This is a genomic window from Desulfocurvus vexinensis DSM 17965 (assembly GCF_000519125.1).
GTDB lineage: Bacteria > Desulfobacterota > Desulfovibrionia > Desulfovibrionales > Desulfovibrionaceae > Desulfocurvus > Desulfocurvus vexinensis.
Map to the genome: position 1 here is coordinate 278,000 of NZ_JAEX01000005.1, position 41,041 is coordinate 319,040.

Annotated in this window: 39 protein-coding genes, 1 tRNA gene, 1 other RNA gene and 1 pseudogene (1 of these 42 only partly in view); 18 read left to right on the forward strand and 24 right to left on the reverse strand. The window is 68.8% G+C overall.

Annotation, left to right across the window (positions count from 1 at the left end):
• On the forward strand, positions 1-460 hold the 3' portion of the coding sequence (locus G495_RS0106815) for a potassium channel family protein (RefSeq protein WP_028587194.1). Its footprint begins 197 nt before the window's first position; the window shows 460 of its 657 coding nt (coding positions 198-657); the start codon falls outside the window, past its left edge; the stop codon is at positions 458-460.
• Positions 461-561: 101 nt separating this feature from the next.
• Here the strand turns inward: G495_RS0106815 and G495_RS0106820 are convergent, their stop codons facing one another.
• The 7 genes from G495_RS0106820 to G495_RS0106850 form a co-directional block, all read right to left on the reverse strand.
• Positions 562-1,416, reverse strand: a complete 855-nt coding sequence (locus G495_RS0106820; protein ID WP_028587195.1) for a menaquinone biosynthetic enzyme MqnA/MqnD family protein — start codon at positions 1,414-1,416, stop codon at positions 562-564.
• 314 nt (positions 1,417-1,730) lie between these two features.
• Entirely contained in the window at positions 1,731-2,396 is a 666-nt protein-coding gene (locus G495_RS0106825) for an adenylate kinase (protein ID WP_028587196.1), read from the reverse strand.
• 369 nt (positions 2,397-2,765) lie between these two features.
• Positions 2,766-3,845: a tRNA lysidine(34) synthetase TilS gene (gene tilS, locus G495_RS18040; RefSeq protein WP_084457951.1), complete on the reverse strand. Its 1,080-nt coding sequence runs from the start codon at positions 3,843-3,845 to the stop codon at positions 2,766-2,768.
• A gap of 230 nt (positions 3,846-4,075) precedes the next feature.
• The gene (locus G495_RS0106835; protein ID WP_028587197.1) at positions 4,076-4,411 is read right to left on the reverse strand and encodes a hypothetical protein; all 336 of its coding nucleotides are present in this window, start codon (positions 4,409-4,411) and stop codon (positions 4,076-4,078) included.
• A 10-nt stretch (positions 4,412-4,421) separates the two neighbouring features.
• Positions 4,422-5,807: a glutamyl-tRNA reductase gene (hemA, locus tag G495_RS18045; RefSeq protein ID WP_084457953.1), complete on the reverse strand. Its 1,386-nt coding sequence runs from the start codon at positions 5,805-5,807 to the stop codon at positions 4,422-4,424.
• Between the two features lie 9 nt (positions 5,808-5,816).
• Positions 5,817-6,644: a cytochrome C assembly family protein gene (locus tag G495_RS0106845; RefSeq protein WP_028587198.1), complete on the reverse strand. Its 828-nt coding sequence runs from the start codon at positions 6,642-6,644 to the stop codon at positions 5,817-5,819.
• Positions 6,631-7,308, reverse strand: coding sequence for a precorrin-2 dehydrogenase/sirohydrochlorin ferrochelatase family protein (locus tag G495_RS0106850; protein WP_028587199.1), 678 nt, complete (start codon positions 7,306-7,308; stop codon positions 6,631-6,633). Before G495_RS0106850 ends, G495_RS0106845 begins: the two co-directional genes overlap by 14 nt.
• Positions 7,309-7,460: 152 nt before the next feature.
• Between G495_RS0106850 and G495_RS18050 the strand changes: the two genes are divergently transcribed.
• Both G495_RS18050 and G495_RS0106860 read left to right on the forward strand, forming a co-directional pair.
• Positions 7,461-8,771, forward strand: coding sequence for a glycosyltransferase family 9 protein (locus tag G495_RS18050; RefSeq protein ID WP_051445147.1), 1,311 nt, complete (start codon positions 7,461-7,463; stop codon positions 8,769-8,771).
• A complete protein-coding gene (locus tag G495_RS0106860) occupies positions 8,768-10,093 on the forward strand; it encodes a CgeB family protein (RefSeq protein WP_035251169.1) in 1,326 nt (441 codons plus the stop codon). Before G495_RS18050 ends, G495_RS0106860 begins: the two co-directional genes overlap by 4 nt.
• A 24-nt stretch (positions 10,094-10,117) precedes the next feature.
• Here G495_RS0106860 and G495_RS20945 read toward each other — a convergent pair whose 3' ends face one another.
• From G495_RS20945 to G495_RS0106880, 5 genes are all read right to left on the reverse strand, one after another.
• The gene (locus G495_RS20945; RefSeq protein ID WP_156939608.1) at positions 10,118-11,275 is read right to left on the reverse strand and encodes an MBL fold metallo-hydrolase; all 1,158 of its coding nucleotides are present in this window, start codon (positions 11,273-11,275) and stop codon (positions 10,118-10,120) included.
• 62 nt (positions 11,276-11,337) lie between these two features.
• The gene (locus G495_RS0106865) at positions 11,338-12,624 is read right to left on the reverse strand and encodes a replication-associated recombination protein A (protein WP_084457955.1); all 1,287 of its coding nucleotides are present in this window, start codon (positions 12,622-12,624) and stop codon (positions 11,338-11,340) included.
• Entirely contained in the window at positions 12,617-13,336 is a 720-nt protein-coding gene (locus G495_RS0106870) for a 16S rRNA (uracil(1498)-N(3))-methyltransferase (RefSeq protein ID WP_028587202.1), read from the reverse strand. The genes G495_RS0106865 and G495_RS0106870 overlap by 8 nt, the downstream gene beginning before the upstream one ends.
• A 288-nt stretch (positions 13,337-13,624) precedes the next feature.
• The gene (gene gcvT, locus G495_RS0106875; protein WP_028587203.1) at positions 13,625-14,707 is read right to left on the reverse strand and encodes a glycine cleavage system aminomethyltransferase GcvT; all 1,083 of its coding nucleotides are present in this window, start codon (positions 14,705-14,707) and stop codon (positions 13,625-13,627) included.
• Between the two features lie 44 nt (positions 14,708-14,751).
• On the reverse strand, positions 14,752-16,497 hold the full coding sequence (locus G495_RS0106880) for a hypothetical protein (protein WP_028587204.1): 1,746 nt from the start codon (positions 16,495-16,497) through the stop codon (positions 14,752-14,754).
• A 737-nt stretch (positions 16,498-17,234) separates the two neighbouring features.
• Here G495_RS0106880 and G495_RS0106885 point away from each other — a divergent pair.
• The 3 genes from G495_RS0106885 to G495_RS0106895 all read left to right on the forward strand — a co-directional run bounded on the left by G495_RS0106885 (position 17,235) and on the right by G495_RS0106895 (position 20,256).
• Positions 17,235-18,206 (forward strand): GAF domain-containing protein, encoded by a 972-nt coding sequence (locus G495_RS0106885; protein ID WP_035251173.1) that lies wholly within the window; start codon positions 17,235-17,237, stop codon positions 18,204-18,206.
• A 123-nt stretch (positions 18,207-18,329) separates the two neighbouring features.
• Positions 18,330-19,355, forward strand: a complete 1,026-nt coding sequence (gene mreB / locus G495_RS0106890; protein WP_028587206.1) for a rod shape-determining protein — start codon at positions 18,330-18,332, stop codon at positions 19,353-19,355.
• A gap of 94 nt (positions 19,356-19,449) precedes the next feature.
• A complete protein-coding gene (locus G495_RS0106895; RefSeq protein ID WP_051445148.1) occupies positions 19,450-20,256 on the forward strand; it encodes an inositol monophosphatase family protein in 807 nt (268 codons plus the stop codon).
• 235 nt (positions 20,257-20,491) lie between these two features.
• Here the strand turns inward: G495_RS0106895 and G495_RS18055 are convergent, their stop codons facing one another.
• Positions 20,492-21,160, reverse strand: a complete 669-nt coding sequence (locus tag G495_RS18055) for an NUDIX hydrolase (protein WP_084457958.1) — start codon at positions 21,158-21,160, stop codon at positions 20,492-20,494.
• A 61-nt stretch (positions 21,161-21,221) separates the two neighbouring features.
• Between G495_RS18055 and rimI the strand changes: the two genes are divergently transcribed.
• The 9 genes from rimI (at position 21,222) to G495_RS0106950 (ending at position 30,016) form a co-directional block, all read left to right on the forward strand.
• Complete coding sequence (rimI, locus tag G495_RS18060) at positions 21,222-21,818, forward strand: ribosomal protein S18-alanine N-acetyltransferase (RefSeq protein WP_084457960.1); 597 nt, start codon at positions 21,222-21,224, stop codon at positions 21,816-21,818.
• Between the two features lie 58 nt (positions 21,819-21,876).
• Complete coding sequence (locus tag G495_RS0106910; RefSeq protein WP_035251175.1) at positions 21,877-23,055, forward strand: phosphoglycerate kinase; 1,179 nt, start codon at positions 21,877-21,879, stop codon at positions 23,053-23,055.
• Between the two features lie 3 nt (positions 23,056-23,058).
• Positions 23,059-23,817: a triose-phosphate isomerase gene (gene tpiA, locus G495_RS0106915; protein ID WP_028587209.1), complete on the forward strand. Its 759-nt coding sequence runs from the start codon at positions 23,059-23,061 to the stop codon at positions 23,815-23,817.
• A gap of 40 nt (positions 23,818-23,857) precedes the next feature.
• Positions 23,858-24,226 carry a preprotein translocase subunit SecG gene (secG, locus tag G495_RS18065; protein ID WP_051445149.1) on the forward strand — a complete coding sequence of 123 codons (369 nt, stop codon included), beginning with the start codon at positions 23,858-23,860 and terminating at the stop codon, positions 24,224-24,226.
• A gap of 19 nt (positions 24,227-24,245) precedes the next feature.
• Positions 24,246-24,332, forward strand: a tRNA-Leu gene (locus G495_RS0106925).
• Between the two features lie 650 nt (positions 24,333-24,982).
• Entirely contained in the window at positions 24,983-28,015 is a 3,033-nt protein-coding gene (gene fdnG, locus G495_RS0106935) for a formate dehydrogenase-N subunit alpha (protein WP_084457962.1), read from the forward strand.
• Between the two features lie 52 nt (positions 28,016-28,067).
• Positions 28,068-28,796, forward strand: coding sequence for a 4Fe-4S dicluster domain-containing protein (locus G495_RS0106940; protein WP_028587212.1), 729 nt, complete (start codon positions 28,068-28,070; stop codon positions 28,794-28,796).
• A gap of 72 nt (positions 28,797-28,868) precedes the next feature.
• Entirely contained in the window at positions 28,869-29,783 is a 915-nt protein-coding gene (locus G495_RS0106945; RefSeq protein WP_028587213.1) for a formate dehydrogenase accessory protein FdhE, read from the forward strand.
• 32 nt (positions 29,784-29,815) lie between these two features.
• Complete coding sequence (locus G495_RS0106950; RefSeq protein ID WP_028587214.1) at positions 29,816-30,016, forward strand: hypothetical protein; 201 nt, start codon at positions 29,816-29,818, stop codon at positions 30,014-30,016.
• A gap of 370 nt (positions 30,017-30,386) precedes the next feature.
• Here G495_RS0106950 and G495_RS18070 read toward each other — a convergent pair whose 3' ends face one another.
• Positions 30,387-30,740, reverse strand: coding sequence for a winged helix-turn-helix domain-containing protein (locus tag G495_RS18070; RefSeq protein WP_035251177.1), 354 nt, complete (start codon positions 30,738-30,740; stop codon positions 30,387-30,389).
• A 240-nt stretch (positions 30,741-30,980) separates the two neighbouring features.
• Between G495_RS18070 and G495_RS0106960 the strand changes: the two genes are divergently transcribed.
• The 3 genes and pseudogenes from G495_RS0106960 to G495_RS22940 form a co-directional block, all read left to right on the forward strand.
• The gene (locus G495_RS0106960) at positions 30,981-31,997 is read left to right on the forward strand and encodes a molybdopterin-binding protein (protein ID WP_028587215.1); all 1,017 of its coding nucleotides are present in this window, start codon (positions 30,981-30,983) and stop codon (positions 31,995-31,997) included.
• Positions 31,998-32,065: 68 nt separating this feature from the next.
• Entirely contained in the window at positions 32,066-34,789 is a 2,724-nt protein-coding gene (locus tag G495_RS0106965; protein WP_028587216.1) for a molybdopterin-dependent aldehyde oxidoreductase, read from the forward strand.
• A 69-nt stretch (positions 34,790-34,858) separates the two neighbouring features.
• A pseudogene (locus G495_RS22940) lies at positions 34,859-36,853 on the forward strand (pyridine nucleotide-disulfide oxidoreductase/dicluster-binding protein); the annotation flags it as partial.
• A gap of 287 nt (positions 36,854-37,140) precedes the next feature.
• Here G495_RS22940 and G495_RS21655 read toward each other — a convergent pair.
• The 10 genes from G495_RS21655 to G495_RS0107000 form a co-directional block, all read right to left on the reverse strand.
• Positions 37,141-37,698 (reverse strand): hypothetical protein, encoded by a 558-nt coding sequence (locus tag G495_RS21655; protein WP_156939609.1) that lies wholly within the window; start codon positions 37,696-37,698, stop codon positions 37,141-37,143.
• Positions 37,699-37,732: 34 nt separating this feature from the next.
• Positions 37,733-37,915 (reverse strand): hypothetical protein, encoded by a 183-nt coding sequence (locus tag G495_RS21660; RefSeq protein ID WP_169734361.1) that lies wholly within the window; start codon positions 37,913-37,915, stop codon positions 37,733-37,735.
• A gap of 20 nt (positions 37,916-37,935) precedes the next feature.
• Positions 37,936-38,448, reverse strand: a complete 513-nt coding sequence (locus G495_RS21665; RefSeq protein ID WP_156939611.1) for a Mor transcription activator family protein — start codon at positions 38,446-38,448, stop codon at positions 37,936-37,938.
• A gap of 14 nt (positions 38,449-38,462) precedes the next feature.
• Positions 38,463-38,930: a hypothetical protein gene (locus G495_RS0106980; protein ID WP_028587218.1), complete on the reverse strand. Its 468-nt coding sequence runs from the start codon at positions 38,928-38,930 to the stop codon at positions 38,463-38,465.
• A gap of 57 nt (positions 38,931-38,987) precedes the next feature.
• A complete protein-coding gene (locus G495_RS0106985; RefSeq protein WP_084457963.1) occupies positions 38,988-39,617 on the reverse strand; it encodes a regulatory protein GemA in 630 nt (209 codons plus the stop codon).
• Between the two features lie 3 nt (positions 39,618-39,620).
• Complete coding sequence (locus tag G495_RS0106990) at positions 39,621-39,917, reverse strand: hypothetical protein (RefSeq protein WP_028587220.1); 297 nt, start codon at positions 39,915-39,917, stop codon at positions 39,621-39,623.
• A gap of 19 nt (positions 39,918-39,936) precedes the next feature.
• Positions 39,937-40,001, reverse strand: an RNA gene (locus G495_RS20950) — hammerhead ribozyme type II.
• Entirely contained in the window at positions 40,000-40,629 is a 630-nt protein-coding gene (locus G495_RS0106995) for a transposase domain-containing protein (protein WP_028587221.1), read from the reverse strand. The genes G495_RS20950 and G495_RS0106995 overlap by 2 nt, the downstream gene beginning before the upstream one ends.
• Positions 40,630-40,641: 12 nt before the next feature.
• Entirely contained in the window at positions 40,642-40,758 is a 117-nt protein-coding gene (locus G495_RS22985) for a hypothetical protein (RefSeq protein ID WP_156939612.1), read from the reverse strand.
• 49 nt (positions 40,759-40,807) lie between these two features.
• Positions 40,808-41,041: integrase core domain-containing protein (locus G495_RS0107000; RefSeq protein ID WP_028587222.1), on the reverse strand; the 234-nt coding region annotated here is incomplete at its 5' end.

Consider the following 41,041-nt stretch of genomic DNA (forward strand, 5'->3'; position numbering starts at 1 on the left):
CAAGGAGTTCGACCACGTGGTGGTCAGCGTGGGCGACGCCATGGAGGCCTCGATTCTCATCGCCATGCACCTCAAGGAGCTGGGCGCGCGCCGGGTGTGGGTCAAGGCCATGAGCCTGGACCACGAGAAGGTGCTGTACAAGGTCGGCGCCGACGAGGTGTTCTTCCCCGAGCTGTTCGGCTCGCAGCAGCTGGCCATGCGCATCACCAGCCCCGGGCTCATCGAGTACCTGCACTACGGCCAGGGCATCCTGGTCCAGAAGCTGGTGGTGGACCAGTGGAGCGGCCAGACCCTGCGCGAGCTGAACCTGACCAACCGCTACCAGATGTTGGTCATCGCCCGCAGGCCCGCCGCCGCCGAGGCCTTCGACTACCTGCCCCGGGCCGACGTGCGCCTGGAGGCGGGTGACGAGGTCGTGGTGGTGGTCCAGGAGGAGATGGCCGGGAAGTTCAAGCCGTAGCGGGCGCGGGGGGCGCCCGGGAGCCGGTGGCCTGGGGCGTGCCCGGGCGGGCCGTTTCCCAGCGCCCCGGTCCGTTCCGGCGCCGGGGTTTCCGTTTTGTTCTACAGCGCCCAGGTCAGGGCGGGCATGCCTTCGAGCAGGCCCAGGGTGGCGCAGTGCGCGCCGAACAGGGCCAGGGAGGCCTGCTCCCGGGGGCCGAGGTCGTAGCCCATGGTGGCCAGGTAGTCGTGGATGCCCGCCGGGCTGATCCAGGGCGTGAATTCGTCCCACAGGGCGATTTCGGCGATGGCCTGGGCGCAGGTGGTCTTGCAGTGCAGCAGGGCGGTGTGGACCTCGGCCAGCAGGGCCCGCTGGGCCGGGGAGAGCCCCCGGCGCACGATCCACACCGCGAAGACGAAGGGCAGACCCGTCCAGCGCAGCCAGTGTTCGGCCAGGTCGATGACGTGCCAGCCCGCCGGGCGATCCACGTGGATCTTCAGGGCGTGGTTGCCGATTTCCAGGAACGGGCGGGCCCCCGCGAGCCCGCTGCCCGGGGCCATGGGCTCCCAGCGCGGCTCGGGCAGGCCCCAGCACAGCGCCCAGAGCACCTTGAGCAGGGCCGCAGAGCTGGCCGAAGCCCCCGTGAGCCCGACCCCGGAGCCGTGGGCCGCCAGCCACGCGGGCAGCGCGTCCAGGGCCACGGGGCTGACCAGCAGCACGCTCTTCACCGGCCCCTGCGGCGCGCTGATGGACAGCTCGGGCAGCAGATGGTAGCGCCCGGCGCCCGCGAGGTATTCGAAGGACGAGGCCGGGGCGCAGTCCAGTTCGCCGCGCGCCAGCAGCGCGTTCATCTCCGCAGGGTGCCCGGGGATGTACGCCAGCCCGTCCGAGGGCGGGAAGACCTGCTTCAAGTGATGGAACAGGGGCAGGACGTTCAGGTAGCCGATCTGGCCGATGCGCAGGCGTGCGGTGCTCATGGGCCCATGCCTTACCGCAGGCGGGCGCGGATGAAAAGCCCGCAGCGCAATGGTTTCGCCCGGGCGTCGGGCCGCAGGTAGGCCGGGGCAGGGCCGGGGGCGGGAGGACGCGACGGCGCCGGATCGGGCCAGCCGCCCGTGCGCCGCGTGCCCGCCCGCCTGGGACGGCTTGCCGCTACGCTGTCCTGGCTGTCTCCTGGCGCCCGTGCCTGCCGCACCGCCGCCGGGCAGGGCGCGGCTGCACGCAGGGTGTGAAAAAGGCCCCCGGACTGCTCCGGGGGCCTTGTGGTGCGTCTGGTGCGCACAGCCGGGCGCTAGGCCAGCTGGCTCATGAGGTATTCCTTGATCTCGGTGATGCCCTTTTCGCCGTCCAGCTCGATGAACTTGAAGCCGGAGTCCTTCATGTTCTTGTAGAAGTTCACGGCGGCCATGGTGCCGGTGGCCTCGTCGTAGTAGATGTCGTGGCGCTTGTCGATGGCCGATGCGTCCTGGTCGTCCTGACGGGCGGACAGGGCGCCGCCGCACACGCGGCACTTGTCGCCGTTGGGGGCGATGGCCGGGATGCCGATGTTGTTGGGGTGGTTCGGGTTGTTCTCGCACAGGCGGCGGCCCATGATGCGCGCCTTGGCGATCTCGCGGGGCAGCTTGATCTCGATGACGTAGTTCAGGGCGACGCCGTCCTTCTTCAGGGCGTCCCACAGCTTCTGGGCCTGGACCAGGGAGCGCGGGAAGCCGTCCAGCAGCCAGCCGGCCTTGGAGCTCTGGAGCACGTCCAGCACCATGGGGATGGTGATGTCGTCGGGCACCAGCTCGCCGCGGTTGATGTACTCCTTGGCCTTCATGCCAAGCTCGGTGCCGCCGCCGATGTGCTTGCGGAAGATGGCGCCGGACTCGATGTGGTCCAGACCGTACTTGTCCTTGGCCAGGGTGCCCTGGGTGCCTTTGCCGGAGCCGTTGGGGCCGAAGATCAGGATATTCACGTCTGCCTCCTTGGTAGTTTGCAAAAAATTTCACAATGCCTATACCGCCTTGGCGCGGCTGTCAATGCCTGCCGGGGCTTTTTGACCCGTGCGGGCCCTTGTCCGCAGCGCCCGGGCTGCCTCGTGCGGGCCCCGGGGCGCGGGCTGGCCGGGCCGCAACCTGCCCGGGGCGGGGGCTGCGGGGCGCGGGCCGCAGCGGGCGGCAGGCGGCAGGGCGCAGGGGGATTCTTTTGCCCCGGGCCGCAGCCCGGCGGGCGGGGCGCGGGGAAGCAGGGTGTTGGCCACCCACAGCGCGGCGGCCTCGGCCGGGCGCGCGGGCGGGGGCTCGCGCCGGTGTTCGCGGGGTGGCCGGGGCTTGCGGGGCGGGCGTCATGGCGCGTCCGGCGGGCCGGGCGCCCTGGCGGCGCGGGCGAAGGTCACGCCCCGGGCGGCCACGCGGGCCGTCTTGGCGCCCGGGAACTGCACCGTGGCGCCCTGGCGGCCCGAGGCCCAGGCGCGCTCCAGGCGCAGCAACCCTTCGGCCAGGGGCTGGCCGGGGCCCTGGGCCTCCAGGGCGGCCTTGAACAGCCGCAGGCGCTGGGCCGGGGCCAGGGGCGCCAGCAGGGCCCCGGGCAGCAGCAGCGCCCCCGGCGCGCCGGGCACGGGCTCGGCCCGGGCCAGCAGGGCGGCGGTTTCGGCGGCGAACTGCGCGGCGTCCAGCCGGGCCAGACGCCACTGGCTGGCCACCTGGCGCAGGAAGTTCGGATTCTCGGCCAGCAGCTGCGGCAGCAGGGCGTGGCGCACGCGGTTGCGCAAAAAGCGCGGGTCGGCGTTGGAGGGGTCCTCGGTCCAGGGCAGGGCCAGGGCCGTGGCGAAGGCCCGGGCCCGGGCGCGCGGGGTCAGCAGCAGCGGGCGCAGCAGGCGGCGCCCCGGGTCCCAGGCGCGCATTCCGCCCAGCTGCGGCCAGCCTGCGCCGCGCACAAGGCGCATGAGCACGTCCTCGGCCAGGTCGTCGAGCATGTGGCCCACGGCCAGCACCGTGGCCCCGCAGCGGTCCATGGCCTGGCCCAGGAAGGCGTAGCGCGCCTCGCGGGCGGCCTCTTCCTGGCCCAGGCCCCGGGCGGCGGCCAGGGCGCCCACGTCCTGGCGCTGCACCTCGCAGGGCAGGCCAAGGGCGGCGCACAGGGCCCGGGCCCGCTCGGCCTCGGCCCCGGACTCGGGGCGTAGCCCGTGGTCCAGATGCGCGGCGGCCACGGCGCAGCCCAGGCGCGGGGCCAGGGCGGCCAGGGCGGCGAGCAGGGTCGTGGAGTCCAGCCCGCCCGAAAAGCCGACCAGCACCGTGCGCCCGGCCAGGTCCAGCCCCAGCTCGCCGCGCACGAAGCGCTCCACGCCCAGGCAGAAATGGGCCGCCTGGGGCGGCAGGGCCTGGAGCTTCAGGGGGATGGCGGCGGGGGGGGGGGGCACGGGCACGGAGGCTCCTGTGGGCTTGCGGCGCGGCGGCGCGGTTCCGGACGCCCGGCTCCGGGGGCCGGGAGCCTCGGGTCGCCCGGGCCGGGAGAGCAGCCGACCCGGGGGCGCGGGCCTCGTCGCCGGAATCGCCCCCCGCCGCCCGGGCCGGGTGGCGTCCCGGGCCCTGGGCGCCCGCAAGGCGGGCAGCCGCTTTTGGCGCGACAGGGCCGGAGGGCCCGGCTGGCGGGTTCCTAGACGGGGATGTCCAGCTCGCGCAGGGTGCGGTCCAGCTCGTCCATGATCCAGGCCCGCTGGGTGGCATCGGCGTAGCACACGCACGAGCAGCGCAGCCGGTTGCGCGCGCGCACCAGCAGTTCCGCGTGCACCCAGTCCTCGCCCAGTTCCACGCCCACGCTGTGCGGGCCGCAGTCCCCGGTGTGGTCGCGCTGCTCGGCGGAGAGCAGGGCCTCGGGCAGGTCCAGCCAGTACATGGCGTCCATGGAGCTCTTCATGCCCCGGGCGTCCAGGGCCCGGGCCAGGCGCGCCACGTCTTCGGGGGCCAGTTCGTCGATATGGTAACTGCGCATGGCGGCCTCGTCAGGAGTCGTTGTCGTTGTCTTGGCCGTTGGCGGCGGCGGCGTGGACGCACTGGGCCGGACGCAGGGGCACCACGGTGCCCTTGCGCTCGGCGTGGGCGTCTTCGGGCACCTGGTCGCCGTCGAGGTTGAACATCCGCCGGGTGGAGTCGATGATCCGCTGGGCGCGACCTTCTTCCTGGGTCCTGCGCTTCAGGTAGACGATGGGCTCGTGGTAGAGCTTGCGCGCCACCGAGCGCACCAGGGTCCGCAGGGCCTCCTCGGTGGCGGGGTCCACCTCCGGGCCCAGGCGCTTGAGGGTTTTGGCCAGTTCGCGCTCGGCGATGGCCTCGCCGCGCGAGAGCAGGTCCACGATGGTCGGTTGCAGCTCCAGGGACTCCAGCCAGCGCGAGAACGCCCCGACCTCCTCCTCGACGATGGCCGCAGCCTTGACGGCCTCGTCGCGGCGGGCGGCGAGGTTCTCCTCCACCACCTCCTTGAGGTCGTCGATGTCGTAGAGGTAGACGTTGTCCAGGGCGTTGACGTCGGGGTCGATGTCGCGCGGCACGGCGATGTCGATGAAGAACATGGGCCGGTTGCGCCGCGCGCGCAGCACGGGCTTGACGTCGCGCGCGCGGATCACGGCCTCGGTGGCGCCGGTGGAGGAGATGACGATGTCCACCTCGGGCAGCAGGGCGGTGAGGTTCTCGAAGGGCACGGCGCGGCCCTTGAAGCGCGCGGCCAGCTCCTTGGCCCGCGAGTAGGTGCGGTTGGCCACCAGGATCTCGCGGATGCCCGCGTTGACCAGGTGCGCGGCGGCCAGTTCGGCCATTTCGCCCGCGCCCACGAGCATGGCCCGGTTGGCGCTCATGTCGCCGAAGATCTTCTTGGCCAGCTCCACGGCGGCATAGCTGATGGACACGGCGCTGGAGGCGATGGCCGTTTCGGTGCGCACGCGCTTGGCCACGGAAAAGGCCTTGTGCAGCAGGCGGTTCAGGATGACCTTGGCCGCGCCGTGGTCCACGCTGGCGCGGTAGGCGTCCTTGATCTGGCCCAGGATCTGCGGCTCGCCCATGACCATGGAATCCAGGCTGGAGGCCACGGTGAACAGGTGGCGCACGGCGTCCAGGCCCTGGTGTACATAGACGTGCGGGCCAAGGACGCCCACGCTGCCGCCGCAGGTTTCGGCCCAGAAGGCCAGGATGGCCTCGGGCTGCGTCGTGTGGTCGGCCACGGCCAGGATTTCCACGCGGTTGCAGGTGGACAGGGTCACGGCCTCGGTGACGGGCCCCTCGGGGCTGACCAGCCCCAGGCGGCAGGGGTCGCATTCGGCCAGGGCGTAGGCCTCGCGGATTTCCACGCCCGCGGTGCGGTGGTTCAGGCCGACAAGAATGAGTTTTTGCTGCATGGCGCCGGATTATTGGAAGTTGTGGTGCGAGGGCACCAGGAAGTTGACCAGGACCAGGGAGAGCATGGACAGGGTGAAGACCAGCATGCCCAGGATGGCCGCCTTGCGCCCCCGCCAGCCCAGGCTCAGGCGCTGGTGGAAGAGGTAGGCGTAGAGCACCCAGATGCACAGGGAGGTGATTTCCTTGGGGTCCCAGGTGAGCAGGCGGCCCCAGGTGTAGCGGCCCCAGATGAAGCCCGAGAGCAGGCCCAGGGAGTAGAGCGGGAAGCCCCAGATCACGGCCCATTTATTGGCCAGGTCCAGGGTGTTCAGGCTCGGCAGGTCCTTGCGGAAGCCGGTGAGCTTCTCCTTGGTCTTGATCTTGCGCTCCATGTGCAGGAACAGCGCCCCGGCGGCGAAGGCCATGGCCAGCAGCGTCAGGCTGCACAACAGCGCGCCGATGTGCAGGGTGAAGAACAGCCCGGCGAAGTGTTCGGGCATGGTCACGGCCTTGCCCGCCGGGATGGTGATGGACGACAGGTAGAGCACCAGGGCCAGGGGCGAGGCGGCCAGGGCCAGGAATTCCAGCCGCTTGCGCCACCAGATGCCGAAGTAGACCACCAGCAGCAGCCAGGCCATGAGGCTGTAGTACAGCCCGCCCTGGAGGAAGGTGGCGTGGCCCCCGGCGGCGAAGAGCAGGGCGATTTCCATGGAATGCAGGACCAGGCCCCCGGCGGCGCACAGGCTGCCCGCGCGCTTGAGCACGGGCCGCTGCCCGAGCATCCCGGCGGGGAACAGCAGCGCCCCGGCGAAATACAGCGCCACAACGGCTATTTCCAGCAGGCTAGCATAATCCATCGAGCAGTTCTCCGATCTTGGGGGCCAGGGGGGCGGGCAGCAGGCCGTGGAGCAGCGCGCTGGCCGCCTCGCGGTCTGCGCGGGCCAGGGCTTCGAGCAGCCCGCAGCCCACCAGGGCGCGGAACAGCTCCGTATTGGCCGGGGTGCCCATGCCCAGGGCCAGCACCTGGGGCCTCATACGCTCCATGAGGGTCAAAAACAAGCCGTACTGCGGGCCGAAATGCGCGCGCATCTCGGCGCCGATGCGCCGGGCCAGGGCCGGGCTGGCCCCGCCGGTGGAAAAGGCCACGGTGAGCGGGCCGCTGTCCACCGTGGCGGGCACGATGAACGTCCCCAGCTCCGGGGCGTCGGCCACGTTGACCGGCACGCCGCGCTCACGGGCCGCTTCGGCCACCAGGGCGTTGACCTGCGGGTCGCCCGTGCAGGCGAAGGCCAGGGTGCGGCCGTCCAGGTCCGCCGGGGCGAAGGGCCGCCGGGCGAATTCCAGGCCCGGGTGCTCCAGCAGGGCCGCCAGCCCCGGCGAGGGCGCGGCGGTGTCCAGGGCCAGCACATGGGCGGCCCCGCAGTCCAGCAGGGTGCCGATCTTGCGCTGGCCCACCTCGCCCGCGCCCACCACCAGGGCGCGCAGCCGGGCCGGGTCGAGGAACACGGGGTAGTGGCGCATCGGCCCTTGGTATCAGAAGCGCGGCGCGCACGCAAAAGGATATGCGGCCCCGGGGCGCCCGGGAAATGGGCGACGCGCCAGCCGTTGCCTCGCGGTGCGCTTTGGGCTACCGTGCCGGGGTTCCCTCCGCCAACCCTCGACCCGCGCAGGCCATGCAAGAGACCCACCCGGACCAGCCCCCGGCGCCAGGCCGCAGCCATCTGGTGGTCCAGCTCGCCCGCTTCGGCGATCTGGTACAGACGAAGCGCCTGCTGGCGACCCTGGCCGCGCGCCCCGGGGCCGAGGTGCATCTGGCGGTGGACCGCTCCCTGGCGGGCCTGGCGGGCCTGCTTTTCCCGGGGGTGGTCGTCCACGGCCTGAGCGCCCACGCCCAGGGCCAGCCCGACCCGGCCCGGGCCCTGGAGGACAACCTGCCCGTGTTCGCCGCCCTGCGCGGGGCCGCGTTCCACGAGGTCTATAACCTCAACTATTCCGGCCTGAATTTCGCCCTGTCCACCCTGTTCGACCCGGCCATCGTGCGCGGGCACCGCCTGGAGAACGGCCAGCGCCTGTCCGACCCCTGGGCGGCCATGGCCCTGCGCTGGACGCGCCAGCGCCGCTTCGCCGGGCTGAATCTCGTGGACTACTGGGCCGAGCTGGCCGCCGACCCGCTGCCCCCGGGCATGGTCAACCCCGTGGCCCGGCGCGGCGGGCGCGGGGTGGGCCTCGTGCTTGCCGGGCGCAACGCCCGCCGCTCCCTGCCGCCGCAGACCCTGGTCCTCTTGGCCGGGGCCGTGGTCCAGGGCACGGGGGCCTCGCGGGTGGTGCTGCTGGGTTCGGGGGCCGAGCGCGGGGCGGCCAAGGAGCTTGCGGCCCTCATGCCGCGCGCCCTGCGCAGCATCACCGAGGACGCCGTGGGCGCCACGGATTGGCGCGGACTCATGGACGCCCTGGCCGGGCTGGACGCGCTGCTGACCCCCGACACGGGCACCATGCACCTGGCGGCGCATCTGGGCGTGCCGGTGCACGGCTTCTTCCTGTCCTCGGCGTGGTGCTTCGAGACCGGGCCCTACGGCCTGGGGCACCGCGTGTGGCAGGCCGACATCGGCTGCGCGCCCTGCCTGGAAACCGAGCCCTGCCCCATCGGCACGCGCTGCGCCCAGGCCTTCGCCGGGCGCGACCTGCTGCGCCATCTGGCGGGCAACGCGGCCTTCGAGCCCCCCGAGGGGCTCACGGGCTACGTTTCGGCCTTCGACCCCCTGGGCCTGACCTTCCGGCCCGTGCTGGGGGCGGACCCCGAGGCCGACCGCCGCCAGCAGTTCCGTATCCTGCTGGCCGGAATGCTCGGCCAGCCCATGACCGGCACCGTGGACCCGGAGCTGGCCCGCGAGTTCCTGCGCGAGGAGGACTGGATGCTCCCGCGCGCCATCAAGCCGCATGCAACCATGGAATTCCTGGATTTCCAGGAGAAGGTTCAGGCATGACTTCACGAAGCGATCTGACGGGGGCGGCGCCCCCGGGAGCCCCGGGGGGGGCGTTGCGGGTGCTGCTGGTTCCGCCGCTGTACGGAGGATCCCTGCCGGTGGCCCGGTTCTGCGGGCGGGCCCTGGCGGACATGGGGCACATGGTGGAGACCTTCGAGGCTCCGGACTTCCACGGCGCGTTCACGGCCCTCAAGGGCCTGCGCGTGACCTCCGAGCGGCTGACGCACCTGGAGAACGCCTTTCTGGGCGTGGTCTCCCAGGCCATCCTGGCCAAGGTGGAGACCTTCGAGCCCGACCTGGTGCTGGCCCTGGCCCAGGCGCCCCTGGGGGCCCAGGCCCTGCGGCGGCTGCGCCGCGACGGCGTGCCCACGGCCATGTGGTTCGTGGAGGACTGGCGGGTCTTCACCTATTGGCGGGGCTACGCGCCGCTGTACGACTTCTTCGCCGTGATCCAGGAGGACCCCTTCCTGGGCGAGCTGGCGGCGGTGGGGCAGCCCAACGCCCTCTATCTGCCCCTGGCGGCGGACCCGCAGTTCCACCGGCCCCTGGACCTGACCCCCGGCGAGCGCCGCACCTGGGGCGCGCAGGTCGGCTTCATGGGCGCGGGCTACCCCAACCGGCGCCGGGCCTTCCGGCGCCTGGCGCACCATGACTTCAAGATCTGGGGCACGGAGTGGGAGGGCGACGCGGTCCTGGCGCGGCGGGTGCAGATGCAGGGCCGCCGCGTGAGCCCCGAGGAGTGCGTGAAGATCTTCAACGCCACCCTGGTCAACCTGAACCTGCACTCCAGCGTGCAGGCCGAGCGGCTGGTGCCCGGGGGCGACTTCGTGAACCCGCGCACCTTCGAGCTGGCCGCCTGCGGCGCCTTCCAGCTTGTGGACCGGCGCACGCTCATGGACGAGCTGTTCTGGTCCGACGAGCTGGCGACCTTCGAGACCATGGCCGAGCTGGAGGAGCGCATCCAGTACTTCCTGGCCCACCCCGAGGAGCGCGCGGAATACGCCCGCCGGGGCCGGGCGCGGGTGCTGGCCGAGCACACCTACACCCACCGCATGCAGGCGCTTCTGGCCTTCATCGCCCAGCGCCGCCCGGGCTGGCCCGCCCCGCGCAAGAGCGCCCGGGCCCTGGACGGCCTGCCCGAACCCCTGCGCGCCCAGGTGGCGGAACTGCTGGGCCGCCTGGGCCTGGGGGCCGACACGGGCTTCGACGACCTGGTCTGGGCCGTGCGCCAGCGCCAGGGCGAGCTGACCGAGGTGGAGACCGCCGTGCTGTTCCTGGACGAATGGCGCAGGCAGTACGGGGCCAAGCCTTCCGGGGGCTGAGAGTTTAGGTGATTGAATACCGCGTCATTCCTGCGGTCTCCACCAGGTTGTGCAGGCTGGATTCTCTCCATCCAGATAAACGGGCTCGCCGATGCGTGGCGTGAGCAACTGAAAGTTTTTCCCTTGGGCAGAGCTTAGAATCCTGTCCAAAGGCTCATCCCAGCGATGGTTGGCCATGGCGAACTTGCCGACATGCCCGGGGACCAGGATCCGGGCTTTCAGGTCGTCGGCTGCCTGGGCCGCTTCTTCAGGTGTCATATGGACATACGGCCAATCAGCGTCATACTGGCCTGTATCCAGCGAGACCAAGTCAAAACCGCCTAGCGCTTCGCCAATATTTGCAAAATGGCTCCCATAACCGCTATCGCCGCTTAGAAAAATGCGGTGATCTTTTCCTTCCAAGGCAAATGCAACCCACAGGGTCTTGTTGTTCCACCAGGAGCGTCCCGAAAAATGACGGGCAGGCAGGATGTGGATTTTCAGGCCGTCAAACGGAAGCGTGGTGTTCCAATCGGCCTCGTGGATCATCGAATCGGGAAATCCCCAACCGGAAAAGTGCACCCCAGCCCCCAGCCCGGTGACAATGTTTTTGATTTTAGGACGCAAGGCCATGGCCGTGGGGTAGTCCAGGTGATCCCAATGGTCATGGGTGATGAGCAGGAAATCTATTTCCGGCAAATCGCGGGCTGTGAATGGGTTGGAGCCGGGGAAGGCCTTGTTGGCGAAAAACACCGGGGACGCATATGCGCTGAAAATTGGATCAACAAGAATGACCCGCCCGTCAAGTTGGATGAAATAGGAGGAATGCCCCATCCAGACGACGAGATTGCGGTTCCGGTCCAGGCCTTTGAGATCCGTTTTTACAGATGGTATCGGCGAATCGGGTGTTAAGCCCTCCTTGCTGTTGAACAGGTCTTCACGCAGGTCAGCCCAAAACCCTTTCTCGTTGACCAGAACGGGTGTTTCTTCGAGATTCCGAAACTGCCCGGCCAGCTGATCATAATGCGGCGACAGGGATATCTGATCCAGGCGGCGGCCCGAAGGCGATGCGCCGAACATCGGCAGATTGAGAAATATCACGGCCACCGCCACACTTGAAGCGATGACCAGAATGAGTATGACTAGTATATTTTTCATCTGCTTTTTGCTTGGCCGCCTCTGCACACGGAGGGTGGACAGCATGGCGTTGTCATTATGATTGTAGCATTCGCATTTTGATTCGGAACAATCTGGACTGGTTCCTTTTATCCTTCCTCTTTCTCATCCGGCCCGTCCGGGCGCGGCAGGCCCTTCCACCACGCCGTGAGGCGCGGCTCCTCGCCGTTGTCGCGCGGGCTGTAGAAGCCGCCCGCCACGCCGTCGGGCAGGTAGCGTTGCGGCGCCCAGCCTCCGGGGTAGTTGTGCGGGTACTTGTAGCCCTGGCCGAAGCCCCACTGCTTTTGCAGTCGGGTGGAGGCGTTGCGCAGGTGCAGCGGCACGGGGCGCATGCCCTTCTCGCGTACCTCGCGCGCGGCCATGTGGTAGGCCATGTAGCTGGAATTGCTCTTCTTCGCCAGGGCGAGGTAGACCACCGTCTCGGCCAGGGGGATGAAGCCCTCGGGCATGCCCACGAACTCCACGGCCTGCTGGCAGGCCACGGCCAGGGGCAGGGCGTGGGGGTCGGCCAGGCCCACGTCCTCCCCGGCGGAGAGGATCAGCCGCCGGGTGACGAAGCGCGGGTCCTCGCCGCTTTCCAGCAGGCAGGCCAAGTAGTAGACCGCCGCGTCGGGGTCGCTGCCGCGGATGGACTTGATGAGCGCCGAGGCCAGCTCGTAGTGCGAGTCGCCGTCGCGGTCGCCGCGCAGGACCACGTCGGGCAGCACGGCCTTGAGGCCCTCGGGGGCGCGCTCGGCCTCGGGCAGGGCGGCGGTGTATTCCACGAGGTTCAAGAGGGTGCGCGCGTCGCCCTGGGCCACGGCGGCCAGCACGTCCAGGCTGGCCTCGGGCAGGGCCTGGCCCAGGGCGGCCATGCCCCGGGCGGCGACCTCGCGCAGGTCCTGGCGCGACAGGGCGCGCAGCTTGTGCACGTGCAGGCGCGACAAAAGCTGGCGCGTCACCGAGAAAGAGGGGTTCTCGGTGGTCGTGCCCAGCAGGGTGATCTCGCCCGATTCCAGAATGGGCAGGAAGAAGTCCTGCTGGGCCTTGGAGAAGCGGTGCAGCTCGTCGAGGATCAGCACCCGCTGGCCCTTGATGCGCTTGCGCAGGTCGGCCAGCCCGGCCTCGGGGGCGCTCACGCGCACGAAGGGCAGCCCCGAGAGCCGCGCCACCAGCAGCGCCAGGGTGGACTTGCCGCAGCCCGGCGGGCCGAAGAACAGCTGCGAGGGCAGCCGCGCGCCGCGGGCCATGGCCTCGACCTTGGTCCGCACATGGCCCTGGCCGATGAACTCGTCGAAGTTTTCCGGGCGGATGCGGTCGGCCAGGGGCTGACCGGAGGCCGGGGCCGGGGCGTCCGGGCCGGGCTCCTCGTGGGGGTTGCGCGGGTTCTCAAGCATGGGCGCCGCCCCACCAGAACAGGGTCAGGGCCGCCAGGGCGGCGGTCTCGAAGCGCAGCACCGCGGGCCCCAGGCTCACGGCCTCGAAGCCCGCGCCGAGCAGGGCCTGCACCTCGTGCGGGGCCAGGCCGCCCTCGGGGCCCAGCACGCACAGCACGTCGCCCGCCGGGGCCGTGACCTCGGCTGGCCCCAGCAGGCGCGGGCGCTCCTGGTCCTCCCAGAGCAGGTAGCGGCGCGGGACGTGCGCCCCGGCGCGCAGCAGGGCGTCCAGGGACGGCAGGGTGCGCAGCCCGGGCAGCCAGGGGTTGCCGCACTGCTTGGCCCCGGCTTCCAGGGCGGCGGTCCAGGTGTCCTTGGGCTGGTCGGGCACGCGGCCCTGGCTGCGGGCGGCCTGCCAGAACCAGACCTCCCCGGCGCCCAGCTCCACGGCCTTTTCCAGCAGCCAACCGCGCCGGGCCGACTTGGCCCAGCCCACGGCCAGGGTCGTGCGCACCCGGGGCGCGGGGGCCGTGCGTTCCTCCAGCAGCTCCAGGGTCAGGGCCCGCCGGTCCGCAGCCAGCACGCGGAACAGGCCCGTGCGGCCCGCGCCGTCCAACCCGCGCAGGGTCTCGCCCGGGGCCACGCGCAGCACGCGCCCCAGGTGGTGGGCCTCGGGGCCGTCGAGGACGAAGGGCTCCCGCCAGCGGGCGGGTTCGAGGAAGAACGTCTTCATGGCCCCCCTCTTAGCGCGGGCCGGGGCCGGGTGCAACCGCGCTGGACAACGGGGCGGCCCCGGGGGCCAGGAGGCCGGGGAAGCACTTCGGAGCGTCCGTCTTTGGCGCCCGGCGCCTTTCCCGGGGCCCGGGGCGCCGGGGCGGGAGCAGCGCCCTTGGGGCCGCCGTGCCCAGCGGGGGCAAGCGCCTGGGGGGCTGGGCTGGTGCAATCCCTTGTCCTGGAACGAAAAACGCCCCGGCCCGCGTGTGGCGGGCCGGGGCCTTTGCGTCGCGCGGCGGGCGCGGCCCTAGAGTTTCACGCGGGCCGTGCCCTGGGTGTAGAAGGGCAGGGTGCCCCGGGTGGCGGCCAGGGGCTTGGCGCCCTTGCCCACCAGGAAGTCCGTGCCCTGGGCGTGCCGGGCGTCCACGTAGGCCAGGGCCACGGCGTGGCCGAGGCTGGGGGCGAAGGAGCCGCTGGTCACGCGGCCCACCGCCTCGCCCGAGGGCAGCAGCACGGGGTCGTCGTGGCGCGCGGCGCGGCGGCCTTCGAGCACCAGGGGGATCAGCGACTCGCGCACGTCGAAGGCCTTGGCCTTGCCGATGTAGTCGGCCTCGGACTTGAGGAAGGAGGCCATGCCCGCCTCGGCGGGGGTGTGGGCCTCGTCCAGGTCCTGGCCGTAGAGGGCCATGCCCATCTCCAGGCGCAGGGTGTCGCGCGCGCCGAGCCCGGCGGGCTTGACCAGCGGGTTTTGCAGCAAGAGCTCCCACAGGGCCCGGGCCTTGTCCTCGCGCAGGTAGAGCTCGTAGCCCAGCTCGCCGGTGTAGCCCGTGCGGCTGACGACCATGGGGTCGCCGTCGAACTCGCCGCGCTTGAAGGAGAAATAGGTCAGAAACGACCAGTCCTCGCCGGTGGCCTCGTTGAGCACACGGCAGGACTCGGGGCCCTGGAGGTCGATCTTGGCGGTCATCTCCGAGATGTTCTCGAAGAACATGTCCGCAGGCAGGTGGGACTTGATCCAGGCGAAGTCGGTGTCGACGCGCGCGCCGTTGACCACCAGCATGTAGTCGTCGTCGGCCATGCAGTAGACGATGCAGTCGTCGATGACCCCGCCGTCCTCGTTGAGCAGGAAGCCGTAGCGGCAGCGCCGGGGGCCCAGGGTGGCCAGGTTGTGGGTCACGATGCGCGACAGGGCGTTGCGGGCCTTGGCGCCGCGCAGCTTGAACTCGCCCATGTGGCAGATGTCGAAGACGGAGGCCTTGGTGCGCGTGTGCTGGTGTTCTTCAAGGATTCCGGAGTACTGGACGGGCATGTCCCAGCCCGCGAAGGGAACCATCTTGGCGCCGTGGGCCACATGCCAGGAGTGCAGGGGGGTTCTCGACAACTCGGACAACGACTTTTCCTCGCTCAAGTGGAAGGGAAGATGACAAACCCACCCTATACAGCATGTTCCTGCTGCTTGTCACCTGATTCCGCCCTGGTTTTGCGGATGGCCTTGAACTCGTCGAGCTGGGCCACCAGCCGCCCGTAATGGCGCCGGACCTCGCGGCCGTAGGGCGTAAGCTCCTCGTCGCGGCGGCGGATGTAGGTGCGGATGAGGTAGGCGTCCTGGAGCATGTTTTCGCCCAGGGCGATGACGTTTTCCACCAGCTCGGCGAAGTAGTTGACGATCTCGTACTTGAGGTCGTTGAGCAGGGCGTTGGCCTGCTCCAGGGCTTCGAGGTGCCCCAGGCGCCCGCCCTTGTGCGCGCGGCGGCTCAGGTCCTCCAGGGCCTGCACCTTGCGGGCCTGCTGGATGTAGCTGTATTTGGCCCAGACCTCCTGGTAGAGGTCGTGCATGGTGTTGAACAGCTCGTAGTTGTCGGCGTTGCGCAGGTAGGTGTCGAGCACCTTGGTGACGTTGGCGTAGAATTCTCCGGAGTAGCTGATGATCCTGCGCTGGTGCTTGGAGAGCCAGGCGTAGAGGAACTTCAGGCGCTTTTCGTGGGTGTCGGTGTTTTCCACCACCTCGTTGCGCTTGTAGACGATGCGCCCGTTGTATTCACCCCGGGCGATGTCGTTCAGGCGCAGGAACATGTTCGAGGCGTCCTTGATGATGTTCACCGAGGCGTTGACCCGGCCCGACAGCGGGTGGATGACCTCCTGGCGGACCACGGACAGGGCGCGGTCCTGGCGCACGTTGTCGCGGTTGTACTTGTGCTGGCGGTAGGTCACGCGCAGGATGACCACGCGCCGGGCGCGGTCCACGAAATAGCGGCCCTGGGCGAGCTTGCGCAGGGCGTCCTTCTGTTCGCTGTCCACCTGCACCAGGGCGGTCTTTTCCACGCGTGGGTAGCGCCGCGACAGGGGGTGCGAATACAGGGTGGTGATGGTGCGGTCGGACTGGCCGAGCACGCGGACCATGAAGTCCTCGCCCATGCGTTGCAGGCGGCGCGAGAACAGCGCGCTGGACGTCCGCCGCTCGGAGACGATGGGGAAGCCGTAGAGCTCCATGAGGAACTGGTAGACGAACAGGCGGTTGCGCTCGTAGCGCGCGTTGTCGCCCACGCCGAACTTGCCGATGCGGATGCCGAAGCGCTTGATCTCGGTGTCCAGGTCCGACGGCAGCGAGGCGTAGACGCCCGCGAGGTGGAAGCCGCCGCCGCGGTCCTTGGCCAGCACGTGGGCGCGGTCCATCTGGAGCAGGAAGGGCAGGATGTCGGGGTAGTGCTCCAGGGCCGTCAGGTCCTTGCGCAGGAATTCCTTGCGGAATGCCTCGTGGCAGCGCTTGGGCAGGCGGTTCAGGCAGGCCTGGCGGTTGCGCACCTGCACCGCGCGCTCCAGGGGGCAGGCGTTTTCCAGGCCCAGTTCGGCGTCGCCCAGCAGGTCGTGCAGGATGTCGAACTGGAAGACCTCGGAGAAATAGGACAGCGGCCGGGCCAGGGCGACCATGGAGAAGCCCGGCAGGTTGGTGTACTCGAAGGGGTCGGCCTCGAAGGAGGGCAAAAGCTCGCGCGACTCCACCAGCGGGTAGTCCGGCTGCTCGAAGTAGGGCCGCAGCAGGCACTGGCGGATCTGCACCCAGTCCAGGAAGCGTTTGAGGCGGGGGATGGTGTCCACCTGCAAGGGCACTGGACCGTCGGCCCCCCCAGCCAGGGGGAACTCGCGGACCTTGCTGAATGCCTGCTCCCAGGAAAACGCCATGCCTTTTTCGCCGTCGTTGCGGAAGTGTGGAGGGCGCCTCCAAGCCATGGGCGCCCTGGTGGACGCAATTGTAGCGTTGCCCGAAGGTATTGACAATACAAAAAGACTTCACTTCCCTGCTGCGGACTGCATCGGCGGGGCACGCGGGAATTTCCGGGCCTTCCCGGGGCGTGCGCCGGAAGCGGGGCGGGCGGGGGAAACCCTTGGCCCCTGCCGGGTTCGGCCCCGGAGCGCCGGACGGAGGCCCCGGGGCTGGCATCGCGGCATTCTTGTATGCTGCAAGAGAAGAGGGACACATGAATTGTCCTTCCAGTGCATGTCGCTGCACTTCAATTCCAGCGGCAACCCTTGCATGTTCTTCCTCATGCAGCACCACTGATGCGGGTGCTTTCAGGGGTGCGTACCGGCCTGCTGCTGGCCGCTACAGCGTGGGGCGAGGCCCGGCGGGCGGCTTCGCATGCGGGTGTTGCCGTCGCCGTTGGCCTGCGCTATGTTGCGCGGCGGTGGCGGACGCCCGGGCAGGGCGGGCGCGCGCCGCGTCGGCACGCCGGGGCCCGGGAGGCCGGAGCGGAAAAAGCGGTTTTGTTTTTCCCGGGCCTGTCGTAGTTTCGACCCTGCGCCCGGACGGAACCATGGGCCCGCGGCGTCGGCCGCGCCGGACAGGCCGCCACGCAGACACCGGCAGATACTGGCAGGCACCGGCTGATACTGGCAGATACCGGCAGATACCGAGAGACATGGGCACGGACAGTCTGATCAAATTCCTGAACGTCGTGGGCAGCGTGTACGACGCCTACTCGGCGGTGCTTTTCCTGCCCGCCGTGGCGGGCGAGGGCTTCTGCATCGCGGGCAAGTTCAGCCTGGGCGACGGCATCGACGACGCCACGGTCATCATGCCCGGCCAGGGGCTGGTGGGCTGGATCCTGCGCAACAAGCAGCCGCTGCTCATCAACAATTTCGACCAGAAGCGCAGCCATCTGGGCTACTACGACCCCAGGGACGAGAGCCAGATCAAGGCCTTCATGGGCTGCCCGGTGCAGGGCGGCGGGGCGCTGTGCGTGGACAGCCGCCGCCAGTATTCCTTCAGCGACAAGGACCAGAAGATCCTCGATCTCCTGGCCCGGCTGGCCTGCGACATCCAGTCCAGCGGGTTCCTCCTCGGCCAGGCCATGGAGGAGAGCCGCTTCTACCGCACCCTGCAACACATGGTGGACCTGCGCACCCGCTCCCCGCGTTGGTCGGCCTATCTGGCGGCTTTCCTGGAACTGCTGGCCCAGGCCACGGGCTTCGCGCACTGCTTCCTGGCCGAGCGCGACGAGAACGGCGCCAACTATTTCCTGGAAGGCGTGCCCGCCGAGTTCTTCCCGCCCGGCACCCCGCACCCCGGCATGGTGCCCATCAAGAGCGGGCTGGTGGGCTACGTGTTCAACTCCGCCCAGGCCGTGTTCTCGGGCGACCGGGGCTGCTGTCCGGCGGGCAAATCGCTCTTCGGCAAGGACGTCCCCGCGCCGGACCTGGGCAGCTTCGTGCTGCTGCCCGTGGTCTTCGGCCGCAAGACGCGCGGCGTGCTCGTGCTGTGCAGCCCGGACCTGGTGGCCGTGACGCCTGCCATGCGCATCTTCCTGGCCCAGGCCACGGCCAATCTCTCGCTATTCCTGGAGAACCTCTATCTCCAGGCCCGCCTTGCCAGCCACGCCTCCGGCTCCTGAAAATTCTGCTCGTGCACCATTGCCGTCCGGGTGTAGTTCGGATATAAATCCCGAGGGGAGTAGAAATACTCTAGACTTTTTCCGGGGTGTCCACACAACAACCCGTACGCAAGGGGTTTTTCCATGATTTTCAAGCGCCTCCTGGGGATGCTGGGCAAAGACCTGGCCATGGACCTCGGCACGGCCAACACCCTGTTGTACACGCCCAAGGAGGGCATCGTGCTCAACGAACCCTCCGTGGTGGCCATAGACACCAAGACCGGCAACGTCATCGCCGTGGGCAAGGAGGCCAAGGATTTCCTGGGCCGCACCCCCGAGCGCATCCGCGCCATCCGGCCCATGAAGGACGGTGTCATCGCCGATTTCGAGGTCACCAAGGAGATGATCGCCTTCTTCATCAAGAAGGTCATCCGCGGCATGTCGCTCATCAAGCCGCGCATCGTCATCTGCGTGCCCACGGGCATCACCCAGGTGGAAAAGCGCGCGGTCATCGAAAGCGGGCTGCAGGCCGGGGCGCGCGAGGTCAAGCTCATCGAGGAGCCCATGGCCGCGGCCATCGGCGCCGGGCTGGCCATCGAGGAGCCCATCGGCAACATGGTGGTGGACATCGGCGGCGGCACCACCGAGGTGGCGGTCATCTCCCTGTCCGCCGTGGCCTACGCCGAATCCGTGCGCGTTGCAGGCGACGAGATGAACGAGTCCATCCAGCGCTATTTCCAGGACAAGTACCAGCTGCTCATCGGCGAGAACATGGCCGAGAAGGTCAAGATGCGCCTGGGCAGCGCCGCGCCCCTGGACGAGGCCCTGGTGGGCGAGGTGTCGGGCAAGAACATCGTGGACGGCACCCCGCGCTGCATCGAGATCACCGACGCCCAGGTCCGCGAGGCCATCCACGAGCCGGTGGCGGCCATCGTCATGGCCGTCAAGCGCGCCCTGGAGAAGACGCCCCCCGAGCTGGTGGGCGACATCGCCCGCAACGGCCTGCTGCTGGCGGGCGGCGGCGCGCTGCTCAAGGGGCTGGACCGGCTCATCAGCCAGGAGACCAACCTCTCGGTCATCGTGGACGACGACCCGCTGACCACCGTGGTGCGCGGCACGGGCCGCAGCCTCGCCGAGGACAAGCGCTTCGCCAAGGTCTGGATCAACTAGCCAAGCCGGGTCCGGCCCGCGTCGGCGCGGCAAAAGGGGCGGCTTCGGGCCGCCCTTTTGCTGCCCGGCGCCCGCCCGGCCCCAGGGAGCCGCCATGAACGACTTCGTCACCCCGGTGCTGCTGGGCGCCGCCCTGGCCGCCGTGCACGAGGCCGGGCAGTGCATCCTCGACGCCCGGACCCGCCCGCGCGCCGTCCGCCACAAGGGGCGCATCGACCTGGTCACCGAAACCGACCTGGCCGTGGAGGCCCTGCTCAAGGAGCGCCTGGGTCCGCTGGTGCCCGGGGCGGGCTTCATGGCCGAGGAAAGCGCCGCCAGCCGCGTGCCCGGCGCGCTGACCTGGATCATCGACCCCCTGGACGGCACCACCAACTTCGCCCACGGGCTGCCCGTGGTGGCCGTGTCTGTGGGGCTGTGGCGTGCGGGGGCGCCGGTGCTGGGCATCGTGGCCGTGCCGGTGCTGGGCGAGACCTTCCACGCCGTGCGCGGGCAGGGCGCTTTCCTGAACGGCGCGCCCATCCGCGTGAGCGACACCGCCGAGCCCATGGACGCCCTGGTGGCCACGGGATTTCCGTACTCCGTGGCCGAGGACATGGCGCATATCATGGGGCCCATGGGCCGGGTGCTGCCCGCCACGCGCGGGCTGCGGCGCATGGGCGCGGCGGCGGCGGACCTGGCCTACGTGGCCTGCGGGCGGCTGGACGCCTTCTACGAGATTCGCTTGAAACCGTGGGACACCACGGCGGGCTGGCTGCTGGTGGAGGAGGCGGGGGGGCGCGTCACGCGCTTTGACCCCCGGACGCCGTACACCCCGGGCGCCCCGAGCATCCTGGCCAGCAACGGCCGGGTCCACGAGGCCATGGCCGCCCTGGTGCTGGGCGGCGGGCCGGACCTGGAATAGCCCCGGCTCCGGGAGGGGCAGACCGTTCGAAATTCGTGGTGTGGACCCTTGGCGACCTGCCCGGCCATGGCGCCGGGAACCAGGGGCCTTCGGTCTGCCAGGAGCGACGGCCCTGCGGCCTCGGTGCAAGGAACGGGGGCGGGCACAAGCGGCCAGCGTGGCAGTACGGGCGGCACGGGCCAGTTGGCCCGGGGCCCGGGCATGCGGGCGCTGCGTCCCGGCGTGCGGCCTCGGCTCAGGGCGCGTCGTCCGGGTCGGGCCAGTCCGTGTCTGGCGTGCCGGGCCAGTCCGTGTCCGGCATTTCGTCCTCGTCCTGCCCCCGGTCCGCGCTCTCCGCGCCGTCCGTCCCGCCCCGGCCCGTGCCGGGCCGCCCCGGGCGGAACACCAGGTCCTGCTCCCAGAAGCTGACCAGTGCCGGGGTCAGCATGTCGCGGAAGCTGGCGGCCATGGCGTCGAGTTCGTCGCGGTCCACGAATACGCCGTCCTCGATTTCGGCGGGGTCGGGCAGCAGGGGCCCGGAGCAGGCCCCGGCGCAGAACAGGGTGGTGAAGCCGTAGCCCGTTTCGGGCCGGGCCGGGGCCTGGGCCAGGCGCGTCAGGCCCGCGCCGCCGATGCCCAGCTCCCGGCGCAGCCCGCGCAGGGCGGCGTCCTCGCGCGATTCCCCGGCCAGCACGGGCCCGGAGGCCGACAGGTCCCAGCGCCCGGGGTAGAGGGCCTTGGTGCGCGCGCGTTTTTGCAGGAACACCCGGCCCGCGCCGTCGTACACCAGCACCAGCACCGTGCGGTGGAACAGGGCCTGGCGCCTTGCCTCGGCCAGGGGCATGACGCCCAGGGGCCGGTCCTGGTCATCGACGATCTCGACGGCCTCGTGGGGCTGGGGTATGGTGCGGATGTGTCTGGGCATGGTGCGGCGCTTCGCCGCGCACACTAGCAAAGGCCCCCCGGGGCCGCAACGGGAGAAGGGCATGGACGACTCGCGCGCCGCCGCCAGCGCCGCCAACGGGGCTGACGCCGGGCCCGCCAGCGGAGCTGCGGAAACCGCCGCCCCCGGCGCCGCCGGGGACTACTGCTTCGACCGCCTGGGCCTGGACGACCTGCCCGCCCTGGTGGCCCTGGAGCGGCGCTGCTTTTCCATGCCCTGGGGCGAGCGCGAGTTCCGCCTGGGGCTTGCGGGCGGGGTGTTCAAGGTCTTCGGGCTGCGCGGGCCGCAGGGGCTGGCGGCGTACATTTCCTTCCATCACGTCCTCGACGAGATGGAGGTGCTCAACATCGCCGTGCATCCGCACCTGCGCCGCCGGGGCCTGGGCGCGCGGCTGCTGGGCCTGGCCCTGGGCATCTGCGCCGGGCTGGGCGTGCGCCATGCGCACCTGGAGGTGCGCATGGGCAACGCGCCCGCCCGCGCCCTGTACGCGCGCTTCGGCTTCGTGCAGGCCGGGCTGCGCCGGGGCTACTACACCGACACCGGCGAGGACGCCGTGCTCATGGCCCTGGAGCTGTCCGCCCCGGGAGCGGCCGCCGCAAACGACGCCGCGCCGGGCCTGGATAAATTCGGCGCCGCGTAGTACACAGTCGCCTGGGCCGCCCCGCGCGGCCCCCAACACGCCGACAAGGAGACGCGCCATGATCCGCTGCATCGACGAAATGGACCTCAAGGGCAAGAAGGTGCTCGTGCGGGTGGACTTCAACGTGCCCCTCAAGGACGGGGTCATCAAGGACGACAACCGCATCCGCGCCAGCCTGCCGACCCTGCGCCTGGCCCTGGAGCGCGGGGCTGCGCTCATCCTGTGCTCGCACCTGGGCAAACCCAAGGGCCAGGTGCGCGCCGAGTTCTCCCTGAAGCCCGTGGCCGACTATCTGGCCGGGCTGCTGGGCCGCGAGGTGGCCATGGCGCCGGACTGCGTGGGCCCCGAGGTCGCGCACATGGCGGCCATGATCGGCCCCGGCGGCATCCTGATGCTCGAGAACCTGCGCTTCCACAAGGAGGAGGAGGCCGGCGACGACGCCTTCGGCGCGGCCATGGCCGCCCTGTGCGACGTGTACTGCTGCGACGCCTTCGGCACGGCCCACCGCGCCCACGCCTCCATGACCGCCATCCCGGCCCACGCGCCCGAGAAATGCGCGGGGCTGCTGCTCATCAAGGAATGGAAATACCTGGGCCAGGCCCTGGCCGACCCGGCGCGGCCCTACGTGGCCATCTCCGGCGGGGCCAAGGTGTCCACCAAGCTGGGCATCCTGCGCAACCTGCTCTCCAAGGTGGACAAGCTCATCGTGGGCGGGGCCATGGCCAACACGTTCTTCCTGGCCCAGGGCCACGGGGTGGGCGCCTCGCTGGCGGAGCCCGACCTCGTGGGCGAGGCCCGCGCCGTGCTGGACGAGGCCGCCCGGCGCGGGGTGGATCTGTTGCTGCCCGTGGACTGCGTGCTGGGCTCCGGGCCCGACGCCCAGGCCGCCGGGGCCACCGTGAGTGTGGACGCCGTGCCCGAGGGGCAGATGATCCTCGACGCGGGCCCGGCCTCCGTGGCGCGCTGGGCTGGGGCCCTGGCCGGGGCGGGCACGGTGGTCTGGAACGGGCCGGTGGGCCTGTTCGAGACCCCGGCCTTCGCGGCGGGCTCCACGGGGCTGGCCCGGGCCGTGGTGGACTGCGGCGCCCTGACCATCATCGGCGGCGGCGACACCGGCGCGGCCCTGGTCGCCGCCGGGCTGGCCGACAAGGTGACCTTCGTCTCCACCGGCGGAGGCTCGTTCCTGGAACTCATGGAAGGCAAGGACATGCCCGCCTTCAAGGCCCTGGAGGTCTAGACCGTGAAAAAGCTCATGGCCGCCAACTGGAAGATGCACAAGACCACCGAAGAGGCCTTCGACACCGCCGAGGAGCTGGTGGCCCTGTGCGGCGCCGCCCTGCCGGAGGACCGCGAGGTGCTGGTCATCCCGCCGTTCACGGCCCTGCGCCGTACCGGGCAGGCCCTGGCGGGCAACCCGCGTTTCCTGCTGGGCGGGCAGAACTTCTACCCCGAGGAGCAGGGTGCCTTCACCGGCGAAATCTCCCCGGCCATGCTGCTGGACGTGGGCTGCGCCTTCGTCCTGGCCGGGCACTCCGAGCGCCGCCACGTGCTGGGCGAAACCGACGAGATGGTCGGGCGCAAGGTGGCCTTCGGCCTGGAGCGCGGGCTGTCGGTGATCCTGTGCGTGGGCGAGCGCATCGACGAGCGCCGCGCCGGGCAGGTGGAGCAGGTGCTGCGCACCCAGCTGGACAAGGGCCTGGCGGGCGTGGACCGGGGCGTGGACCCCGAGCGGCTGGTGGTGGCCTACGAGCCGGTGTGGGCCATCGGCACCGGCGAGGTGGCCGGGCCGCAGGAGATCGTCCAGGCCCACGCCTTCGTGCGCCAGGAGCTGGTGCGCGCCTTCGGCGAGGCCGGGCGGGAAATGCGCATCCAGTACGGCGGCAGCGTCAAGCCCGACAACGCCGCCGAGATTATTCACCTTGACAACGTGGACGGCGTGCTGGTAGGAGGCGCAAGCTTGCGGGCCGACAGTTTCAGCCGCATTGTCCTGGCCGATTGACGCGCCGGGAACCGCAAGAGCGCCCTCAGGAGGAACTTACTTGGAAGCCCTGGTTTTGACCCTGCACATTCTCGCGTGCATCATTCTCGTCGTTCTCGTGCTCCTGCAATCCGGCAAGGAAGGCATGGGCGTGATCTTCGGCGGCGGCTCGTCGTCCATGTTCGGCGGCTCCGGCGCCGGAAGCCTCCTGACCAAGCTGACCGCCTTCCTGGCCGTGGTCTTTCTCGTGACCTCGCTGCTCTACAACATCCTGTCCAGCTCCACGCGCTCGGACGACGGCGGCTCGGTGATCATCGGCCAGCCCGCCGTCGAGGCCCCGGCCCCGGTTGCGGAAGAGCCCAAGGAGCAGGCCCCGCCCTTCGACAGCATCCAGGTCGAGGAGCCCAAGGCCGAGGAGAAGGCCCAGTAGCGCCCCGCACACATCCTGCGCCGAAGTGGTGGAACTGGTAGACACGCCATCTTGAGGGGGTGGTGACCTCACGGTCGTGGGAGTTCGAGTCTCCCCTTCGGCACCATGACGACAAAGGGCCACGGCATCGCGCCGCGGCCCTTTTTCCTTGTCCGCAACCGCGTTCCCCGCCCATTTCCTTCTGGCCTGCACCGGCCCCGGCGGCCTGAATCTGGTTTTCTCACCCTCCGGCCTCTGGGCGCGGGGCGGGCCCGGCCCGTGGCGGCGCCCCGCTCCAGGGGGCAGGCCGCGTGCCGTGCGCCGGGGCGCGGCCTGCCCGGGGGCAACGGGCTCTCGGCACAACGCATATCCACTCCGTCCATCAGGGGGCGGCCTGCCCGGGGGCAACGGGCTTTTTCTGCGCGCCTTTCCGGGCCGGATGCGCCGGGGGCTGGCCTGCGGCCCGAAAATTCCCAACGCTGGTAGTTTGATTTAAATACCTTTAATTTCAAATTGTTATAATTGATATTCAGCAAAGTTATGTGCAAAAGAATGCGCACCCTGGTCTTTTTTGACGCCCCCGCTCCCACGGCCTAGGACAATAGGCAAGAGACCCTGGAACCCGCCGGTTTTGCGCTGCGGGCGGGCAGGGTGGGAGGACGCCGCGGGTGCGGCGTCGCCGCACGCGATGCGGAGTCGTCTTCTTCAATATGCTTGAACAAGCATAATGCGGCGCGGGGGCCAGCCCCCCGGCCGCGCAACCTGACGGAGGAACCCATGGGCATTTCAAGGCGAAGTTTCCTCAAGGTCGCGGGAGCCGGGGCCGTGGGGCTGACCCTGGGCCAGCTCGGCCTGGACCTGCGGCCCGTCGCGGCCCACGCCTATGCGATGAAGATCGAGGGCGCCAGGGAAGTCATCTCCATCTGCCCCTTCTGCTCGTGCTGCTGCAACGTGCTCATGCACGTCAAGGACGGCACGGTGATCAACGTCGAGGGCGACCCGGACTACCCCGTGAGCCAGGGCGCGCTGTGCGCCAAGGGAGCGGCGTTGTTGACCATGCACGTCAACGACCACCGGCTGACCAAGCCCCTGTACCGCGCCCCCGGGTCGGACCGCTGGGAGGAAAAGGACTGGGACTGGACCATTGAGCGCATCGCCCGCCGGGTGAAGGACACCCGCGACCGCGACTTCAGGACCGTCAACGACAAGGGCCAGACCGTCAACCGCGTGGAGTCCATCTTCCAGCTCGGCACCTCGCAGATGGACAACGAGGAGTGCTCCGTTTCGCACCAGATGCTGCGCAGCCTGGGGGTCGTCCACATCGACCATCAGGCCCGTATCTGACACAGCGCCACTGTACCGGCTCTGGCAGAGTCGTTCGGACGCGGCGCGATGACCAACCACTGGACCGACATCGAGAATGCCGACGCCATCCTCATCATGGGGAGCAACGCGGCTGAGCACCATCCCATCTCCTTCAAATGGGTGCTCAAGGCCAAGGACAAGGGCGCCAAGGTCATGCATGTCGATCCCAAATTCTCCAGAACCTCCGCGCGCAGCGACTTCCACGTCCCCCTGCGCTCCGGCACCGACATCGCCTTTCTGGGCGGCATGGTGAAGTACATCCTGGACAACGACAAGTTCTTCCATGACTACGTCGTCCAGTACACCAACGCGGCCTGCATCGTGGGCGAGAAGTACTCCTTCTCCAACGGCATGTTCGCGGGCTTCGACAAGAAGACCGGGCGCTACGACCGCAGCAAATGGGCCTTCGAACGCGACGAGAACGGCCTGCCCCGGCGTGACACGACCTTCAAGCACAAGCGGTGCGTGCTGAACCTCATGCGCGCCCACTACAGCCGCTACACCCTGGAGCGCGTCTCCAGCACCACCGGCGTGTCGCGCGAGAACCTGCTGCGCGTGTACGAGACCTTCGCGGCCACTGGCACGCCCGACAAGGCCGGGACCATGATGTACGCCCTGGGCTGGACCCAGCACACCGTGGGCGTGCAGAACATCCGCCTGGCGGCCATCGTGCAACTGCTGCTGGGCAATATCGGCGTGGCTGGCGGCGGCATCAACGCCCTGCGCGGCGAGCCCAACGTCCAGGGCTCCACGGACCATGCCCTGCTGTACCACATCCTGCCCGGCTACCTGCCCATGGTCCAGGCCAACTGGCCGACCCTGGCCGACTACAACAAGGCCAACACGCCCAAGTCCAGCGACCCGCAGAGCGCCAACTGGTGGCAGAACCGGCCCAAGTACCTGGCTAGCTTGCTCAAGTCCTGGTTCGGCGACAACGCCACCGCGGAGAACGAGTTCGGCTACGGCCTGCTGCCGCGCCTGGACGAGCACGGCGACTACTCGCTCATGTACCTCTTCGACAGGATGTACAAGGGCTCGGTCAAGGGCGGCTTCGTGTTCGGCACCAACCCCGCCCAGAGCGCGCCCAACACCCACAAGACCCGCCGCGCCCTGGCCAACCTGGAGTGGCTGGTGGTGGGCGAGTTGCACCACACCGAAACCTCGGACTTCTGGCGCGGCCCGGGCATGAACCCCGCCGACGTCGCCACCGAGGTCTTCCTGCTGCCCAGCGCCCAGCGCGGCGAGAAGGAAGGCAGCATCACCAACTCCGGGCGCTGGCTCATGTGGCACTACATGGCCCAGCAGCCTCTGGGCCAGTGCCGCTCCATGGGCACCATGATCGTGGACCTGATGAACGCCGTGCGCAAGCTCTACCGCCAGGAGTCCGGCGCCCTGCCCGAGCAGGTGCTCGCCCACGACTGGCCCCAGGCCTTCGACCCCGAGCACATCGCCAGGCGCAACAACGGCTGGTTCACCCGCGACGTGGAGGTCAACGGCGTGACCTACAAGAAGGGCCAGCAGGTGCCCGGCTTCGCCAACCTCACGGACGACGGCGCCACGGCCTGCTCCGCCTGGGTGCAGTGCGGCTCGTACCTCGACTGCGGCAACCTCGCCAAGCGGCGCGACCTGAGCCAGACGCCCATGCAGGCCAACATCGGGCTGTTCCCGAACTTCGCCTGGGCCTGGCCCATGAACCGCCGCGTGCTCTACAACCGCGCCTCGGTGGACGAAAACGGCAGGCCGTGGAACCCGGCCAAGGCCGTCATCGTCTGGGAGGACGGCAAGTGGGTCGGCGACGTGCCCGACGGCGGCTGGCCGCCCATGGCCAGCGGCAAGGGCAAGCTGCCCTTCATCATGTCCACAGACGGCTACGGCCAGCTCTACGGCCCCGGCCGCCTGGACGGCCCGCTGCCCGAGCACTACGAGCCCGCAGAAACCCCGCTGGCCAGGAACCCGTTCTCGGGCCAGCTCAGCAACCCGTGCATGAAGCGCATGAAGAGCGACGCCGACCCGCTGGCCAAGCCCGCCGACAGCCGCTTCCCCATCGTGCTGACCACGTATTGCCTCACCGAGCACTGGTGCGGCGGCGGCGAGACGCGCAACACCCCCGTGCTGCTCGAGGCCGAGCCCCAGCAGTACGTGGAGCTGTCGCCCGAGCTGGCCCAGGAGAAGGGCATCGCCAACGGCGACGTGGTGGTGGTGGAGAGCGCGCGCGGCCGGGTGGAGGCCGTGGCCATGGTCACGGTGCGCATGCGCCCGCTGCCCGTGGAAGGGCGGATCATCCACGAGATCGGCATGCCCTTCTGCTTCGGCTGGACCACGCCCAAATGCGGCGACGCCGTGAACCGGCTGACCCCCGCCGTGGGCGACCCCAACACGACCATCCCCGAGTACAAGGTCTGCCTGGTGAACATCCGCAAGGCCGACACGGTGACCGAACTGTAGCCAACACGCCGGGCGGGCGCCGCCCGCCCGGCGGACCACCAAGGAGTCGGACATGCCCAAGGCATTCTTCATCGACACCACGCGTTGCACGGCGTGTCGGGGTTGCCAGGTCGCCTGCAAGGAATGGCACAACCTGCCCGCCGTGAAGACCCGCCAGACCGGGACGCACCAGAACCCCCCGGATCTGACCCCCTTCAACTACAAGCTCGTGCGCTTCAGCGAGCACCTCATCGATGGCGTCATCCGCTGGTACTTCTTCCCCGACCAGTGCCGCCATTGCTTCCAGCCGCCCTGCATGTTCACCGCCGAGGACTACGTGCCCGGCGCCATCGTGCAGGACGAGCAGACCGGGGCGGTGATCTACACCCCCCTGGCCGCCAAGCTCGGGGCCGAGGAGTTCGAGGAGGTGCGCGATTCCTGCCCCTACAACATCCCGCGCCGCGACGAGGCCACCGGCATCGTCAGCAAGTGCGACATGTGCATCGACCGCGTGCAGAACGGCCGGCTGCCCATGTGCGTGAAAACCTGCGCCATGGGGGCCATGCACTTCGGCGAATACGACGCCATGCGGGCCCTGGCCGACAAGCGCCTGGAGGCCGTGCGCGGGGAGTTCCCCAACGCGTCGCTGGCCGATCCCGACGACGTGGCGGTGATCTACCTGCTGGCCGACGAGCCCGCCCGGCTGCACGAGCACGCCGTGGCCCAGGCTCCCGCGCTCATGACCCGCAAGCAGATGCTTGCCCGGCTGACCCGGCCCCTGGCCCGGCTTGGCCGCGCCTAACCTGGCACACCTCCACCTGACGGCGGCGGGGGGCGCCCCTGGCCCCCCGCCGCCACCCAAGAGGTCCGCATCATGAACCGCAACCAGGAACTGGAACACCTGCACGCCTGGGCCGCGCGCCTGCGCGCGCAAAACGCGTCCCTGGCCGGGCTGCTCGACGCCTTCGAGCCGCTGTTCGCCGAGCTGGTCAAGACCCGGGCCGCCCTGCTGGCCGCCGGGCTCGGGCCCGTGGCCTCCGACCCGGGGCGGCTTTCCCGGGGCCTGCCCCATTTCGTGGACGCGCCCCTGGGCGACTACGCCCAGGCCTTCCTGGCCTCGGCGCGGCGCATCCTGCCGGTGATGGCCCAGTCCTTCCCCGGGGTGTCCGACGAACTGCGCAGGCTGATGTACGCGCTGGAATCCGACACCGTGGACTCGGCGGCGCTCATGGAGGGCGTCATCCGCGGCGACGACGCCGTGCTGGCCCGCCAGGCCAGAGCCCTGGGCGTGGACGCGCCCGGCCTGGGGCTGGCGGCCGCCATGGCCCTGCGGCCCGTGCTGGCTGCCCTGGGCCCGGAGGTCGCCCAGGCCGCGACCCTGGGCGCCTGGGGCCGGGGCTACTGCCCCGTGTGCGGCGCCCTGCCCGGACTGGCCATCCTGCGCAGCTCCGGGCAGGACGACGCCTATCTCAAGAGCCACGGCGGCCAGCGCTGGCTGCACTGCTCGCGCTGCGCGGCCCAGTGGCGCTTCATGCGCCACGCCTGCCCGCACTGCGGCAACGAGGAGCACGGAACCCTGGAGTACTTCCATCCCCAGGGCCGGACCGAGGGCCGGGCCGACCTGTGCCGCAAGTGCAACCGCTATCTGGTGACCTGCGACGCCTCGGGCGCCGTGGACGAGCCGATGCCCGACATGGCCGCCCTGGGCCTGCTGCCCATGGACGTGGTCATGCAGCGCGACGGCTTCGCCCCGGTGGCCCCCACGGCCTGGAACAGGCTGGACCCCTGACCCGCAACGGCGCAACGCCGTTTGGAGGACATATGAAGATCGTGCTTGCCGCCGTGCTGGCGGCCATGGCTCTGACCGGCTGCGCGGCCCACGGAGGGCCCGGCGCCGCAGACGATACGCTGCTGCAATGCCGCGCCCTGGCCGACGAGGCGCACAAGGCCCGCTACACCCCGGCCTGGGAGGCCACCGTGCAGGACTGCCTCGAAGCCCGCGCGGCAGGGCAGGGGGGGTGATTCCGTCCCCGACGGGCGTTTGCGGCCGCCGGGCGGGTGAACCCCTGGGGCCGCCGGGGCGGGTTGCCGGGTTGCCCGGCGCTCGCCTCGCGGCGCCCTGCGGCCTGCCCCGGGGCCCGGCCCGCAGGCGGCTGGATTTCCCCGGTTCGCCCGCTCCGGGGCCGCGCGTTCTGGGCCAGGCCATCCTGCGGCCTTGGGCCGGATGCTCCTGGTCCGCCAGCTCTGGTCGGCTGCCGCAGAAGCCCTTTCCTGGGCGTTCATAATGAAGAGATGACGGCGCGGGAAAATCCAGGGCCGACGCGTCGCAAGACGGGCGCGAGGGGCTGGATTTTTCGGGCAGGGCGGTTGGCCGCCGTTTGGGAGTGGTCTGCTAGCGCCGCACGGCCCAGGGGAACAGCTCGCCCGCCAGGGCGAAGGCCTGCTCCTCCACGGCGCCGCGCCAGTCCTCGTAGGCTTCGAGCAGCTTGCGGCCCTCGTCGGACAGGCTGTAGCCGCCCTTGTTGCCGCTGGTCTTGATCACCAATCCCTGGCCCAGGTTCTGCTCGACCTTCTTGATGTGCCCCCAGGCGGCCCGGTAGGACATGCCCAGGGTCTTGACGGCCCCGGCCAGCGAGCCGCTGCGCTCGATCTCGCGCAGCAGCATGGCGCAGCCGGGGCCGAACACCATCTTGTCCTCGTGCTCCAGCCAGATCTTGACCCGCATCCGGGGCTGCAACATGTCCATGCGTTTCCCTTCCTTGTGCGGCCTGTGAGCCGGAGCCCAGTCTAGCAGGTTCCAGGTTTCCAGGAAACACCCCCATAACCAGCCATCCTTACAGGGTTTCCCTTGACCTTCTCGACATGTTATGTTCAAACATGCATAATAGATATGCTTGAAAAAGCATAACAGCGCGCCCGGGCCGGAGATTCCGCAGGGCAAGCCGAAGGCCGCACGGCGCGCGGCGCGAGGGAGAGCATCCGCATGATGAAGTCCGTTCCTGTCCGCGAGGCGGTGGGCATGGTCCTGTGCCACGACATGACCCGCATCGTCCCCGGGCAGTGCAAGGGCCCGGCCTTCCGCAAGGGCCATATCGTCACCCATGAGGACATCGGCCCGCTGCTGGAAATCGGCAAGGAGCACATCTACGTCCTGCACCTCGAACCCGGGCAGCTGCACGAGAACGAGGCCGCCGAGCGTATCGCCCGCGCCGCCGCCGGGCCGGGCCTGAGCCCGACCCCCGTGTGCGAGGGGCGCGTCAACCTGCGCGCCGAGCCGGGCCTTTTGTGCGTCAACGTCCAGGCCCTGGCGCGCATCAACGCCATCGAGGACGTGGTGCTGGCCACCCTGCACACCGGCCAGCAGATCACCGCCCCGCGCGACGTGGCCGGCACCCGCGTGGTGCCCCTGGTCATCGACGAGGCCCGGATCGCCCGGGTGGAGGCCATCTGCGCCGAGCACTGGCCGGTGATCCAGGTCAAGCCCTTCCGGCCCCTGGCCGTGGGCGTGGTCACCACCGGCAGCGAAATCTACACCGGGCGCATCCAGGACAAGTTCGGCCCGGTGATCCGCGAAAAGTTCGCCGCCCTGGGCTCCACGGTGGTCGGCCAGCGCTTCGTGGGCGACGAGCCCCGGGCCACCTGCGCGGCCATCGAGGCCTTCATCGCCGAGGGCGCGCAGATGGTCGTGGTCACGGGCGGCATGTCCGTGGACCCCGACGACCAGACCCCGGCGGCCATCCGCGCCACGGGCGCCGAGGTGGTCACCTACGGCGCGCCGACCTTCCCGGGGGTCATGTTCATGCTGGCCTACAGGGGCGAGGTGCCGGTGCTCGGGCTGCCGGGCTGCGTCATGTACTACCGGGCGAGCATTTTCGACCTGGTGGTGCCGCGCATCCTGGCCGGAGAGCGCCCCGCGCGCGAGGATATCACGGCCCTGGGCCACGGCGGCTTCTGCGCCGGGTGCCCCGAATGCCGCTACCCCGTGTGCCCCTTCGGCAAATAGATGCAACGCGCCCCGGGCGGGGCGCAGGCCATAACGGCAAACCACCCCAACATCAAGGAGGGGACCCCATGATCAAGCTGACTCTCAACGTCAACGGCGTGGAACGCATGGTGCTGGCCGACCCGGAGAGCACCCTGGCGCAATACCTGCGCGAGGGCCTGGGCCTGACCAGCGTGAAGGTCGGCTGCGGCACGGGCCAGTGCGGCAGCTGCTCGGTCATCGTGGACGGCAAGGTCGTGCGCTCCTGCTCGCGCAAGATGGGCAAAATGGACGACGGCGCCAGCGTGACCACCGTGGAAGGCATCGGCACCCCGCAGAACCTGCACCCCGTGCAACTGGCCTGGATCGCCCACGGCGGCGCCCAGTGCGGCTTCTGCTCCCCGGGCTTCATCGTTTCGTCGGTGGCCCTGCTCAACGAGAACCCCAAGCCCACCCGCGAGGACGTGCGCGACTGGTTCCAGAAGCACCGCAACGCCTGCCGCTGCACCGGCTACAAGCCGTTGGTGGACGCGGTGATGGACGCCGCCGCCGTGCTGCGCGGCGACCTGAGCCGCGAGGAGCTGCTCTTCAAGGCTCCCGCCGACGGGCGCATCTGGGGCACCAAGTACCCCCGGCCCACGGCGGTGGCCAAGGTCACCGGCACCCTGGACTACGGGGCCGACCTGGCCCTGAAGATGCCCGAGGGCACCCTGCGCTGCGCCCTGGTCCAGGCCGAGGTCTCCCACGCGAAGATCCTGTCCATCGACACCTCCGAGGCCGAGAAGATGCCCGGCGTCTTCAAGGTCGTGACCCACAAGGACGTGCGCGGCAAGAACCGCATCACCGGGCTGATCACCTTCCCCTCCAACAAGGGCGACGGCTGGGACCGGCCCATCCTGTGCGACGAGAAGGTCTTCCAGTACGGTGACGCCATCGCCATCGTCTGCGCCGACACCGAGGCCAACGCCAAGGCTGCGGCGGCCAAGGTCCGCGTCCAGCTGGAGCAGCTGCCCGAGTACATGAGCGCCCCGGCGGCCATGGCCGACGACGCCATGCAGATCCACCCCGGCACGCCCAACATCTACTTCGTGCAGAAGATCGCCAAGGGCGAGGACACCGCGCCCATCTTCGCCAAGGCCCCCGTGGTGGTGGAGGACGACTTCTACGTGGGCCGCCAGCCGCACATGCCCATCGAGCCCGACACCGGCTTCGCCTTCCTGGACGAGGAGGGCCGGCTGCACATCCACTCCAAGTCCATCGGCCTGCACCTGCACCTGTACATGATCGCCCCGGGCCTGGGCATCGAGCCCGAAAAGGTGATCATGGTCCAGAACCCCGCAGGCGGCACCTTCGGCTACAAGTTCAGCCCGACCATGGAAGCCCTGGTGGGCGCGGCCTGTCTGGCCACCGGGCGGCCCGTGTCCCTCAACTACTCCTGGTTCCAGCAGCAGACCTACACCGGCAAGCGCTCCCCGTTCTTCATCAACCTGCGGCTGGCCGCCGACAAGGACGGCAAGCTGCTGGCCATGGAGAGCGACTGGAGCGTGGACCACGGCCCGTATTCCGAGTTCGGCGACCTGCTGACCTTGCGCGGCGCCCAGTTCATCGGCGCGGGCTACGACATCCCGGCCATCCGCGGCGAGGGCCGCACGGTGTGCACCAACCACGCCTGGGGTTCGGCCTTCCGCGCCTACGGCTCGCCGCAGTCGGAGTTCGCCTCCGAGGTGCTCATGGACGAGCTGGCCGAGAAGCTGGGCATGGACCCGCTGGAACTGCGCTACAAGAACGTCTACCGCAAGGGCGCCACCACGCCCACCGGCCAGGACCCCGAGGTCTACAGCCTGCCCGAGGTGCTCGACACCCTGCGGCCCAGGTACGAGGCCGCCCGGAAGCAGGCCGCTGCCGCCTCCACCGCTGCGGTCAAGCGCGGCGTGGGCATCAGCGTGGGCGTCTACGGCTGCGGGCTGGACGGCCCGGACTCCTCCGAGGCCGATGCCGAGCTGAACGCCGACGGCACCGTCACCGTGTTCTCCTGCTGGGAGGACCACGGCCAGGGCGCCGACGCGGGCTGCCTGGGCACCGCCCACGAGGCCCTGCGGCCCCTGGGCCTGGCGCCCGAGAAGATCCGGCTGGTCATGAACGACACCAACCTGGCCCCCAACTCCGGCCCGGCGGGCGGCAGCCGCTCGCAGGTGGTCACCGGGCGCGCCGTGGCTGCGGCCTGCCAGGCGCTGGTGGAAGGGCTGCGCAAGCCCGGCGGCGGTTTCCGCAGCTACGACGAGGTGGTCGCGGCCAAGCTGCCCCTGAAGTATCGCGGCAAGTGGACCGCCCCCGGCACCGCCTGCGACGACAACGCCCAGGGCTCGCCCTTCGTGTGCTACATGTACGGCATCTTCATGGCCGAGGTGGCCGTGGAGCTGGCCACGGGCAAGACCACCGTGGAGAAGATGACCCTGGTCTCCGATATCGGCAAGATCAACAACCGCCTGGTGGTGGACGGCCAGAACTACGGCGGGTTGGCCCAGGGCATCGGCCTGGCCCTGTCCGAGGACTACGAGGACATCAAGAAGCACTCGACCATGGTCGGCGCGGGCTTCCCCTACATCAAGCAGATCCCCGACGACATGGAGCTGCTCTATGTGGAGACCCCGCGCCCCGAGGGCCCCTTCGGCGCGTCGGGCGTGGGTGAGCTGCCGCTGACCTGCCCGCACGCGGCCATCATCAACGCCATCCACAACGCCTGCGGCGTGCGCATCACCAGGCTCCCGGCCCTGCCGGAGAAGGTGCTTGCCGGGCTCAAGGCCAAGGCGTAACCAGAACGGCAAACGGGCGGCGGCGCTGCGGGAGGCCGCAGGGCCGCCGCCCTCTTTTTTTCGGAGGCTGCCATGGGCATGGACCAGACGGAACTGCGGCAGTGGGAGGCCCGCTGCACCCAGGAGGACCCCCCGCGCTGCCAGGCGGCCTGCCCGCTGCACCTGGACGCGCGGGCCCTGTGCGCGGCCCTGGCCGAGGGCAGGGTGGACGCCGCCTGGGCCACGGCCTGCCGGAGCCTGCCCCTGCCCGGGGTCATGGCGCGCATCTGCGACGCGCCCTGCAAGGTCGTCTGCCTGCGCGCCGGGCTTGGCGGCGCCGTGGAGCTGGGCGGGCTGGAGCGCTTCCTGGCCCGGGCCGCCACGCGCACCCCGCCCGTGCGGCCCCTGCCGCCCCGGGGCAAGAGCGTGGTCGTGCTGGGCGGCGGGCTGGCCGGGCTGGCCTGCGCCTGGGACCTCGCCAAAAAGGGCTACGCCGTGACCGTGGTCGCCCGCGAGCCGGGCCGCGAACTGCTCGCGCGCCACGGCCACGAGCTGCCCGAAGCGGCCCTGGCCGAAGCCCTGGCGGCCCTGGAGCGCATGGGCGCGACCCTGCGCACCGGCGCCGACCCCACCCCCGCCATGGCCGCCCGCCCGGACGACCCCGGGGCCCTGCCCGAGGGTGTGGACGCCGTGTTCGCGGACCCCGAGACCCTCACCCCCCAGGCCCTGGGCCTGGGCGAGCCCGACGCCCTGACCCTGGGCACCACGCGCCTGGGCCTGTTCGCCGCGCCGCTGCCCGGGGCGGCTGCGCCGGGGGCGGCGCCGTCCCCGGCGCTGCTGGCGGCCCTGGGGCGGCGCGCGGCCAACTCCATCGAGCGTTTCACCCAGGGCGCGTCCCTCACCGCCGGGCGCGAACGCGAGGGCGCCTTCGAGTCGCGCCTGTCCACCGAGGTGCAGGGCGTGGCGCCCGTGGCCCCGGCGCCTGTGCCGCCGGACGGGCCCGACGAGCCCTGGGCCCGGGCCGAGGCCGGGCGCTGCCTGCGCTGCGAGTGCATGCAGTGCGTGCGCCGCTGCGCCTACCTGGAGCACTACAAGGGCTACCCCAAGGTCTACGCGCGCCAGATCTACAACAACGCCTCCATCGTCATGGGCATGCGCCAGGCCAACACCATGATCAATTCGTGCATGGTCTGCGGGCTGTGCGCGGCCATCTGCCCCGAGGATTTCGACATGGGCGGGCTGTGCCTCGCGGCGCGGCGCGACATGGTGGAGCAGGGCAGGATGCCGCCCTCGGCCCACGAGTTTGCCCTGGACGACATGGCCCAGGCCTGCGGGCCGGACTGCGCCCTGGCCCGCCACGCCCCCGGCGCGGCCGCCAGCGCTTTCGCCTTTTTCCCCGGCTGCCAGCTCGCGGCCTCGGACCCCGGGGCCGTGGAGCGGGCCTACGCCTTGTTGCGCGGGGCCCTGCCCGGGCCCACGGGGCTGCTGCTGCGCTGCTGCGGCGCCCCGGCGCACTGGGCCGGGCGCGAGGCCCTGTTCGTCCAGGCCACCGAGGCCCTGCGCGCCGACTGGCAGGCCCTGGGCCAGCCGGAGCTGGTCGCCGCCTGCCCCACCTGCGCCCTGACCCTGCGCCGGGCCCTGCCCGGGGCCACGGTCGGCACCCTGTGGGAAGCCCTGGCCCGGCACGGCGCTCCCGCCCCGGCCCCGGGCCCCACCCTGGCCGTGCACGACCCCTGCGCCTCGCGCCACGACGCGCCCCAGCGCCAGGCCGTGCGCGGGCTGCTGCGCGCCCTGGGCCGCGAGGCTGTGGAGCCCGGCCTCACGGGTGAGCACACCGAATGCTGCGGCTTCGGCGGCCTGCTGGACGCGGCCAACCCCGCCCTGGGCGCCGAGGTCGCCGCGCGGCGCGCCCGGGCCGCCAGCGAGGATTTCGTCACCTCCTGCGCCATGTGCCGCGACATGCTGGCCCGCGCGGGCAAGCGCGCCCTGCACCTGTTGGACCTGCTGGCCCCGGGGGCGGACCCCGACCCGGCGGCCCGCCCGGCCCCCGGGCACTCCGCGCGCCGCGAAAATCGCGTGCTGTAGCTCGACACTAGGTTTACGACTCTTCGACACTTGGTTTGCGACTACTATTAACCTAAAGAAGGGGCAGTCCATTTCTGGAGCCTGCCCCTTCTTGACGTCCTTCGTCCGCTTAATGACCTTTTAAGCGCCATCTAACAGCCCTTGAATGACCCTGTAATTGTTCCCCGTGGAGACCTTTGCGCGGGAGCGACATTGGGCCGCCCTCCGGCTGCAAGGCCTCCACGGGGTTGCCAAGGAGCACCATTCCTTGAAGTATTTGGCTGCTACGGCTTTCCATCAGAAGATTCCTACAGAACAACCTTGCTGAAGTGATCGTTCAGTTGTTCTTTGAGGAGATAGGGCACCGGAAGGAAGAACTTGCCACCACAACCGGAAGAATGAGCCTCGCAGGTACGTTGCCATGCCGCGTCAACTTCAAACAGTTCGTCAATGATTGCCTTCACTTCGGGCAGATACTGCTTGAGGATGGTATTGCGGGCCTGATTGTAAGCATCTCCCACTTCCTTTCTGCGCCTTTCGACCAGGGCTTTGGCGGCTGGAATATGGGAGTGCTCGAACAGGTTGGCAATTTCATGCTTTTCCTTGGCCCGCAGCTCTTCCTCATGAAATCCCTGATAGGCGGCATCCGGGTCTTGGCCGGAAGCGACGGCCTCCGCAATCTGCCGGGCCTTGCTGGCCTTGCTAGACGCAAAACCTTCGTACTCCGCACGGTACTGCTGGAACTTCTCTTCCAGATTCGCAAGGCGGGTGCGGGCCTCTTCCAACGCCAATTCGGCAGGGGGAACAAGCTCGTTGATCTTTGTCACCAAGTCGGCTTCGAGATTGATAAATTTGTCTTCAAACATTCTGGTGCTCTCCTTTTCTTGTACGATACTGAAACTACAAGGTAATGGTTTCCAGCAGCGCCTTTACCTTCCCGGCCACCTTTCGAGACTCCGAAGGGGAAAGGCCACGGCCATATTGTTCAAAATACAATTCATCCACAGTATGACAGGTGTCCGCACAAAGCTTGTCCAGGCGGCTCCTGAGATAGTCACCCTTCGCAAGATCGGTGACGTCCACCGTGAGATTATTGAATTCGTTTATGTCCTGCATACGGCTTTGCTTGCCTTGCTTATTCTGAATGCCTGTTCCTTTTTGTGGGGAGTCTTGGCCGCAGCCATGTCGGCAGGATCACACTTTAAAGCTTTCCAGACTGTCTTGTCGCTCAACCCAAACTCAACGACCAGCATAGATACGATGTTCCTGGCGCTCAAACCCTCCCCTGAAAGTTCGTCAAATCTTTCCTGCATGGCGATAGCTTGAATAGTGGAGAAAAAGACCTGGCATTTTGGGATATAAATCCCACGGCATCCACCGTAATGATAAATAAAGGCTTCTGCGGCTTCATTTCCGAGGACTTCTTTCAGCCATCGCTCCCGGACGCGGCCAATACTCGTATCCCCTTTGGGAACATCGTGCGTAGTCCCGCCAAGCCGCCTGGTTATCAATAAGGCGTTGCGCAGGCCAAGATGGTCCGCCAGCTCTCTCACGCTCGCAGGGAGCAGAGCAGGATACTTTTCAGCCATCTTTTCCATTGTGCGCAGTTCATCCATGCTTGAATCCCGGTTTAGGCGCAGGCCGCTTTTCCCGTTACGGCAAGGCCGTTGCCCGCCTGTTCTTCAATCATGCGATAGGCGGTCTCCACGGTCTCGGAACCTCTGACAAGCAAGCTGTTCAGGCCGTCTATGGCCTTCTGTCCCAAGGTGTGGCGCGGAGGAAGAACGGTCAGAACATCGGACATGAAAGCCACAACGGCACCCAGGTCATGAAGATTGTCCAGAATATCAAGATACACCGAGGAAGGAACCTCGGAGGCCAGATAGCCGCCGTCCTTGCCCTCGCAGATAACGGCGTCAAGGGCATGCTGGATTTCATCAAAAATGATCTTCAACCCCTTGGCCGCCTTGGCATTGACGAAACCTTCCCGGTTCCCGCTGGTCAAAGACTCGTCCAGCAGGGCCATCAAGGAAGCGACGTTTTCCAGAGTGCCGAGAACGCCTTCAAATCCCAAATAATGCGAACCACGAATTATCATTTTCGAATCCTCCTCGGATGATGCCTTTCTTCAACGTGAAGGCCGTGTTCCTACGGTTTAAGCCTTGTTTTTCTTGGCGCGGCTTACTGCCAGGGTATTTTCCAGTGCGACCATGACGTTCTGCAATTCGCGCACTGTGGCCTGTTCCAGACGCGGCAAGCCGGTCTGTTTCTCCAGGATCGCCGCCGCATAGCTCCACGGCATGTACTGTCCCCTTGCCTTGCCCAGCTCCGCCAGAATGGCCTCTATGCGTTCCAGCGTGGGCCGTGCGGGGTGTTTCTGGTCTTTCATGGTCAAGGGCTTGCCGTGCTTGTCTTCTTTCGTCTTGCGGGCAGGACGCTCATTCCAGCCCTTGGTGCGGAAATAACTGACAAGCCGTACAAGCTCGCGCTCTTCCAGCTTGGTGCAGGAGTCCACACCAAAATTCATATGCAGAATCTCCCGGTAGACATCATCGCTGAGGCCAAGCTGCTTCTGGGCAATCTTGACCTTGGCAATGAGGCTTGTACGCTTGGTCTTGGACTTCCCGCCCACAAAGGCCTTCTTGGCTCTGGAAGCCGCTTGTTTCCGGGGCGCGGCGGGTTCTTGATTCTGCTTGGGAAAGGGGATGAACAGGCAGTTGTGGCCGTGTGCAACTTCTTGTGTGGGGCGGCACCGCTCTGCCGGAAAGGATATGATGGTTCCCATTTCTCACCTTCCCTGGCGGCCCTTGCGGACCTCTTCACGAATTTTCAGAAGCTCCTCTTCAGGCAGCAGGAGAAAATCCACCATCCGCTCCACGAGATCCACTGCCTTCATGAGTTTATCCAGGGTTACGTTTGCCTTGGCGGCACCATCAGGGCCGATCTCGCGAAACTCTTCACGCAGGATTGTCGCATGGCGTCTGATTTGATCGAAAACGCCTTCCTCCGAGGAATTGCTGGCCCTGTGGTCCGCGTGCGCCGAGGAGGCGAGGCTGCTGTTTTCGTGGTAGATTGCGAGCTTCATATCCATCCCCTTGTGTGCTTGTTGGCTGCTCATCAGTGCCGGGCCGCCACGCCCGACAGACGGCCCATGCGGGCCGTTTCGCTTATCTTGCGTCCATGTAGGCCAGCTCGTAGGCGGCGTTTTTGAACTGTTCACGGTGCGTCTCTTCATCTTCGCCGTCCACCTGTGCGAGAAGCTTCCCGGAATGAACATCCTCGACATGAAAAACCTTGGGAGAAAAGGCCTCAAGGCCGCTGATACGCTCGACCTCGGAAGCAATTCCGTTCAGGGCGTGAAAGGCGGTTCCGCCTTCCTCCGCGCCAAGGCGGACAAGCTCCTCGCGAAGGGTTGCTATGTGCCGAAGGATGGCGCTGGAAGTGGATTCCTGATCAATATTGTTTTCGTGGCTTGATACTTCAGCCGTGAAATGTGCCATGATATCAAGGTGATTCAGTTGACCAACAGGGTCCGGTGCCTCGCTGGCAAAGCGGTGGGAACCAGGCATCTGGCCGGTCAACATCTTGTTGGCGGCGGCGCGGGTTTTGTCGATATACAGCAGGGTTTCAAGCTGCTGGACGCCTTCCAATTCAGCGACAATGCCGCCCAGGGCGTTGAAGGCGACGCCACCTTCCTCCGCGCCAAGAGCTTGCAGTTCGCCGTGCAATGCAATCGAATACGAACGGATGTTGCCGGAAATGGTTCCCTGTTGGTGTTGATCAATGGTGCTCTTCATGTCTGTTTTCCCTTACAGTGCGCCGCCAAGATCGGCCCAGGCGGTTTGAATGTGATCGTAGGTAAGGCACTTGTCGTCTTCCGTGAGCATCAGGCTTCCAAGACGCAGAACCTTGGTGAGGCCGCGCAATGCGCCCGCTGTAGCGGTCTACAGTTTTTTGGACACTCATTTGCGCTAATCAGGCCGCTATTGACACCGGGGCGGTCTGCTCCTTTCTGACCTGGGCCGGGGTCTTGTACCCGTGTCGGCCAACGATCCATTCCCGATTGTAGGTTTCCTTGAATTCCAGCAGGGCCAGTCTCAGTTCTTCAACCGTGTCGAAGTGCCTGACCCAGAGCAGGTTTTCCTTGAGGGTGCGCACGAAGCGCTCCGCGATCCCGTTGCCCTGCGGCTCACGCACATAGGACGGAGA

What these genes read in the sequence shown, in the direction of transcription:
- G495_RS0106820 (WP_028587195.1), bottom strand. Translation starts at nt 1,416, where the DNA reads ATGAGCACCGCACGCCTGCGCATCGGCCAGATCGGCTACCTGAACGTC.
- G495_RS0106835 (WP_028587197.1), bottom strand. Translation starts at nt 4,411, where the DNA reads ATGCGCAGTTACCATATCGACGAACTGGCCCCCGAAGACGTGGCGCGC.
- hemA (WP_084457953.1), bottom strand. Translation starts at nt 5,807, where the DNA reads ATGCAGCAAAAACTCATTCTTGTCGGCCTGAACCACCGCACCGCGGGC.
- G495_RS0106845 (WP_028587198.1), bottom strand. Translation starts at nt 6,644, where the DNA reads ATGGATTATGCTAGCCTGCTGGAAATAGCCGTTGTGGCGCTGTATTTC.
- G495_RS0106850 (WP_028587199.1), bottom strand. Translation starts at nt 7,308, where the DNA reads ATGCGCCACTACCCCGTGTTCCTCGACCCGGCCCGGCTGCGCGCCCTG.
- G495_RS18050 (WP_051445147.1), top strand. Translation starts at nt 7,461, where the DNA reads ATGCAAGAGACCCACCCGGACCAGCCCCCGGCGCCAGGCCGCAGCCAT.
- G495_RS0106860 (WP_035251169.1), top strand. Translation starts at nt 8,768, where the DNA reads ATGACTTCACGAAGCGATCTGACGGGGGCGGCGCCCCCGGGAGCCCCG.
- G495_RS20945 (WP_156939608.1), bottom strand. Translation starts at nt 11,275, where the DNA reads ATGCTGTCCACCCTCCGTGTGCAGAGGCGGCCAAGCAAAAAGCAGATG.
- G495_RS0106865 (WP_084457955.1), bottom strand. Translation starts at nt 12,624, where the DNA reads ATGCTTGAGAACCCGCGCAACCCCCACGAGGAGCCCGGCCCGGACGCC.
- G495_RS0106870 (WP_028587202.1), bottom strand. Translation starts at nt 13,336, where the DNA reads ATGAAGACGTTCTTCCTCGAACCCGCCCGCTGGCGGGAGCCCTTCGTC.
- G495_RS0106880 (WP_028587204.1), bottom strand. Translation starts at nt 16,497, where the DNA reads ATGGCGTTTTCCTGGGAGCAGGCATTCAGCAAGGTCCGCGAGTTCCCC.
- G495_RS0106885 (WP_035251173.1), top strand. Translation starts at nt 17,235, where the DNA reads ATGGGCACGGACAGTCTGATCAAATTCCTGAACGTCGTGGGCAGCGTG.
- mreB (WP_028587206.1), top strand. Translation starts at nt 18,330, where the DNA reads ATGATTTTCAAGCGCCTCCTGGGGATGCTGGGCAAAGACCTGGCCATG.
- G495_RS0106895 (WP_051445148.1), top strand. Translation starts at nt 19,450, where the DNA reads ATGAACGACTTCGTCACCCCGGTGCTGCTGGGCGCCGCCCTGGCCGCC.
- G495_RS18055 (WP_084457958.1), bottom strand. Translation starts at nt 21,160, where the DNA reads ATGCCCAGACACATCCGCACCATACCCCAGCCCCACGAGGCCGTCGAG.
- rimI (WP_084457960.1), top strand. Translation starts at nt 21,222, where the DNA reads ATGGACGACTCGCGCGCCGCCGCCAGCGCCGCCAACGGGGCTGACGCC.
- G495_RS0106910 (WP_035251175.1), top strand. Translation starts at nt 21,877, where the DNA reads ATGATCCGCTGCATCGACGAAATGGACCTCAAGGGCAAGAAGGTGCTC.
- G495_RS0106940 (WP_028587212.1), top strand. Translation starts at nt 28,068, where the DNA reads ATGCCCAAGGCATTCTTCATCGACACCACGCGTTGCACGGCGTGTCGG.
- G495_RS0106945 (WP_028587213.1), top strand. Translation starts at nt 28,869, where the DNA reads ATGAACCGCAACCAGGAACTGGAACACCTGCACGCCTGGGCCGCGCGC.
- G495_RS0106950 (WP_028587214.1), top strand. Translation starts at nt 29,816, where the DNA reads ATGAAGATCGTGCTTGCCGCCGTGCTGGCGGCCATGGCTCTGACCGGC.
- G495_RS18070 (WP_035251177.1), bottom strand. Translation starts at nt 30,740, where the DNA reads ATGGACATGTTGCAGCCCCGGATGCGGGTCAAGATCTGGCTGGAGCAC.
- G495_RS0106960 (WP_028587215.1), top strand. Translation starts at nt 30,981, where the DNA reads ATGAAGTCCGTTCCTGTCCGCGAGGCGGTGGGCATGGTCCTGTGCCAC.
- G495_RS0106965 (WP_028587216.1), top strand. Translation starts at nt 32,066, where the DNA reads ATGATCAAGCTGACTCTCAACGTCAACGGCGTGGAACGCATGGTGCTG.
- G495_RS21655 (WP_156939609.1), bottom strand. Translation starts at nt 37,698, where the DNA reads ATGTTTGAAGACAAATTTATCAATCTCGAAGCCGACTTGGTGACAAAG.
- G495_RS21665 (WP_156939611.1), bottom strand. Translation starts at nt 38,448, where the DNA reads ATGGATGAACTGCGCACAATGGAAAAGATGGCTGAAAAGTATCCTGCT.
- G495_RS0106980 (WP_028587218.1), bottom strand. Translation starts at nt 38,930, where the DNA reads ATGATAATTCGTGGTTCGCATTATTTGGGATTTGAAGGCGTTCTCGGC.
- G495_RS0106985 (WP_084457963.1), bottom strand. Translation starts at nt 39,617, where the DNA reads ATGGGAACCATCATATCCTTTCCGGCAGAGCGGTGCCGCCCCACACAA.
- G495_RS0106990 (WP_028587220.1), bottom strand. Translation starts at nt 39,917, where the DNA reads ATGAAGCTCGCAATCTACCACGAAAACAGCAGCCTCGCCTCCTCGGCG.
- G495_RS0106995 (WP_028587221.1), bottom strand. Translation starts at nt 40,629, where the DNA reads ATGAAGAGCACCATTGATCAACACCAACAGGGAACCATTTCCGGCAAC.